Below are 57,671 nucleotides of genomic sequence, written 5' to 3' on the forward strand. Positions count from 1 at the left end.
TTTCTAAGTTTGGAAAAATTGGTTTAAAAGCAAAAAATGCCTACGAAACACAATCTTTATTGGAGCTTAAAAACAACTATTGCACAAAGAAACGATGTTTACATTGTGCAATAGGAGTTAAAGTTTTAGGAAAATCATAAATAATGTATACTTTCTTAAGCATTATAAATGCTTTGTTTATTTAGGATCTAGAATGTTTTTTATTCTTACATAACAATCTCTATAATGGTATTTAGAAATAGTATTTATAGCTCTTTTACTAGCATTATTTACTTTGTTTTTTAATGCTTCTAATTCTCCACGAACTATAGAGTGTACATCAGAATTTTTAATTTTTTTATCATTTAGCAAAGAACCCATTCTGTCTATGTATGTTTTTTGCAAATTTCTTCTATATACATCTACGTTTCTTGCAGCATTTGTTTCAGAAAAAATACCTTTTTGCAAATCTCTCATCATTTCATAAGCAGTATATGTTTTAGAATCAATGGTTTCTGAATCTAACATTCTTTTTAATTTATCTACATTTAATAAACTGTATAAAAATCTATTTTGATAACGCAATAATGCATCTGTGTAGCCAGCTTCGTCAATATTTGTTAAAATGGCTTTGTCTAGTAACCAATTTTGGGTTTTAAAAGCGTTTTCTTGCATCCAATTTAACGCTTCTTTTTGTTTGCTTCTTGTCATTGGTTGATAAATAACCCCAGTTTGGTTTGGTTTTTTATTATCTTCAAAAACACCTCCAACATTGCTAGCAACATGACCAACATATCTGCCCCAAACACTTAATAACTCTCCATACAATTCACTTAAATCATCATAATTATTGGTTTGGTTTGATGTCCAATTGGGTAAATTTTTAGCTACAATTTTTAAGTTTTTCAAACCATAAGAACTCGCTTTAACATGATCATTACCAATATCTTCTGTTTGAGAAGCAGGGTCAAAACCACCTCTTCTTTGAAAGCCAAACTTATAAATAGGGTTTCCAGCCTTTTCTTCAATCCATTTGTCTAAAGTTTTTACTTCATCTTCTGGTGTTTTGGCTGATGGTATTACACGATATCCCCAATTAATAGAGTAGTGGTCATAAGGTCCTAGTTGTCTAATAAATCGGATGTTTTTATCTCCAGGTTGTGCAATATAATTGTATCGAGCATAATCCATAATTGTAGCAGCAATTCCGTTTTTTTGAGTAAAAGAACCAGAACGTAAAGAATCTACAGGATACGCATAGCTTGCAGCCATATTATGAGGCAACCCTAATGCATGACCAATTTCGTGAGAAATTACCATTCGCATCATTTCTCCAATTTCTTCTGCAGGAGTATCTAAAGTTCTTGCAGACGGATTTGCAGCACCTGTTTCTAATAAATATCTATTTCTATACGAACGTAAATGGTTATGATACCAGATAATATCGCTTTCTATAATTTCTCCAGAACGTGGGTCAGAAACACTAGGTCCAGTTGCATTTCTGGTTGTACTAGCTACATATCTTATAGAAGAATAACGAACATCTTCCATACTAAAATCTGGGTCTTCTTCTTTTGTTGGTGGCATTTTTGCCATAATTGCATTTTTAAAACCAGCAGTTTCAAAAACTTTTGCCCAATCATCTACACCTTGTTTGATGTATTTTCTTAACTTTTCTGGTGTTCCAGGGTCTAAATAATATACAATTGGTTTTATAGGTTCTACCAATTCTCCACGATTGTAAGCAGCTATATCTTTTGGTTCTAATCTCCAACGTCTTATATATCTTTTATCATCTGCTTTTAAAGCTTCTGAACTATAATCTACATTACCTACAGTAAAATATCCAACTCTTTTGTCGTAAATTCTTGGCATCATAGGTTTTTCTGGAAGTAAAATCATAGATTGATTCACACGAACTGTAATAGTATTTGTAGACCTGTTACTTGGAGGTGCATCAGCATCAAACGTAAAATCTTGAACTACTTCTATGTTTTTTGGAAAACTTTTTATGTAGTTGATAAAACTTCTAGAAGCATCTAACCTTCTTATTTTGTAGGTTCTCCTAAAAAAGGAAGGCAATCCAGAAATAGCTTTCACATCTGAAGAAAAGAATTTGGTTACATCTACTAAAACTGCAGTAGAATCTGGATTTTGCGTTTTAATATCAAATGAGTAAATGATAGGCTCTAAATTATTTGCTTTTACAGATTTAAAAATTGGCAAAGAGTCGTTTGCAACTGCATTGTAAGATTTTACTTTGAGTAATATTTTATTTTTAAAACGCTCCCAAACAATAACTTGTGTGTTTATTTTAGATCCTGCATTTACATAACCACCTCCTAAACCAGAAGGGATGTCTTTTAGTCTTGTAACTAATAACATTTCTTTGCCTAAATAGGTTTTTGGTATTTCGTAAATATATTTATTTTTGGAAAAATGCACTTTAAACAAACCATTGTCTGTTATTGTGTTTTTATTTACTATATCTGCATATTTGGTTTTTTTGCTCTTTTTAGGTTTTTGGGCAGTAGTTGTTGTCTTTTTTTCTTTGGATTTTGTTTTTTGTGTATCTATAGAAGCACACGAAGTTATAGCCAAAGCAAAAGAGAATAATAAGATTTTTTTCATATTCGTTTGATGTAGGTTAATGAATCCTCTAAGTTATTAAAAAGCGAATTTATTAGGTCTTATTGTTTTGTTAAAACTTGTTCACTAAAAAAGCCTAAGAAATTAAACTTAGGCTTTTTATATATAGTTTTTAGAAATTTACATTTCCATAGAATGATAGACATTTTGTACATCATCATCTTCTTCTAATTTTTCTAAAAGCTTTTCTACATCTGCTTGTTGTGCTTCGTTAAGTTTTGTTGTTGTTGTTGGGATTCTCTCAAAACCAGATGATAAAATTTCTACATTATTTTCTTCAAAAAAAGATTGAATAGCACCAAATTGTTCAAAAGGCGCGTAAATAATTACACCTTCTTCATCATCAAAAACTTCTTCTACTTCAAAATCGATTAATTCTAACTCAAGTTCCTCCATATCCATAGTAATATCTTCTTTTTTAACGGTAAAATTACAAGTATGGTCAAACATAAAAACTACTGAACCTGAGGTTCCTAAATTACCATCACATTTATTAAAAGCAGCTCTAACATTGGCAACAGTTCTATTGTTATTGTCTGTGGCAGTTTCTAACAAAATGGCAATTCCATGAGGAGCATAACCTTCAAAAAGTACTTCTTTGTAGTCTGCAGTGTCTTTGTCTGTTGCTTTTTTAATGGCACGTTCTACATTGTCTTTAGGCATATTTGCAGCTTTTGCATTTTGCATAACTGCACGTAAACGAGAATTAGACTCAGGGTTTGGACCACCTTCTTTTACAGCCATTACAATATCTTTACCAATTCTGGTAAATGTTTTTGCCATTGCTGACCAGCGTTTCATTTTTCTTGCTTTCCTGAACTCAAATGCTCTACCCATTTCTTTAAATCGTTTTAATTAAAATGCTTACAAATGTAAAAATTAGATTGTGGTTTTACAATTTTTTTGAACTTAGTTTTTTTCATGAATATACCTATTACTAGGTATTTATTTAGAGTCTATGAGTATTTATTTTTGATTAAATTCTAAATAACAAATAATGATGAAAAAAATTACCTTCTTACTTTTTACTATCCTTACTGCTTCAATTTTTGGGCAAAACAAATTAACTTCTAGTATAAATGAGTATTTAGATGGAACTATTTGGAAAAATAGCAACAGATACTCTTATACTTATGATGCAAACAATAACTTACTTAAAGAAGATGATGATTTTTGGGATCTAACTACCAATCAATGGAAAAAACAATCTGAAACGATTTACGTATACAATGCTCAAAATAAAGTAACCTTAGAGAGTTATAAAGAATATGATAGAATTACTGGAGCTGAAAAAAATCAATACCAAACTTCATATACTTATAATGCTAATGGTAATTTGATTCAGATTTTAGATAAAGAGCTTAAAAACGGAGTTTGGGTAAACGATACTAAATTTGATTTGACCTATACAAATGATAAAGCTACAGGTGGTTTGGGTTATGATTGGAATGGAAATACATGGGTTCTTGGAGACGATTCTAGTAAATCTTCAATAAATTATAACACCAATGGTACAATTGCTAGTTCTGTAAATGATAAATGGGATGGTTCTAAATGGGTTTCAGATACTAAAATACTGTATAGCTACAATGGGCTTAACGTAATTTTAAAAGAAAGTCAAACTTGGAATGGAACAAGTTGGGTAATCGATTATAAAGAAGAAAATACTTACGATGCAAATGGAAATTCGATTACAGAAAAAGAATCTTATTTAGATAATGGTGCATTTGTAGTTGCACAAGATGAAATGATTACTTTTGATACTTCTGAGCTCATGTCTTCTTATGCACATCCGTTTAAAGATAAAACTGGAATAGACTTCTTACTGTCTAATAACGGAATTATAAATAAAATATTAAAAAGAACTTCTACAAATAATAGAACCATTTATTATTATAATGGAGCAACTGCTAATGTAAATACCTTTAGTTCTTTTACCTTAAAAGCATATCCAAATCCAACAACTTCTTTTTTAATTATTGATGATACTAATTTTTCTCTTAAAAATATTGAAGTTTATAATTTATTAGGAAAGAAAATAATGACCACTAATTCTAAAAAAATAAATTTAGAAAACGTAGTAAATGGTATTTATATATTAAAAGTAAATACTATGGATGGAAAAATTGCAACTCAAAGAATTGTAAAAAAATAATAGAATTTTTCTTTCAAAAATAAACCCTTTAACTTTTTTTGGTTGAAGGGTTTACTTATGTGTAAATTTGACAAACTCTTATTTTAAAAGTTGATAAGATTGTTTAGCAATCTCAATTTCTTCGTTTGTTGGGATTATTAAGATTTTTACTTTTGAACTCGATTTTTGAATTTCTCGAATCTTTTTAGAACGAATTTCATTTTTTATTTCATCTAAATCAATTCCCAAGAAGTCTAAATTTTCGAAAGCCAATTTTCTCATAATTGCAGAATTTTCTCCAATTCCAGCTGTAAAAACAATGGCATCTATGCCATTTAAGGCTGCTGTATAAGCACCAATATATTTGCGAATTCTATAACTTGCTAATTTTAAAGCGTTTTTGCAATTTTCATCACCAAAATTTGCTTTTTCAGAAATTTCTCTTAAATCAGAATAACCTGTTAAACCTAACATTCCAGATTCTTTTTGAAGCAGAGTATTTACTTCTTCAACAGATTTATTTAGTTTTTTCATTAAAAAGAATAGAACAGATTGGTCTATATCTCCAGAACGTGTTCCCATAATTAAGCCATTCATTGGGCCAAATCCTAAAGAGTTTTCGATACTTTTCCCGTTTTTAATTGCAGACATACTACAACCATTTCCTAAATGAATAGTGATAATGTTTTTTGATTTTTCTTCGCCTAAATACTCAATCGCTTTTTCAGAAACATATTTATGACTTGTGCCATGAAAACCATAAGCTCTAATTTCATACTTTGATAAATATTCATTCGGAATTGCATATTGATAGGCTTCTTTTGGCATGGTTTGATGAAAAGAAGTATCGAAAATTGCAATTTGTTTTGCAGAAGTAAAAATAGTTTCTGCAATTTCTATTCCTGTTAAATTTGCAGGATTGTGTAATGGAGCTAAATCAAATAAATCTTTAATATTATCTTTCACCTCTTGCGTTACAACTACAGTTTTACTGAATTTGCTTCCTCCATGAACCACTCTATGTCCAACTGCTTTAATTTCATCAACAGAATTAATTACCCCAATTTTATTGTCCATTAAAGTTTCTGCAATCTTTTTTAAACCAAACTCATGATTTAAAATTGGTAATACTTCAGAGAATTTCTCTTCTCCTTTTTCGTGTGTAAAAATGGCATCATTCATACCAATTCTTTCTACTAAACCTACACATTTTACATTTTGTGAAGGCATCTCTATCAATTGATATTTTAATGAAGAAGAACCAGCATTTAAAACTAAAATATTCATAATTAATCTTGATTTGCTTGAATGGCAGTTAATAAAACCGTGTTAAAAATATCATCTACAGTACATCCTCTACTTAAATCGTTTACAGGTTTGTTTAACCCCTGTAACATTGGTCCAATAGCCAAAGCTCCAGTTTCTCTTTGTATAGCTTTGTAGGTGTTGTTACCCGTATTTAAATCAGGAAAAATTAATACAGAAGCTTGACCTGCAACTTCAGAATTTGGCATTTTTGTTTTTGCGACAGACATATCTACAGCTGCATCATATTGTATGGGTCCTTCAATTTTTAAATTAGGGTTTTTAGCTTTTGCCAATTCAGTTGCTTTTCTTACTTTTTCTACTTCTTCTCCTTTTCCAGAACTTCCAGAAGAGTAAGACAACATTGCTACTTTTGCAGGAATACCAAAGGCTTCTGCAGAAGCTGCTGAAGAAATAGCGATTTCAGAAAGTTGTTCTGCATTTGGGTTTGGGTTTACAGCACAATCTCCCATTACAGAAACTCTGTCTGATAAGCACATAAAAAATACAGAAGAAACTACAGAAACACCTGGTTTGGTTTTTATTAATTGTAATGCAGGTTTTATAGTGTGCATTGTTGTGTGAACAGCTCCAGAAACCATACCATCTGCCAAGCCATTTAAAATCATTAATGTACCATAATAAGATACATCTCTGGTTAAATCTACTGCAGTTGTTTCTGTTAAACCTTTGTGTTTTCTTGCTTCGAAAAGTGTGTTTGCAAAGTCTTTATTATGGATAGAATTTTCTGGATTCAAAATATTTAGCTTGTCTAAATCTATCTGAATTCCTAATTGGTCGCATTTTAACTGAATTGTATTTCTATCACCTAATAATGTTAAATCTACAATGTCTAATAGCTGTAAACGTGCAGCTGCAGTAATAATTCTTTTATCATCTCCTTCTGGCAATACAATATGTTTTTTTTGTATTCTTGCTTTTTGCAATAAACTATATTGAAACATACTTGGGGTCATTCTAACAGATTTATGAGATGTTAAAATGTTGGTTAAACCTTCTGCATTTACATATTTATCAAACGTGTCTAATGATAATAATATTTTTTTATTGTGAGATGCGTAAATTTTAGATTTTACTGCACCAATCTTGTTAGAAATATTAAAAGTTCCTCCATCAACAGAAATAATAGGTACAGTAGATTGTACACCTTCAATCAATTTTATAATCGATTCTTCAGGAATTAAAGTTCCTGTTAAAATAATTCCAGCTATTTTTGGATAATTTTTAGAAGCGTTTGCTTGTAAGGCACCTAAGATAATATCTGCTCTGTCTCCTGGAGTTATAATTAGAGCATTTTCTCTAATTCTTGTTAAGTAGTTACGTAGCTGCATAGCTCCAGTACTATAACTTCCAATAGCATTTTCTAAAAACTGTTCTCCAAATAAAACACGGCCATTTAAAGCATTGACTACTTCTTTTACTGTAGGAAATGCTAAAAAGTCTACTTTTGGAATAACATCTATTTGTAATTCTTTTGGAAAACTATTAATAAGCTCTTCTTTGATGAAATCTACTTCATCTACTTCAATTTTATTCGCAATTATTCCAATAACATCTACTTCTTTCTGAATAAAAGAGTTGTAAGAAAGTTGCATTGTGTTTATAAAATCTTTTTTCTTTTTTCCATTTCCAGAACCGACAATTAAAGCAGGAATGTTTAAGTTTTTAGCAATCATTAGATTTACATCCAACTCTGTAAAACCTCCATTTCCAGAAAAATCGGTTCCTTCTACTAAAACATAATCGTAGTTTGCTTCTAATTTTTTGTATTTTTTTATTACGTTGTGAATCACTTCATCTTCTTGTCCTTCACTTAATAGTTCTACAACCTCACTTTGTGTGTATGCATAACAATCTTTATAATTAATTTCTAAGTTGAAAAAATTGATGGCAGTATTGGTGTGTTCATCATAACCATTTGCATTTATCTCGTTAATAATGGGTCTGAAATAACCTACTTTTGCAGATTTGGTTAACATCATTCTTAATAGACCTAATGATATTAAAGATTTACCACTATCTTGTTCTACTGTGGCAATATATATAGCTTTGCTCATTTTGATAAAAAATTATTTGACAAAAATAAGGCATAAAAAAATGACTAAATGTGATATTAGTCATTAATTATTTACATCTACTAAATTTGGTTTTCTTCTGCATTGTTGATTTCAATCCAATATCCATCTATATCTTGAAAGTAAATTTGTTCAATTCCATCTTTTCTAATATAATCTTTGTTGGGTGTATTTAACCAATCTGAATATTTAACATTTAGTTTTTCTAGATGTTTAGCAAAAGATTTTATATCAAGTACAGATAATGCAAAGTGATTTGCTTTGTTTACCTTAACATCTAATTTAGGACGTGAAATTAAGTGAAGCTGCTTATTGCTGTTAATAGCTAGCCATCTTGTTTTGGAGTTTGAGGCTGTATTTGGAATTTCTTTTAATTGTAAAACCTTTTGATAAAAGGCTACAGATTTATCTACGTCTTTAACAGAAAGCGCAATATGATTTATTTTAAATGTAAACATTATGTAATTATACTTGTAAAACTCCCATATTAAATTTCTTTTCAATAGGAGCGTGGTTTGCAGCTTCAATTCCCATAGAAATCCAAGTTCTTGTTTCTAAAGGATTTATTACTGCATCTGTCCAAATTCTTGCAGCAGCATAATAAGGCGAAACTTGATTGTCATAACGCGATTTTATTTTGTTAAATAACTCAGCTTCTTTTTCTGGAGTTATTTCTTCTCCTTTCTTTTTAAGAGATGCTGTTTCTATTTGTAGTAAAACTTTTGCAGCAGAATTTCCACTCATAACTGCTAATTCTGCACTTGGCCAAGCTACAATTAATCTTGGATCATAAGCTTTACCACACATGGCATAATTTCCAGCTCCATAAGAATTTCCAATAACAATGGTAAATTTTGGCACCACAGAATTACTAACTGCATTTACCATTTTTGCGCCATCTTTAATAATTCCTCCATGCTCAGATTTGCTACCAACCATAAAACCTGTAACATCTTGTAAGAATACCAAAGGTATTTTTTTCTGATTACAATTGGCAATAAAACGTGTGGCTTTGTCAGCAGAATCGTTATAAATTACTCCACCAAACTGCATTTCTCCTTTCTTTGTTTTTACCAACTTTCGTTGATTGGCAACAATACCTACTGCCCAACCATCTATTCTTGCATAACCAGTTAAAATGGTTTGCCCATAACCTTCTTTATATTGCTCAAATTCAGAATTGTCTACCAAACGTTTTATGATTTCTAACATATCATATTGCGCATTTCTTTCTCTAGGTAAAATTCCAAAAATATCATCTTGGTTTTCTTTTGGAGGGAAAGTTTTCGTTTTACTAAAACCAGCTTTGTCATAATCGCCAATTTTATCAACAATAAATTTTATTTTATCAAGTGCATCTTTATCGTCTTTTGCTTTGTAATCAGTTACACCAGAAATTTCGCAATGTGTAGTTGCACCTCCTAAAGTTTCATTATCAATAGATTCTCCTATTGCAGCTTTTACTAAATAACTTCCTGCTAAGAAAATACTTGCAGTTTTATCTACAATTAGTGCTTCATCGCTCATAATTGGTAGGTAGGCTCCACCTGCAACACAACTTCCCATTACTGCAGAAATTTGTGTAATACCCATGCTACTCATTACTGCATTGTTTCTAAAAATGCGTCCAAAATGTTCTTTATCTGGAAAAATTTCGTCTTGCATTGGCAAATAAACGCCAGCAGAATCTACTAAGTAAATAATGGGCAATCTGTTTTCTATAGATATTTCTTGTGCTCTTAAATTCTTTTTTCCTGTAATTGGAAACCATGCACCAGCTTTTACAGTGGCATCATTAGCAACAACAATGCATTGTTTTCCTTTAATGTAGCCAATTTTTACAACAACACCTCCAGAAGGACAACCACCATGTGCTGCATACATATCTTCTCCAGCAAAAGCACCAATTTCTATAGAGTTAGCTTTGTCATCTAAAAGATAGTCAATTCTTTCACGAGCAGTCATTTTTCCTTTTTCGTGAAGCTTGTCAATTCTTTTTTGACCACCACCTAATTTTACTTTTACCAATCTTTTACGTAAATCCGATACTAAGAGTTTATTATAATCTTCGTTTTTGTTGAAGTTTAAATCCATAGAATTGTTTCTTATTTTGTGCTAAATTAAGAAATATTACTGTGAACTAAATCATAAATATTTTAGAGAAGTTTATTTGTCTAAAAGCGAAAAATGCCCTTTTTTATTTATGGTAGCTTTAGTTACATCTGTAGGTACTAATAAAATACTATACCAATAATCGTCTGTGGGTAACTGTTTCCCTTTGTAAGTTCCATTCCAGCCTTGACTATCAATTTCAATATCACCAAGGAGTTTTCCAAATCTATTAAAAATAGAAATTTTGCTTGTTTGATAGAATTTTTTAGTGGCTCCTTTAACTTTCCAAGTATCATTTTTTCCATCTCCATTAGGCGTAAAGAATTTTGGAAATTGAATTACAGAAACTACCAACTCTGATGCTCCACAACCATTTTTATTTTCTACAAGAATTTTATAAACGCCACCTTCTATATCATTAAAAACATTACTGTCTTGAAAAGATCTTATAGAGGTTCCGTTTTCATCCTCTAAAGCGTATTGAAACTCTTCATTAATTAAAGGATTTGTAGGAATATTTATTTGTATGCTTAAATTTGTACTAATGCCAGAAGTATCGTCTTTTATGGTTACAAAACTATCATCTAAAGTATCGAAATTAGATTTTTGAACCACAATAGTTCTAGATCTACTACAAACTTTAGTGCCTCTGCTAAAGGCAGTTACTGTATATTGACCTGCATCTGATATTGGTAGTGTTTGTTGGTTACCACCTAAAGGATTTCCATTTTGGTCTTGCCAGGTATAATCGTAATTTCCTAAAGGATTTTCTACTCTTAGAATATAAGGAATATTTTTAGCACAAATAACTATTGGGTCATTGGGTGCTTCACCATCAACAGAAAATTGAGGAATTGTACTTGTTTTAAGAAATAACCTCCCAATTCCTTCACAATCATTATTATTTTTATTTTTTATTTTAATATAAATTGTTTGGCTAAAAGCGTAACTACTTTCTTTATTGTTTCTATGTTTAGAAATATCTGGAATTGCATTTGTTGCAGCATCTCTGTCATTTTCTGTTTCATAGAAAAATACTTCTACATCAGAAGAATTTGTTGGGAAAAAAGTGGTTTTTATTTCTTGCACTGCTGTGCTAAAGTTAAAAAATGCAATACCATCTGTATTTGAGTTGTTTGTTGTATCATTTCCAGCAGTATCTAAAAAATCGTCACATTCTTCAAATGTTTTATCATAAGTTATATTTCCTGCAAAAGAGGCTGTGATTTCAATTTTAGAGATGGTGTAACAGTCTTTGTCAGAGATTGTTCTTACCCAAACTTCTGCAGTTCTGTTTACTGGGTACTTTTCTTTGTCTGAAACTTGATTTGCTGCTCCACCAGAGATTGCTTTTGCTTCAGTTTCATAATATTCAAACTTTACTGTTGGGTCTTTAGAAATATTAATTGCTGCTTCTGTAAGATTTACAGTAGTTATTTCTGATGGATTATCTGCACATTGGTTTAATTGTACAACAGTGTTTAAAATAAGTGGCTTAGGATTTACAGTGAGTGTAATTTCATTGGAAATTGTACCACAACTATTTCCTGTTTTACCTAATTGAACTCTGTATTTTTGAGAGTTTAATGAAGTTGGTGTGTTTGTGATTGTTAAATCTTTTGTGGTTGCTCCACTATACAAACTATTGTTGGTAATGTTTGTCCAATTTGTACTATCAAAAAATTGCCATTGATAAGTGTCTGCATTAGTGTTTATAGAAATAGAATTAGAGTCTTCTTCGCAAAAAATAACATCAGTAAAATTGGTTATAGTTATTACAGTAGTAGTTATATAGTTTGGATTTGGATTTGTATACCCATCTGCATTGTTTTTTACTTTTCCATTGACTTCTACTGCAAATGGTATTGCCTGTAATATTCCAGAACCATTACCAGTAAAACCAGCTTCTATAACATCAAAACAAGCATCGTTATCTGCATCTAATTCCAAAAAGTTAAAATTACCATCTGCATCTGTATCTGCAATTGTATAATTTAAAGACAGGGTTTTAACAGAAGTGTCCGTTTCTACATTATCAGAAATTCCATTTTTGTTGGTGTCTGAAAAGGCGTCTATAAGTCCGTCAAAGTTGATGTCTAAGTTATGATTGGATTCTGTAGAGTCATAAATTCCATCATTATCTGCATCTACATCTAAATAATTAGGAATTAAATCTGCATCTGTATCTGTAGCAGTTTCATTAAGGTCTGGAATACCATCATTATCGCTATCTAAATCAAACATATCTTCTATGCCATCATTGTCTGTATCTCTTGTAAAACATATGATGTTAATAGAGCCTCTAAATGTTGATGCATCTGTATTTTTTGCACTATGAAAAAAATGGATTCCATTAACTTGATTTGCAAAAAACTCAAAAGTACTTGCTGCTCCTGATACATTAGAGTTGTATTTGAATTTAATTTCTGAGGCAGAAATTTGCGTGATTCCAGATTCAAATTCACCATTGTTGTTTGTATCAATTAATAATTGATTGTCAGGGTTTAGAAGCGTTATGTTTTTGTTGTTTGGTGTTATTTTTATGATAAAATATTCATCGTTTTTGGCTTCATGAGTTCCAGAAATGGACTGTTTTAGAGTAAAATTTATGTTTTGAGAAAAACCTAAAGTATACTCATTAACTGCATTTACATCATTAATAAGTGTGCTTGTAAAATTTCCGTCATTTGTGCCAGAAAAAGTATTTCTTGTATCACTTTGCATGAATGTTGCAGTAGGTATAATATTTTTAATTGTACCATTATTTAAAATAACAGAAGGTGTATTTAGGTTTGATATATTTAGGTTTGCATCTCCAAGAGATTCATCACAGTTAAGTATACCATCATTATCTATATCATCATCTAAATTGTCAATGATTAAATCTTTGTCATAATCATCAGGACAGATGCTTACAGGAACTTCTACTGATTTAAATTCTGTTACAGGATTTGTACAGGTAATTGTAGCTCTTAATTGATATTTTCCAGGTTGTAAAGGTGTGTATTTAGCAGTAGTAACTCCAGTTGTTACATAGCCTGTACCATCATCAAAAAACCATTCTAAAGTGTCAAAAAGATCTGTATTTGCACTTTCTAAAGTAACATTTGGGATACAGTTTCCTAACGTAGTTACTGTGGCATCAAAATTTATTTCTGGAGCAGTAGGAAAACCAGAATAAAAACTACCAGAAGTAGCTGCTCCATTTTGATTAAAATATGCACAGTACAATTCTTCTGTACTTTCTATAGAAACATTACTACTTAAACCAAGTACTTTGTAGGTAACGTAATTTGCGTTGCCAGTAACGTTAAAAGGACCAGAGGTGTTAAAATTAGCAATAGGCTGATTATTTACAGTAACTGTTGCTCCAGAATTAGTTACAATTGTTATTCCTCCTGTAAAAACGGAGTTTCCTATTTTGTCTATTAATGGTATGTTATCTACTTTTCCACGATTTTCACAACTTAAAGGAGGTACAAAAAACATGCCTTGGTTTGCTTCATTTGGTAATGAGTTGCTGCCTAAACCACCAATTCCTTGATATGCAAAAACATTTTTAGAGGTTTTAACATACATATTTCCATTAACAGAGTATTTATTTCCTTCGATAACAAAATACTCTCCAGCATTTATAGTTGCAATTGCAGCAACCTCATCATTTACAAAAATTTCAGTGTTGTTTTCGTGTGCAACAATAAGAGCATTTTCCCAAGAATCATTTCCACTTCCTCTAACAAATATATACTCTTTACCCACTTTAGAGAGGTCTACAATTTGATCTAAACCATAATCTCTTCCTCCACCAGTTCCAAAACTTCCGTTAGCAGAACCAACATTTACAACAACATTTTTATCTGAAGCAATTAAAGTTCCTATTAAACCATCTTGGTTTACAACGTTTTCTGAAGCATTTGTAGCTAAAATATAACTTTCTCCTTCATTTAATGTGATTTCTGGAATTGGGAATGCTCCTGAATAGTTTTTTAAAGCGATACCTGCAGGCAAACCTGAGAAGTTTAACTTTGTATTATTTTCAGTAGCCATTACAGAGATAAAATTCAAGTAGTTGCTTTGTGGATTTTCGTTTGTAAACATTCCTGCTCTAAAAGTGGTACCTAAAGCTGCATTTCCTTTACTAACTAAAGCACCAGCTTGTGCTCTGTTTCCTGCAATGATTCTTATGGAAACATATATTTGACTATCTGCTTCTATAATATAGCCTTTATTATTAAAAATGGTACTTGTTGTGGTTGAGCTCACCAAAAGCTGTTCATTACTATTATGAATAATTAATTCTCTTGGAGTGTTTTTAGAAACTGTACCAACAATATCTCCAGCTGGAGAGCCTACTTGCTTTATGGTAAAATTTACTGTTTTATTACTAGGCGTAGAAATATAAAAATATTGTTCTTCAGGAGATGCGTTCCCAAATTGGGCGTAAGTTAAAGGTGGTATATAATGTTTTTTGCTTAACTGAGAAAAAGTATTTATTGAATATACTAAGTTTATAAAAATAATAAAGAAAAAAGAAAGTCTAAATTTTACCATACAAGAGCTCCTTAAATGAGGTTTTTTAATAAAAAAGTATTTTTTGAATATAAATAATTTTTCAAATTATTAGACCTTATAAATCAAAAAAAGTTTAATTACTCAAATTATTCATATTCAACTTTATTATTTACAGGCGTTTTTTATTTTGCTAAAAGCGAAAAATGCCCTTTTTTATTAATAGCAGACTTAGTTATATCTGAAGGAATTAATTGTACACTAAACCAATAATCATTTTCTGGCATTTTTTTTCCTTTATATGCACCATTCCAACCTTGACTGTCAATATCAATTGTTGCAATGAGTTTACCAAATCTATTAAAAATATAAATATTGCTTTTAGGATAAAAAGCTTTTGAGGCTCCTTTAATTTTCCAAGTATCATTTTTTCCATCTCCATTTGGAGTAAAAAAATCTGGAAACTCTAAAACTGAAACTTTTAATTCAGAGTCAACAACACATAAACGTTTATGTCTTGTAATTATGGTGTATATTCCACCTGTTAAGTTGTTGAAAATAGTTTCGTTTTGAAAGTCTTTAATAATTTTACCAGCTTCATTTTTTAAAGCAAATTCATATTCTCCTAAATTATTATTTTCATCAACTATGTTTATAGAAAAGCTATTTTCTGCACTATTAGATTCATCTGTAATTTTAATCTGACTTTCTTTTAAAAATACAGCTACGTAATCTTTTACTTCTACTGTTTTAGTTTTAGAACATGTAATTGTTTCTGTTTTTGAGGCAGTTATAGAGTAAACACCAGTAGTAAAAATATCAAATTGAGTTGTATTTGATGTTTTTAATAAATTGCCATTTTCGTCTCTTAGCTCGTAAGTATAATTATCTTTAGGGTTTTCTATATTAAGCTTTAAAGGGGTTTCTCCAAGACATAAAAACTGAGGGCTTGTAATTTTAAAATCTGGTATTTTATTTACTTTTAAATAAATTTGCCCAATGCCAACACAATCATTATTAATTTTGCTAGTTAGTTTGTAATAAATAGGAAAACGACTGTTTGAGGTGTTGGGTATATTTTTGTTTCTGTACTTTGATATGTTCTGATTTTCCTGTATTTCATTTATAGATTTTGTTCTGTCACTTTCAGTTTCATAAAATTCTATTTTTATATCAGAATCGGTTGATATATTTGCTGGAGCACTGCTAAAATCAAAAAAAGTAATTCCATCTGTCTCTGAATTTTGATTTGTGTCATTGCCATCTTTATCTAGAAAATCATCACAAGAAAAAAAAGTTTCTTCATAAGGTTCGTTTGGAGCATAACTAACATTTAAATTTATTTTAGAAATGCGAGAGCAATTAAATTTAGAAATTGTTTTTACCCAAGCTTCACCTTGAGTATCAACAAAAAAAGCAGTAGCATCTTTAATTAAATTAGTTCCTAATTTAGCATCATTTTCTGTTGGATAATACTCAAATTTCTCATTTAAATAGTTGCTTGAAATATTTTTTTCTGATAAGGTAAGATTAAATGTAGTTTGTTTATTTGGGTTGCTGTGGCATTGTTTAAGAGTAACTGGGTTATTTACAGTAGGTAATTCAGCAACTCTTAATTCTAATGTTTTGCTAGTGTCAAAACAAGTGTTATTATTTTTTTCTACTCTTATAAATACAGTTTGAGATCTATTTACTGTATAATTGGTGTTTTTATCGATAACATCAGTTGTATTATCTGTTTTAGCTCCATTTAGAGTAGAATGATAAGAAATTGAATAATCTGCACTATTAAGAGCTCCTAAAACTTCTTTGTCTTTAACGTTTAAAATAAAATTAGAAATACCATCTGTGTCACTTCCCCCAGTTAAATCATCGCAAACAATTAATGGAGTGGGTTGCTGTGTAACTGGCATTTTATTAACAATTAAGTTAAAGCTAGTTGTAGAAAAGCACTCTGAAAGTTTGTTTGTAAGTCTAACAAATATTTGTTGTGGATTAGAGGTGTTTTTGAAATTTGATGGAGTTGTTATTTTGTTTGTATTTGTTAAAGCATCATTATTAGATGTATGGTATGTAACTTCTACATCTGTTTGTCCGTTTAAAATATTGTTTTCATAGGTTTTTAAATCAAAAGAAAAAGAATTATCATCAACCCCATCTGTATCACAATCTTCTAAATTATAGCTTGTACCAATAGATGGTGCTGTTACTTTTGGTTGATCAAAAAAAGTTGCAGTCCCAGTCCAGTCTAATTTAAAATTACTACTACCAATTGGTCTGTCTATTACAATAAAATACGAATCATTGTCATTAGTAGTCAGCCATTTTACAAAACTATCTCCATCAGGACCAGGGCCTTCACTAGTGTCAGAACTAGATTCGTTCATACCTGTTAAATTATTAGATTGTCCTGACCCAATAGGATTGGTTGTTGAACAACGAATTGCATTTCCAATATTGCCACAATTAACATTAGGACCAAAAACAAAAAAATCAAAATCGATACCAATATCTGTATTAACTGTTCCATCAGATAAAGTTGGTGTTAAAATAAAGCCTAAGGTTCCTCCTTTTTTTATATTTACTTTAAACCATAAGCTATTGTTTTCTTCACTACTACAAGTATTAGAACCAGATAGTTCTTGTGTACCAACACCAGTTGCGTTTAAATCACTAAAATTGCTACTTCCACAAACAATTAGAGCATCTGTACAGTCGTTTTGAGAAAATGATAGAAGCGTTTGAAAAACAAAAAACAGTAAGAGGATTTTTTTCATTATGAATGAATTTTTTATTCGTTTTTATATTTAAGTGAGTTAATTTGCAAAAAAAAAAATCAATATTTTAAAATATCATGCTACTTTCTGTAACAAATAACGAATAATTGCTACATATATTTAAAGTAAATATTCTTTTTTTTCAAAAAAAATAACGAAATTGCTTCACTTAAAAATTGTTCAACTTAAAAACTAAATATATGTCTGATGATTTTGACTTATTAGAAACGAATTCAAACCAAAAAACTGAAAAAGTAGATGTAAACTGGGGTAAAGCTATAGATACAATGAAATCTAAATTGTCTCAAGAAGAAGATCCAGAAAAACGTCAAAAAATACTAAATGCAACTTTAGATGATGTTGTAGATATGGCAGAAAAAGACAGATCTTCTTTGTTAGATGCTATTAAAGATTTAACAGACTATCAAGATGAGGTTGGTATTAAATTCGAAGGATTTTCTGCACTAAATGAAGCTGAGCAAAAAGTAATAGACGATGCTCAAAAAGCATTAGAAAGAGCAAGAATTGAGTTAGAAGATGCAAAAAACAAACCAGATACTTGGTGGAATAATTTATGGGGGAGAAAATCTAGAATTAAAAGAGAGGAAATAGAGTTTGCAGCAGCAGAAAAAACAAGAGCAGGAGCAGATAATAAAGCAAAAGCAATGTTTCAAGAACGAATTGAAAGTGCAGATATTCAAACATTGTTAGGAGAACTTTCTTTTAAATCTCAAGCAGCAGTTACTCGTTTAAAAAACAGAGAAGTAGAGATTAAAGAAGTAGAAGAAAAACTAAAAACGGCTATTGTAGAGGCTTCTAAAAATCATACAAAAGCTTTAGAAAAGAAGAAAGAAGTAGAAGATAAGTTAGAAGAGCAATATGCATTGTTAAAACAAGCACGTCAAGAATTAGACGAAATTGCAGATAAGCAATCTACAGCCTATTCTGAAGCTATTGGTAAAGTTACTGCTATTGAGCAAAAAGTAGAAGAATTAGAAGGATTGAAAAATGCCTATACAACTTTGGCAGCCAGTAAAGATAGTTTTGTACACAAACACAATTTAACAATTAAAGTATTAACTTCTTTACGTTCTAATTTACAGACTCATAGAGCAAAGTTAAAGTCAGATACAGAAGAGAGATTAAAGTATTATGATGGATATATTGTTGCTTTAAAAGCAAGAACAGATCAAGAATTTGCGGCTATTTTAGAGCATTTAGGTGTTAAAACTGACGAACATATAGGAGAAACTTTAGCCTCTATGCATTCTGCAAGTGCAAGAGCACGTCAAGATATGATGGATAATATTCCTGTACATGAAAAAGTAATGACAGGTGTGTATAGTACGTATGCAGAAGCTTTACAAGAAATTCGCGAAAAAGATATCGATATTCAAAAGAATTTTGCAGACAGATATGGTATAGATATGAAAGAAATTTTTGAAGACTATTACAAAGCAGATCCAAATGCGCCTGTAAATAACGATGATGAACCTTCAGAAGCACCAAAAAAAGAGTCTTCTAACGACGATTTGTTATCTTAAAAAAGTTAGCAGTATGCAGTCTTCAGTTAACAGTCAGTTTTTGACATAATGATGATGACTGCCAACTGCCTACTGAAAAACTGCCTACTGAAAATATGATTACAACACCTTTAGATTCTGCAACCTTAAATTCTAAAGAACAATACGTTTTTTATCATAAAATGGTAGATTTTGTATTGAAAGAACTCATTGTAAGTGTACAACAAGAAGGCTTGTGTACACATCAAGAACTATTGATTTTTAAACAATATTCAGATTTACTTTTGTATTCTATAGAAGCCATGCGTATTAAATATATGTATGATGAGGAAGATAATATGAAAGTAGATTTAACGGACTCTGGTTTTCCTAATTATTTAGAATTTAGGTATTTGTACAATGATTTAGAATTGAGAAATCAATATTTAGACAAACTAACAGATACAGAAACGTTAAAAGAAGAATTTTTAGATACACTTTTAAGAAAAAAGCAAGCTGTAAAAAGAAGTAGATTATTTCAAGCTGCCTCAATTGTATATTATAAATCTGTAGAACAGCAATATATTTTTAACAGATTTGTGCAAGGTAAAATTTTAGAAGCTCCAAAAGATGCTTCTTATAAATACCTAACTAGTTGGAGTTTTTACGATGTAAGCCACAACAGACCTTTTATATGTTACATGTATTTTGATTATAAAGGAAAAAATGCGTTAAAAGACAGAGATAAAATCTATCAAGCTTTAAAAGAAAGTGCAGATAGAGAAATGGCTTTAGATACAATGGCTTATAATATAGACCGAAAATTATCAGATATTCAGCCAAAACATATCAAAAGAATCGATTTAGGCCCTTTTCATAATGTATTTGCAAAAGATGAAAATGAAATTACACACGCAATTTTAGGCGGAATTGCAAGAAAGGAAATTCCATTAGAATCGTATGCTTTATCACTTAGAATTGATGAGGTTTTCTCTGGAGAAACATTTACAGAAGGAGGTTTTTTCTCAAAACAAACCATGCAAAAATGGAGTGATGTAATCAAACAAAGATATGTTTTTGCACCACATAGAATCATTCAATTATTGCATAATAGAACTCCTGAGGTTCTACACAAATTGGCTAAAAGTCCAATTGAATTAGCGAGTTTGAAGATTGAAGTGTAATTAGTCAGCAGTCTTCAGTCAGCAGTCTTCAGTTGGCAGTTTTCAGTTGGCAGTTTTCAGTTAGCAAGTTTGTTAGAAATAGAATTTAATTAAAAGGAATAATAATAAAAATAGAGAGAGTAAAATATCAGAGAAACTACCAACTGAAAACTTCTGAATGAAGACTAAAAAGATATGAGTTTTAAAACACTTTTAGCATATAAAAAAGGTTTTGCCTTAGCAATGGAGATTTTTAGATTAGCTAAAACGTTTCCTAAAGAAGAACTTTTTAGTTTAACTTCTCAAATTGTTCGTTCAAGTCGTTCTGTCTGTTCAAATATTTCAGAAGGATATAGAAAAAGACAATATGAAAAGCATTTTAAAAGTAAAATTTCTGATGCTGATAGTGAGAATTCTGAGACACAATTATGGTTAGATTTTGCACTGGCTTGTGAATATATTTCAGAAAAAAAGAAGTTAGAATTACAAACAAAAAGTGAAGAGGTTGGAAAACTTCTTAATTATATGATAAATAATCCTGATAAATTTAGATGAAATAGTTTTCAGTCTGCAGTCCACAGTTTGCAGTCAGTAAATTAGGTTATTAGAAAATAAAAAATTGAAAATAAATAAAAACAATATATAATATGTTGAGTAGAAAGAGTCTAATGATGACTGCCAACTGCCAACTGAAAACTGCTAACTGAAATGAATCACAACTCAACCTTCCCAATAAAACAAAACGAATTAGATGTTCTAAGAGATGAAGCATCAGGATATTTAAAATCCGTTCAATGGGAACAAAGCAATAGAGCTAAAAACAAAGATAAAGACGCCAAAGACGATTCAATTTTACTGTATTTGTCTAGAGCTAATAACGGAAGTAATGTAGAAGTTACCTCAGTTTCTAAAACTATTTTAGCTTTAAAAAAGCGTTTATTGCCAGATTCTATTGCGATTCCTGTGTATTTAAATCAGACTCTGTATGCTGTTCAAGAAGGAATTACTTTAGGCATTTGGATAAAAGATAGTTATTATGATGCCTCAGGTTTATCCAGTTTAAATGAACGCAAATCAGCATTAGACAATTCAGGAAAAAGAGAATATGAAAGCAAATTACAAACAGCAACTGCGTTTCAGTTATTTGCAACTGCATATAAAATTTTACACGATTTAAAACCACATGCATCAGACGATCTATCTGTAATGAAGCAGAAATTTGCAGGGATTCCAGAAGTGTCTTTTACATCACCTTTAAAAGGAATTGCGTGTGCTTTATTTTATTTTGATAAATATTTAGGACATCCAGATATTGTAAAAACAGATAAAGATGTAATCGATTTTACAGTGGTTTATTTTGAAGCTTTTATTGATGAAATTCAGCTTCGAAAAAGCACATTAGAGTACACAGAAACCATTTTAGACAGAACCTATAAATTAGAAAATAGCGATTTTGCAGTTTCTGGCTGGGAAAATGTTTTTTCTGGAACTGCCAAAAGTATTGAGTTTAATAAAATTCAGTTTGAGCAAATTGTAGGTAATAAAGACGCAAAACACTTTGCACGCAGGTTAACAGAACGTATGTTGAGTTACGATTTTGATGCAAAGAAAAATCCGTTTCAAGAATTAGGAGGATTCATGCCCGTTTTTATGGGTTATGGAATTCCAGGAACAGGAAAAAGTATGTTAATTGCAGCAATTGCAACACGTTTAAAAGAACATTCAGACAATTTAGACATTCCATTTTTGTTTCATCCAATGCCAGATACGTTGATTTCTACTTTTCAAGGAGGTTCAGCAGAAAAAATGGTAGAATGGATGAAACCAATGCAAGATCCAACAAAATTGATTTTTGCACCTATTGACGACGCAGAAAATAATTTACAAGAAAGAACTGCACAAGGAGTTTCAGCAGGTGTAAAAGAAGTAATTGGAGTGTTTTTACGATACACAGAAGGTGCTTATGCTGTAAATTATGGAAATTCATCCATAGGTTTATTTACAAATCTACCAGAAATGTTAGACAAAGCAGTGATTTCTCGTGTACAAGGAAGATTTAAAATTGATGGAGCAAGAACAGAACACGACTTTTTAGACCAAGATTATATTTGGTGGAAAAAGTTCGAAAAAACAATGCCAGATTTTGTGAATATGCAAAATCCTTCTAATTATGAGTTTTTAAAAGACCAAGGATTGGCAAAAAGCATGGGAGATATTTTAAGTGCTGTAGAAAAACCATCAGAAGAAAGAGTTTTAGAAGCTTATGACAGAGCAGAAAAAAATCATAAATCTAACGAACATTTATTCTTTGCGAGTTTATACAAAGAAATTCAGCAAATTTTTCCATTCTTTTCCTCAAGAGATGTGCGTAATATTCAATCTGCAATTTCTTTACGATTAACTGATTTTGATTTGGAACCAGATTGGTTTGAAAACCCTGAAACATATTTCAAGAAAAATTATGAAACCAAGTTTAATATGTTGCAAGAATTAATGAAAAGTAACATGAAAGGTTTGGATTTTTCTGAAATTAGAAGACAAGAAGTAGTTCGTTATTTAGACAATGTTGCCACAATTGCAGATACCGATTTTAAGCGTAAAGTAGATGCAAGAGTAAATCAATTAAATATAGATTTAGAAGCGAGAAAAACATTTGGAGGTGACAGATAAGAAAATTAAAAACGTAACCTCAAAAGTACTTTCCAATATTTGGGCAAAGTTAGAGCAAGTCAGTTTCGATTTTACGTTTAAAAACGGAAAAACAGAACGCTTAACCCACGAAGTCTATGGAAAAGCAGATGGAGTTGCAGTTTTGCTCTATAATCCATCAACCCAAAAAGTAGTTTTATCTAAACAGTTTAGAATACCTATGTTTGTTGCTGGTGTAAAAAACGGTTTTTCAATAGAAGTTTGCGGAGGTTCAATAGATAAAAATGAATCGCCAGAAACAAGTGTCATTAGAGAAACTAGAGAAGAAATTGGTTATCATATTTCTGAATTGGAAAAAGTAAGTACAGTTTTTTTATCACCAGGATTAATGAGAGAACAAGTACATTTATATGTCGCAAAATATTCATCAGCAGATAAAATAGAAAATGGAGGAGGCTTAGCAGAAGAAAGCGAAGAAATTACGGTTTTAGAAATGTCGTTTTCAGAAGCATTAAACATGATAGAAAATCAAGAAATTATAGATGCAAGAACCATAATGTTGTTGTATCATTTAAAAGTGAAAAAATTGCTGAATTAGAATGTTAGAAGAGTTTGATAATTATTATGCAAAATTTGAGAAAGCAAGTATTGGTAGAAGAATTATGTCTTTTTTTATTGATTATTTTATTTTTTATTTATCATTAGTATTTATAAATTTTTTATTTAATAATCAAGAAGTAAGTTTTACATCAATAAGTTTGGAAGGTATACCAGCATTAATCTCCTTTTGTATTGGTTTTTTGCTTTGGCCAATTAGTGAGGGATTATTTGGACAAACTATTGGTAAACGATTTATGGATATTAAGGTTGTTTCAAAAAATGTTTCAGAAATAAACATGGGACAAGCATTTATAAGGTTTTTTGTAGGCTTTGTTGATTGTATGTTTGTTATTGGGATAATTATTGCTGCAATAAATAAGAATAATCAAAGAATTGGAGATGCAGCAGCTGGCACTTTTGTTATAAAAAGTAAATACAATGGATAAACTAAAACAAGCCAATTTATACAGAAACGAAATCATTCCCATTAGTGGGAAATTGGTAGATCGTTATAATAAATGTTTATTAAAGTTGGGTTTTACAGAAACGAAACTCGAAAAATTTACGATTGACGGAGCTGGCTGGAGTCCAGAAATTGCAGCAGAAAAAAAAGAACAATTTTATTTAAACAATGGTGAAGCAAACACACATGCAATTATAATTACCCCAAAGCAAAAAGGAGTTCCTGTTTACAATCCTTTTCATTCTTTTGATAAAGACTTAATCAAAACAGTGTTTAAAAAGCACGAAAAGACAATTAAAGACATTACAAGAGATTCTGCAATTTGTATAGATTTTGATCAAAAAATTGATGTTTTTTACGAACCTTTAGATATTTTAAGATACAAAGATGTAGTTGTTAAATTTCATTTGATAGATGATTTTAGAAAAGCAAAAAAAGAACAATTAAAATTGATTGAAAATTTTAAATCGAATAACAATTTTATAGATGAAGAAATACATCAAAAATTATTAGCATCTGCAAAAAAATATGGAGATTTAAGAGAAAGAAATCTATTGTTAGAAGACATTGTTTATACTACAGATTCTTTTTATACAAAAGCTTTTGGAGGTATTTATTTATTAAGAGACTTAGCTACACCAATATTAATTTTCGAAAAAGAAGAAACGTATAAAGAGGCTATAAATGATACTACTTATGATGTGTTAATGTATCATATTTCACATTCAGAAATGATAGAAAAATTAAGGAGCTATAATGTTATTGAGTTAGAGTTAGAAGAAGAAAACACCAAAAAAAGATATCATAGAATTCAGAAATTTATATTTTCATCCTATTTAAAAGAAACCAGACATCCAATAAAAGAAATTTTACAAGATGCTATTCTATTTAAAAGCTATTTAAACAAAATTGATATTTCATCAAGAAAAAAAGTGATGAATTTAGAACGTTTTTTAGAGAAACAGAAAATCTCTAAATCAGTAAAGCCCAAAGAAGTTTTAGAAGGAGAAATCTATGTTGCCTTGCACAAACCACATTCCTCTTTAAAACCCAATCATCAAGATTTAATTTGGAGTTTGTTAGTAAATATTGTGCCAAAAGATGTTTTATTTTTATATTGGTATGATAAAGAACAGTTTTATGAAATATTTAAAACTTTAGAAGAATCTACTCAAGATTGGGTAATAGAAACAATTTGTAATAATTTTTAGAAAAAACAGACTCATTTATAAAGAAATTCAATCAAAAACCATGACACTTGAACTCATTATATTTATCGCATCAATTTTATTAGGAGTAATTATTTATTGGAGAGAATCTTGCACAAATAAAGTGTATCGATTTTTTAATAAATTAATGAATTCCAAAGAATTACAAATGAAACCAACAGATAAAAAAGGTTTTATTTACGAGCAAAGTTTTCTTTTAAGATTGGTTTTTATTACTGCTTTCTTTTTAATTGGAATTTTAATCACACGTTTTCTAATTCCTATAGATTTAGCAACAATATCGTTATTTGCCTCTATGATTTTTGGGACATTAGTAGGTACTTATTTAGCTGGATTAATTTTTAAGTCATCAGAAATTATTGAAGAGCAATCTGGTTCTTTAGAAGAAAAGTTTAATGATGTATTAGAAAAAGGAAAAGATTTTATAGAAGATATAAAAACAAAAGAACCTGTAGCTATTGAGAAGGCTCAAGAAGAAATTGAAAAACCCAAAGAGCAAGAAAAAAGTGCAAGAGAACGTTTAAAAGATAAAGGGCTTTTGAAATAGAATGGGTTTAGATATATCTCACATAAAAGCTACTTTAGATAAACCTCAAACAAGTAACCCTATGGAAATTAGTGGTAAATCTGAAGAAATTTTTGATGGATATGATGTCCCATTTACATTTTTTGAAAAATATTTTCAAGAAATAGATTGCGCAAATATTTTAAAGTCAACAATTCTAGTTAGTAAAGAAGAATATCTGAATTATGCTATAGATTGGTTCAAGGATTTAGATTATGAAGTTATCTTTAATCCTAATAAGTTTAAATATTTAGATAAATTAAATCAAGAGAAACTAAAATTATATTCATACTCAACAGATAAATGGGAAGTAATTGAACAATATGAAATTTTAAAAAAAGTTGGTTTTTATGAAATTGAAGTTGGTTATCAACGAAAGGGAATGAATGAGGATTTTTATAAATATTTTTATCAAGATAATAAATGGGAATTTGTAAACAATGAAGAGTTTGAATTAGCATATAATTGTTTAGAATTTGATAAAGAAGTAGATTTTTTGCAAAAAAAACAGAACTTCAAAGAAAACTTTTTAGATAACTATGAGTTTGGTTGTAGTTCTCTCTCATTAAGTTATTAATAAAATAAAAACACAGTAACCCACGCTGCAAGTTTCCTCCCTTTGGGAGGATTAAGGTGGGCTTTAATATGTTAAAAAATTATTGGAATAAAGGAGCAAAACAGAAAAAAATAACCATCATTTTAAGTATAATAATCATTGCATTGTTATTCTTTTTAAGAGATGATTATCAACCAGCATTGTTATTTATTAGAAAATTTATTTTCATCATTTTATTATGTTTTGCCATTCTTTACTTCGGATTAAGAAGTTTCAGAAAATCAGCAAGTACAGGAAAAAGAATTGGTATTTTAATTTTCTTAGCTGCTTTTTTCGGAATCTTATACTATGTAGGATGGAATCTAAAATTCTACGATTACATGAAAACCTACAACGTTTTTAACGATTTAAATAAAATCGAAATTGTAGAATTGCCATTAACCCAAAACGAAAGAATTCAACCATTAAGAAACATCTTTTCAATGGCAAACGAATCTGTAGGAGAAACCAAAGACGTTTCTTTGCCACATTTGGTAAGAGTAGATGGCAACAATCAATGGACAATGGCAATTCAGCCTACAGAAAAATATGTTTGGCAAGGAATTAAAGACAATACAGAAGAGGTTTTTTCTGTATCCAGTACAACACCATTTCCACGTTTTTCGAGCGAAAATCGAATTCCAGTTACCTTTTCTATTGGCGAGTCTTTGAAATTTAGTAGAAACACCTACAATGCTGTTGTTCAGCGTTTAAATCCTTGGATGTTGTTCAATTACGAACCCAGTGATACTTATTATATGAAAAATGATAAAGGAGCTTGGGTACAAGTGGTGAGTTTGATAAAGTGGAAAGGTTTCTTTTTTCCATATCCAACTTTTGGAGGAGTTATGATTGTAGAAAATGGAGAGCATAATTGGAAAGATTATTTAGAGAGAATCACCATTGGAAAAGGAACCTATATTTCTCCAGAAGAAATGAAAAATTACGAATATTTAACCAAACAAAATACGTTGGCAGAAAAAGTATCTCGTTTGCAAGCAGAAAGTTTAAAGTTTTTAGCAGGTTTTTCAGATCCATTGCCTTGGAACATGAAAACCGCTGTAAAAATTCCAGATTTACCAGACGATCAAAACCAACAACCTTTTGTAACCGATTTCGATTTTTCTGACACTAAAATTGGAGCCTATTCTGGTTTATATCATTGGTTTGGTTTAGAGCCAGTTGGCGATGAAAGAACCAGTTTAACCTTTAGCGTTTTTATTCCTGCAGATGGTACAGATAAATTGTATTATTACGATCATGCTGCAAAAAAAGAAGGCTATGCAGGAGTTTCTGCAATGCCTTTAAAAGTCATTGAATCTAAAAAAGAATACGATTGGTCTGTAAATAAACCTGTAGAATTTAGACCTTATATTAAAGATATTGCAGGCAGAAAACGTATGTTTTTCTTAAGTACCATTTCTGCAATCAAAAAAGAAAATGCACAATTTGATGGTTCTGCAACACCAGATTTAGCATTAATTGATAGCGAATATAGAGATGTAGTTTGGATAGATGCTAAAAGACCAAGTACTTGGAACGAAGAAGTGTATAAACAACTCAATGAAGCTTGGAGAGCTAGCGAAAATCAGAACATTTATTTCGAAAAAGAGAAAAGTATTTTAGAAACCAATCGTCAGATTTTAGATTCTATCAAATTGATTTCTAAACAAGTAAAAGATAGCAAAGAAATTCAACGATTGCAAAAGCAAATAGATTCTATTAAAATGAATCAGTAGATTTTTAACAGATTTGTCACCTTGAGCGCAGTCGAAAGGTCTTTTTATTCGTAGCTATTTCCTGCTTTCACTACTCGCTTTTTTTATGCTCAATTTAGTTCAGCATCTGTAAATATCAGATAAAAAACTTCTTTATCGATAAAAGGAATTTCGTTTTCATTAGGCATAAAAAAGAGCTCAAACAAATCGTTTCAAATGCGAAGCATTCAACGACTCAAAAAAATATTAAAGTGGAGTTAATCAGGGCTAGACTTGTTTGCTTGCTTTTAGAGTTGAAGGAAATTAAAAAGTAATCACTTGTATTAGTAATTAACTAAATATGGTTGTTGTCTAGATTATTTTATTACATTATGTTTAATTCAGCATCCAATGCTTCTTGTCTTTTTCTTCTTGCTCCTAAATCGGAAGATGCTCTTAAATTAAGGGTGTACTGCACTACACTTTCACTTGTCTCTGCTATTTCGCCTTCTTCTTTTTCAACTCTTACTAATTTGTTTATTTTATCTGCAAACTCCATAAGTTCTTTTCCAACAGTTTCTCTTTTAGCGTCTGACATAGGCATTAACTCAGTATACTTACTGAATAAAACAAAAAGCGTGTAAAAGTCAGTTTTTTTTGACCATCTTGTATTTCCAATTTGAGGTAATACTTTAATAATTTCTCTTAAAACCTTGTCAAATTTATCTTGCAATTCAAATTTTTCAGGAAATTCTTCTTCGTATAATTCATAATATTTGTCAAGGGTTTGTTTTTTATTTTGAACTCCGTGTAAAACAGCAATTGACAATTCACTAATGAATTCAACATCTTTCATCCTTTTAATATCAGTTGCTGTGAATACATCAATTTTTTGCCATAACTCGTGGGTAGCTAACTTATTCATTAGTTTGATAAATTGCCCCCAATATGTAGCTTGTCTTAGTTCTTGAGGATTTAAAACTACATTGTTTCTATTTAGTCTTTGAAAAATTTCTCGAAGTTCTAAATCGGATATTTCTGGAAGCATTCGGACTACGAATTGATATCCGTATAACTTTTTCTTTTGATTAGCATTCAAATCATCAAATGATAATCCACCTAATGAAGGGCTGTCTCTTCCATCAATTTCAAAATCACCGTGAATATATTCAAGACAAGATGTGATTCGTTGTTGTCCATCAACTACAATGTATTGTTTACTACCATTTTCTTGAATTAAATCTTGCATATATAGTTCAGGAATAGGAAATCCATTGAGTATACTATCAATTAAAAAACTTTTTTGCTTATTTGTCCAAACCAAATTTCTTTGAAAAGGAGGTCTCATTTCTAATTGGTCTAATTCATCAGCTTGTTTAAACCAAGAAATATCTCTGTGCGTTGTTTGTAAAAAATCTGCCATTATTTTGTTATGATTATGTCCTTAAGTTTTCCTATTCCTTCAGATTGATATTCTCTTAAGGATTCAAAGTCTTTATATATTCTAAAATTTATATCTCTATCTTTAGTAGGTTCTATTTTTCTCATCTCATCTATTGCTAACATCCAAGTTTTACCAAATGGTAAAATTTGTATTATTTTATCAGTAGCAATAGTTCCCCAATAAATTAATCTTTCTCTGTGGTCTCGAATTGCTTCTTTTTCTTTCCATTTAAGTTTATGTCTTTTCGGCCCTAAATTTCTCAAATGATGCCAAGATACGTCAAAGTAGTGACTTGAAATAATTGCTACGTCAATATCGGAATTACCATCGAATTTTCTAAAATTCTTTTCTGGATTTAGACTAATTCCTACTGCAGAACTACCGGTAAAAGTAATTGCTTTTCCATCAACACCAATTAGATTACCTAATCTTTCTTTCCAATCTATGTAGAGTTCAAAATCATTATTAAAAATATAAGGAACTCTTTCTAATATCCATTTAGAACTTATATAATTTGGGTGATAATCAATTATTTCTTTAGTCAGTTCTTCTTTCAAAAGATTAGTTTTTCAGTGTTGTACATAACGTTATCAAGTTTAAGCAACGTTTTAAAAACGTATTTAGCTAATTTAGCCTTTTTTAACAAGAAAACAGCACGTAAAACTACCCTTTTTAATAAAAATCAATTTAAATATATTTCCAAGGATTTATTTTCCTTGGTAAATAAAATTATTTGTTGTAAATTTGTCTAGAATTTAAAATCAACTAAGATGAAAACAACTAAAATTATTTATTACATCTCAACAGGATTGTTAACATTATTAATGCTTTTTTCAGCAGGAATGTATTTTTTCAATCATGAAGAAGTCGCAACAATGTTTACCAATTTTGGGTATCCAACTTATATTATTTATCCTTATGCCATTGCAAAGCTATTAGGCTTAGCTGCAATTTGGTTCATTGGTAATAAAATATTAAAAGAGTGGGCGTATGCTGGCTTTTTCTTCGCATTTATTTTAGCCTTTTTTGCACACGTTATGATAGGAGATGGAGAACAATGGGGAGCTTTATTCGCAATGATTTTATTAATTGTATCTTATGTAACAGGCAAAAAAATAAGCAATGGCTAAAACCAACAAAGCAGCAATAGTTTTATCAAACAGAAACTATTTGGCAGAAGCAAAAGCAAGAAATCATTTTTTAACCATAGATGAGCCAGTTGCTTCTGGAGGTGATGATAATGGACCAACTCCAGTAGAGTATTTACTCACAGCAGTTGGAGGTTGTGTCTCAATCACTTTAAGAATGTATGCAGAGAGAAAAGGTTGGGAAGTTGGTAAAATAACTGTAAATGTTTCTCAAAAAGAAGAAGAGACATCAGAAGGAATTAAAAAGAGTTTGGTAGAAGAAATTTCTTTTGAAAACGAAATTACAGAAGATCAAAAAACAAAATTATTAGAAATAGCAGGAAAATGTCCTGTTGCAAAAATGATAAAAGGAGAAACTGTTATAGAAAGTAGTATTCAGTAAGTCAGTATGCAGTTGGCAGAAATCAGTCAGCAGTTTCCAGTCGCAGTTTGCTGTTTGTTAGTTCGAGTGATTTTGAGATTATCGAAATCAAAATACATTTTGATTAAAGATACCTAACGTAGCTAAAAAAAAATTGTATCGAGAACAAATAAAAAAAACAAAATAATATGAAAAAAATACTAGCATTTGCAGGGAGCACAAGCTCTACATCCATCAATAAAAAATTGGCAACTTATGCAGCAAAAAAGTTAGAAAAAACGGCTTTTGATGTGATAGATTTAAGAGATTTTAAAGTGCCAATATATAGTGAGGATAAAGAAAAAGAAAATGGTTTGCCAAAAGATGCCCAAAAATTTTCAGCTTTATTTGATAATTATGATGGCTTTATTTTATCATTAGCAGAGCACAATGGTTCTTATGCAGCAGCTTTTAAAAACTTATTCGATTGGAGTTCTAGAGTAGAAGGTAACGTTTTCAGAGATAAACCATTGTTATTAATGGCAACTTCGCCTGGAGGAAGAGGAGGAGCCTCTGTTTTAGAAGCAGGTACATCAAAATTTTCTAGAATGGGTGGCAAACCATTGGTAAGTTTTTCTTTACCAAGTTTTGGAGACAATTTTAAAGACGATAAAATAATTGACAAAGAATTATCTAAAGAATTAAAAGAAAAAGTAATTGAATTTGAAAATGCTGTAAATCAATAAAAAATGAAGATAGTTTTATACGGAAAACAAGGTCACGCATACACTGTTGCTTTTAAGAATTTTTTAAACTCAACAGATGTTCCTTACATCTATAAAGATATTTCTAAAGATGCTGATGCCAGAGAACATAGCAAAGAATTGTATGGAGGTATTGCAAAGTTTCCAACTCTATTTGTTGATGACAATGTGTATTTAACGCCAACAACAGAAGAGTTTAACAAAATAATGCAAGATTTAAAATTGAGAGCGTAAGAAGATAGAAGTTGGAAGATGAAAGTTTGAAGTTGGGAGAAGATACTTCTAGAAAAACTTCGAAATAAGAAGGGAATAAAATTGAAATAGTAAATTAGTTAATAAATGATAAAGAATGTCAAGCTGAGCCTGTCAAAGCTTTTTATTTTTGAACACTGAACACTGAACACTGAACACTGAACACCGAACACTGAATACTGAATACTGAATACTAAATAATGGGAGACATTTCAAAAGACATAAAATCAAAATTTGTGAGTAATAAAGTCAAAGCTTTAATCAATATCAAATACACCTCTAATTGGTTAAATAGCAAAGAAAATGAGTTTTTTAAACCTTATGGAATATCACCACAACAATACAATATCCTAAGAATTTTAAGAGGAGCAAAAGAAAGAACTAAGGTGCAAATTGTAAAAGACAGAATGATAGAAAGAGCACCAAATGCAACACGTTTAATGGATAAATTGTGTGATAAAAGCTTAATTGCGAGAGAACGTTGTGAACATGATAGAAGAGTAGTTTATGTAAAAATTACAAATCAAGGTTTAGAGCTTTTGTCAACTATAGATGATAATAAAAATTTAGCATTTTTAGAAAATTTAACAGATGAAGAAGCAGAAACATTAAGCAACTTGTTAGATAAAATAAGATAAAAATTGTCATTCTGGAATTGTTTCAGAGTCTCATTGGAAATAGAACCGTATTTTTTTATTAAAATATTTTCCAAGGAAAATAAATCAAAAACAAATAATGATGAATTTCAGATATATACGATTAAAAATTCCAAGCATTATTTTGATTTATAAATAATCGTCATTCTGAACTTGTTTCAGAATCACACATAACTAAAATAAGCTTAATAATTGCTATTCCTATAATATCAGGAATATAAAAATCAAAAAAATGAAAACATATAAAACCATACAACATAAAGTTACAAGTTCGTTAGTAAATATGGGTCCAATTAGATTGCGTCAACCTTTACCAACACAAGGCATAGAAAATGTAGATCCTTTTTTATTATTACATCATTATGGACCTTATGCAATTTCAGAATTTAACAATCCTTTTGATTTGGGTCCACATCCACACAGAGGTTTTGAGCCCATAACATTACTTTTTAAAGGAGAACAATTGCATAGAGATTCTCTAGGAAATGAAATGGTGGTAAAAGCAGGTGGAGTTCAGTGGACAACTGCTGGACGTGGAATTATTCACGCAGAAGCACCAACTAAAGCCTTTGTAAAAAAAGGTGGCGATTTAGAGGGAATTCAGCTATGGTTAAATTTACCAGCAAAAGATAAAATGATTTCTCCTAATTATCAACATTTAGAAGATGCCCAAATCCCAAAGATTTTTTCTGAGGATAAAAAAGTGCAACTAAATGTCATTGCAGGGAATCAGAAAGAAGTAAAAGGAAATATTAGTACACAAACTTCAGTAAATGTATTTACAGCAAAAGCTGATGAAAATGGGAGCATAGAAATTGAGATTCCAGAAAACCATCAATCTTTACTCTATTTGTTAGAAGGCGAAATCATTGTAAATGATGCTGAGAATTTAAAAAAAGGCGAAAATCAAATGGTCACTTTCAATCAAGATGGAAATACTATAAAATTTGAAGCAGTACAAAAAAGTACTTTGTTGATTTTATCAGGAGAACCCATCAATGAAAAAGTAACCCAATATGGTCCTTATGTAATGAACACGCAGACAGAAATTTTAGAAGCAATGCGTGATTATCAAGCAGGAAAAATGGGGTATTTGTATTAATATGATATAAAATGTCATTTCGAGCGCAGTCGAGAAATCTTAAAACCTTTCGATAACTTCGTAAGCTACTTACAATTAAAATATATTTTAATTTTAGTAATGCTCAAGATGACCATAAAAAACAATAAAATAATGAAAAAAACAATTCACAAAGCAGATACAAGAGGACATGCAAATCACGGATGGTTAAAATCACATCATACCTTCAGTTTTGCAGGATATCAAAATCCAGAAAGAATGAATTTTGGCATGTTACGTGTTTTAAATGACGATGTTGTACAGCCAAAAATGGGCTTTGGTACACATCCTCATAGAAATATGGAAATCATTTCTATACCCATTTCAGGAGCCTTATCTCACAAAGATTCTATGGATAATAAACGCGCTATAGAAGTAGGAGAAGTGCAAGTAATGAGTGCAGGAACAGGTTTAACACATTCAGAGTTTAACGATTCTAAAACAGATGAAGTTAATTTTTTACAACTTTGGATTATTCCAGAGCAACAAGAAGTAGCACCTTATTACAATCAAAAGTTTTTTGAAGAAGAAGGAAGGAAAAACAAGTTTCAAACCTTAGTTTCTCCAAGAACAAATCAGGTTGAAGGTTCTTTACCTATAAATCAACAAGGTTATATTGCTATGATAGATTTAGATGCAGGAATTGATACTGAATACGAATTAAAAAACGGAGCTTATTTTTTTTTAATAGATGGTGAAGTTGAAGTTGCTGATGAAATCTTGTACAAAAGAGATGCTATAGGTATATCTGAGGCTGATAAAGTTAGCGTTAAAGCAAAATCTAAAAGTAAGTTACTAGTAATTGATGTGCCAATTGATTAGCAGTTAATTACCTATTAAAAGTAAATTAACAATAAAAAAGTATTTTTTTTAAAGAAAATACTTTTTTTGTCTTTGTATTAAAAAAAAATATACATTTGCTTAACTTATTTTAAGCAAAATTGTTAAGTTTTTCTTATTTCGGAAATAACTTTCCTTTGGAGAATGAAAGTTATACAGCATTTTGGAAATGCAACGAAAAAATTAAGGTGTCTCCATTTTCCTTTCTAAAAGAAGTGCAGCGTATTTCTAAGTTGCACGTTGTTTATTTACAAATATTACAGTGATAATCATCTCTTTTTAAGAGTTATATTTTCTTTTCTAAAACTTTTTCAGTTTTAGTTTAGCATCATTTATCCTATAATTATTTTAAAATAAAGTGAACACAAAATACATAGATTTAATCGAGCAAACGTTCGATTTTCCTCAAGAGGAATTTAAAACAGAAAACAATAAATTGTTTTGGCATGGTGTAAATTTAATGGAATTAGCAGCAAAATATGGTGCTCCATTAAAATTTACATACCTACCAAAAATATCCGAAAACATCAATAAAGCAAAAGGATGGTTTCAAAATAGTATAGAAAAACACAATTATAAAGGCAAATACTTTTATAGTTATTGTACAAAAAGTTCTCATTTTAAGCACATTTTAAATGAAGCTTTAAAAAATGATATTCATATAGAAACTTCTTCTGCTTTTGATATCGATATTGTAAACAATCTGAAGAAAGAAGGAAAAATAAAAGACACCACTTTCGTGATTTGTAACGGATTTAAACGCGATCAGTACATCAAAAATATTGGATATTTAATCAATTCAGGACATAAAAATTGCATTCCAATCATAGATAATTATGAGGAGTTAAATTTATTGATGGATGAAACTGACAAAAAACTAAATGTAGGCATTAGAATTGCTTCTGAAGAAGAACCAAAATTCGAATTTTACACATCTAGATTAGGAATTGGTTATAAAAATATCGTTACTTTTTATGAGCGTGAAATAGCTAAAAACCCTCAAGTTGATTTAAAAATGTTGCACTTTTTCATCAACACAGGTATCAAAGACAATGCCTATTATTGGAATGAGTTGATGAAATGTTTAACAGTGTACATCAACCTAAAAAAAGTATGTCCAAATTTAGATAGCTTAAATATTGGAGGTGGTTTTCCGATTAAAAATTCATTAGGTTTTGAGTACGATTATCAATATATGATTGATGAAATTATCAATCAAATAAAACAGGCTTGTGATGAAGCAAATGTAGAAGTACCTCATATTTTTACGGAGTTTGGAAGTTTTACAGTAGGCGAATCTGGAGCAGCAATTTACGAGGTTTTGTATCAAAAAAAACAAAATGATAGAGAACGTTGGAATATGATAAACTCATCATTTATTACCACTTTACCAGATTCTTGGGCAATTAATAAACGTTTTATAATGCTCCCAATAAATAAATGGAATAGACAATATGAACGTGTTTTGTTAGGTGGTTTAACCTGTGATAGTGATGATTATTACAACTCAGAACAACATGTAAACGGAATTTACTTACCTGTTTATGAGAAAGATAAACCCTTGTATATTGGTTTTTTTAATATTGGTGCTTATCAAGAATCTATAGGTGGTTTTGGTGGTTTGCAACATTGTTTAATTCCACATCCAAAACATTTAATTATTGATAGAGATAAAGATGGAAATATCATCACTAAAATATTTAAAGAGCAACAAAAAAGTAGCGAATTATTATCCATTTTAGGCTATGGAGAAACTAATAAAACAACAAAAAAAGAAGAAAAAATAATTAAACAAGAAGTGTTTTAACACATCAACTTATAAAATGAATACAAAAAAAACTTATGCAGGAATTCCACAAGAATTTGGAAACCTATCAACATCAAAAATAGTAATTATTCCTGTTCCTTACGATGGAACAAGTACATGGCAAAAAGGAGCAGACAAAGGGCCACAAGCATTCTTAGAGGCTTCAGAAAACATGGAATTGTATGACATAGAAACCGATTCTGAAGTATATAAAGAAGGTGTTTTTTTAGCTGAAGCTGTAACAGAAAATGCATCACCAGAAGCGATGGTAGCAGCTGTGCATCAAGAAACTAAAAAATATATTAATAGAAATAAGTTTGTAACTGTTTTTGGAGGAGAGCATTCAGTTTCAATTGGTACAATTAGGGCATTTAATGAGTGTTTTAACAATTTAACTGTATTGCATATAGATGCGCATGCAGATTTAAGAAAAGAATATCAGGGTTCTTCTTGTAACCATGCTTGTGCTGTATATGAAGCCAATGAACAAACCAATTTGGTACAAGTAGGCATTAGAAGTATGGATATTTCTGAAAAAAGAACAATGAATCCAGACAAAGTATTTTTTGCTCATGATATGGCTGTTAATGAAGATTGGATGGATGATGTTTTGGATCAGCTTACAGGTAATGTTTTTATTACGTTTGATTTGGATGCTTTAGATCCTTCTATAATGCCAAGTACTGGAACTCCAGAACCTGGAGGATTATTTTATTACGAAACCTTAGAGTTCTTGAAAAAAGTTTTTACAGAACGCAATGTAGTTGGATTTGATATGGTTGAATTATGCCCAAATCCTACTGAAAAATCATCAAATTTTTTAGCAGCAAAATTGTTCTACAAAATGTTAAGCTATAAATTTATTTCTGATATGGAAGATGAAGAAGATTATGAGACTAATGATGGAAATTCGTTTAGCAAATTATCTAAGTTTAAAAATGATGACGACGATTTCTAATTCTTAAATTAATGAAAATGGAAACAAAAGTCGTTGCTTATCATTTAGAAAGGCAACTAAATTTAAAAAAGTTTAGAGAAGAATGTACCTATCCATTAGCAAAAAGAGAACACTCTTTTTTATTATATAAGATACATACAGATTCGTTTATTTATTTGAAAGATTATGGAAGCATTGTTTTTTTAAATTGTGATGAAAGCATAAAAAAGGAAGTATTTAAAAAGAATATTTTAGATAATTACGATGAAAAAAGATTACCTAAAGAAGAGTTTACAATCGTTAAAGGAAATCTGTTAGAAGTAGATTTTGGCAAAATACAAATACCAGAATTAACCATAGATATTGCACATATAATAATGCTAAATCTTGCTCAATCTGTTGCTTTAACAAACTATGTAAATAGAACTTCAATTTTGCATGATAGTACTTTACAATATGTAAAACAACTTGAAGAAAAAGGGAGTATTAAGCTTTCAAAAAAAGATATGCGGATTTTTATAGGTAAAACAATGAACCTTAAAAATAGTATTTTAGAAAACTTATTTATTTTTGATTCTTCTGATTTAGCTTGGTCTAAAGAGCATTTATCAAAATTAGATTATCAGTTAAAAGATGAATTAGATATTTTAAAACGCCATCAAGGATTACAATTTAGTATCAATGTAATTAAAGAAAATTTAGATTTATTTCAAGGAATTTTACAACATAAATATAGTAGTATGTTAGAGTGGATTATTATTATTCTAATCCTTTTTGAAGTAATACAAGTATTTATTTAAAAAACATATAATGAACAAAGCAATTACAAATTTTATAGAAAAATATTTTCTGCATTTTAACGCAGCTTCATTGGTTGATGCTGCTAAAGGATATGAAACTCAATTAGAACAAGGTTCTAAAATGTTAGTTTCTTTAGCAGGAGCAATGAGTACAGCAGAAATAGGAAAGATTTTTGCAGAAATGATTCGTCAAGAAAAAGTACATATTATTTCTTGTACAGGTGCAAATTTAGAAGAAGATATAATGAATTTAGTAGCACATTCTCACTACAAACGCGTGCCAAATTATAGAGATTTAACACCTCAAGATGAATGGGATTTGTTACTAAAAGGGGTAAATAGAGTTACAGATACTTGCATACCAGAAGACGAAGCTTTTAGAAGATTGCAAAAGCATATTTTTAAAATTTGGAAAGATGCAGAAGAAAATGAAGAACGTTTTTTTCCACATGAATTTATGTACAAATTATTATTATCAGGTGTTTTAGAAGAATATTATGAGATAGGTTTAAAAGATTCTTGGATGTATGCTGCCGCTCAAAAAAACTTACCAATGGTTGTTCCTGGTTGGGAAGATTCAACAATGGGTAACATTTTTGCGTCCTATGTTTTAAAAGGAGAATTAAAATCAACGACTATAAAATCTGGAATTGAATACATGACTCTCTTAGCAGATTGGTACACAGACAATTCTAAAAATGGAATAGGATTCTTTCAAATTGGAGGAGGTATTGCTGGTGATTTTCCAATTTGTGTGGTGCCAATGTTATATCAAGATATGGAAAGAGAAGAAACTCCTTTTTGGAGCTATTTCTGTCAAATTTCAGATTCAACTACTAGCTATGGTTCGTATTCTGGAGCAGTACCAAATGAAAAAATTACTTGGGGAAAACTAGATATTAACACCCCTAAATTTATCATAGAAAGTGATGCAACCATTGTTGCACCTCTTATTTTCGCTTATTTATTAGAAATGTAACAAATTTGTCATTTCGAGCGCAGTCGAGAAATCTTTGATTTAAATTCGGAATTTTAATTAGATATTTCAACTGTACTTAAAGTGGTATAAAAAATATTTAAAAAATGAAAAGAGTAATCGTAGAATACGCAAAACTGACAAAAGACATATTAGATATGTTAATTGACAAATATCCAGATGGTTATGATTATGAAGACATCATTTCCTTTAAAAATGCCAAAGGCGACACTGTAAAAGCTGTTGAAGTAAAAACAGAAGATACATGTTATTTAGTGAAAATAAGTGATCGTTTAGAAAATGCAATGGAAGAATATGCAGAAGATGAAGAGTTTTTTGAAGATAATGACGATTTTGATGTAAATGATATGGATGATAAAGTATAGTTTCTAAATTTACAATAATTATATCTAAAGTACTTTTTTATTCCATAAAATACAACAGATAATCATATAAGTTCTGACGCATAAAACATGTCAGAACTTTTTTTATGTAATAAACTTGTATTAAAATTTGACTGCTAAAAATAACTTAATGATTTTGGAAAAAATTGTATCTTGCAAAGTATTATGCATGCATAATAAATTTAGAAAACTTTCTTGTGATAAAATTACAAGATTCCAAATTAAATAGTTATTCCCTTAAAAGAGGAAATCAAATTCCATATTTATGAAATACAAACACATTTTTGAGCCCTTAGATTTAGGTTTTACAACGTTAAAAAACAGAATTTTAATGGGGTCTATGCATACAGGTTTAGAAGAAGAAAAAAATGGAATAGATAAAATTGCAGCCTATTATGCAGAACGCGCAAAAGGTGGAGTAGGATTGATTGTTACTGGAGGAATATCACCAAACATACAAGGTTGGACAGCGCCATTTTCTGCAAGAATGTCTACAAAAAAACACGCAAAACATCATCAAAAAATAACAGAAGCTGTACATAAAGAAGGTGGTAAAATTTGCATGCAAATTTTACATGCAGGTAGGTATGGTTACCATCCTTTTAATGTAGCACCTTCAAAAATTAAAGCTCCAATCAATAGGTTTACACCTTTTAAATTAAAAGAATCAGGAATTAAAAGAACCATTAACGATTTTGTAAACTCTGCAAAATTATCAAAATTGGCAGGTTATGATGGTGTAGAAATTATGGGTTCAGAAGGTTATTTAATCAATCAGTTTATAGCAAAAAGAACCAACAAAAGAACTGATAAATGGGGAGGAGATTATGAAAACAGAATGCGTTTACCTATTGAATTGGTAAAACAAACAAGAGAAGCTGTAGGTAAAGAATTTATCATTATTTACAGATTATCGATGTTAGATTTGGTAGAAAATGGAAGTTCTTGGGAAGAAGTGGTTCAATTAGGTAAAGAAATAGAAAAAGCAGGAGCAACCATTATCAATACAGGTATTGGTTGGCATGAAGCAAGAATACCAACTATTGCAACCTCTGTTCCAAGAGCAGCATTTACGTGGGTTACCAAAAAAATGAAAGAAGAAATTAAGATTCCTTTGGTTACTTCTAATAGAATAAATATGCCAGAAACTGCAGAAAAAGTGTTGGCAGAAGGTGATGCAGATATGATTTCTATGGCACGTCCTTTTTTAGCAGATCCAGAATGGGTAAATAAAGCTAAAGCTGATAAAAGTGATGAAATTAATACCTGTATTGGTTGTAATCAAGCATGTTTAGACCATGTTTTTCAGCAGAAAGTAGCCAGTTGTTTGGTAAATCCAAGAGCTTGTCACGAAACAGAATTGAATTACAACCCAACTTCAACTAAGAAAAAAGTAGCAGTTATTGGTGCAGGTCCTGCAGGATTAGCAGCAGCTACAATTTCTGCTGAAAGAGGGCATATTGTTACATTGTTTGATGTAGCTTCAGAAATTGGTGGGCAATTTAATATGGCAAAACAAATTCCTGGTAAAGAGGAATTTTATGAAACCATCAGATATTTTAACAAACAAATTGAATTGCATAATGTAACTGTTAAATTAAATACTAGAGTTACTATTAATGATTTGAAAGAGTCAGATTTTGATGAAATTGTTGTGGCAACAGGCATCAAACCTAGAGAGTTAAAAATTGAAGGTATCAATCATCCAAAAGTATTGAGTTATATTGATGTTTTAAAACACAAAAAACCAGTTGGAAAAAGAGTGGCAGTTATAGGAGCAGGAGGAATTGGGTTTGATGTTTCAGAATATTTATCTCATGAAGGCGAATCTACATCACAAAATATAGATGCTTGGTTAAAAGAATGGGGAATAGATAAATCTATGGAAGCTAGAAGTGGAATTGAAGGTGTAAAACCAGAATTTCATCCATCACCAAGAGAAATTTTTATGTTTAAAAGAAGTAAAGGTAAATTTGGTGGAAATCTCGGAAAAACGACAGGTTGGATTCACAGATCTACTCTTAAAAAGAAAAAAGTACAATTTATAGGCGAAGTTTCTTATAATAAAATTGATGATCAAGGGTTGCATTATACTCAAAATGAAGAGCAAAAAATTTTAGACGTAGATAATGTAATTATTTGTGCTGGTCAAACTCCATTTAAAGAACTATATCAACCTTTATTAGATTTAGGTAAAAGCGTTCACGTTATTGGTGGCGCAGATTTTGCAAGTGAATTAGATGCAAAAAGAGCAATAAATCAAGGCGCAAGATTAGCTGCTAAATTGTAGAAAATCTCCTTATTTTTTCTCATATTTGCCTTTCTAACTAACTAATTACGAATTTATGGGAATGAATAAAAACACAGTGCTTGCATGGGCAACGTTTATAATGATTTTAGTAGGATTAGGTTTAATTGCTTTAGGCGCATTTAGGTACGATGATGTTGCTGGTTGGGGATTTGCAGCTGTTGGTTTTGGTTTCTTTGCCATTGCTTGGGTTTTTAATGCCTTAAAAGGAAGAGTATAAAGTCTACCATTTTCTGTAGCAGTTTACAAATAAAAAGATAAAAATATAAAAATTAAGAAATGTCAGACGATAAGAAGGTCATCTTTTCGATGAATAAGGTTTCTAAAACCTATCAATCAACAGGAAAACAAGTTTTAAAAGATATTTATTTAAGCTTTTTTTACGGAGCAAAAATTGGAATTCTTGGTTTAAATGGATCAGGAAAATCTACTTTATTAAAAATTATTGCAGGTGTAGAAAAGAATTTTCAAGGAGATGTTACTTTTTCTCCTGGTTATAAAGTTGGCTATTTAGAACAAGAACCGCAATTAGATCCAGAAAAAACAGTTTTAGAAGTTGTAAAGGAAGGTGTTGCAGAAACAGTTGCCATTTTAGATGAATACAACAAAATCAATGATATGTTTGGTTTGGAAGAAGTGTATTCTGATGCTGATAAGATGGAAAAACTAATGAACCAACAAGCAGAATTACAAGATAAAATTGATGCTGCTAATGCTTGGGAATTAGACACCAAATTAGAAATTGCTATGGATGCTTTGCGTACACCAGATTCTGATAAAAAAATTGGTGTGCTTTCTGGAGGAGAAAAAAGACGAGTTGCATTATGTAGATTGTTATTACAAGAACCAGAAATTTTATTGTTAGATGAACCAACAAACCATTTAGATGCAGAGTCTGTACATTGGTTAGAGCATCATTTAGCACAATATAAAGGTACTGTAATTGCAGTTACTCATGATAGGTACTTTTTAGATAATGTTGCTGGTTGGATTCTTGAGTTAGATAGAGGAGAAGGGATTCCTTGGAAAGGAAATTACTCTTCTTGGTTAGATCAAAAATCTCAGAGAATGGCGCAAGAAAGTAAAACTGCTTCCAAACGTCAGAAAACATTAGAACGAGAATTAGAATGGGTTCGTCAAGGAGCAAAAGGCCGTCAAACAAAGCAAAAAGCACGTTTGAAAAACTATGACAAATTAATGAGTCAAGACCAAAAACAGGTTGATGAAAAATTAGAAATATATATACCTAATGGGCCACGTTTGGGAACTAATGTTATAGAAGCTTCTGGAGTTTCTAAAGCTTATGGAGACAAATTATTATATGAAAATTTAGAGTTTAATTTGCCACAAGCAGGAATTGTAGGTATAATTGGACCAAATGGAGCAGGAAAAACCACCATTTTTAAAATGATTATGGGCGAAGAAACTCCAGATGCAGGTAATTTTAATGTGGGTGAAACTGCAAAAATCGCTTATGTAGATCAGGCACATTCAGATATCAATCCTGATAAAACCATTTGGGAAAATTTTTCTGATGGTCAAGATTTAGTAATGATGGGAGGAAAACAAGTAAACTCTCGTGCGTATTTAAGTCGTTTTAATTTCTCTGGAAGTGAGCAGAATAAAAAAGTTTCTACTTTATCTGGTGGAGAAAGAAATAGATTGCATTTAGCAATGACTTTAAAAGAAGAAGGAAATGTACTTTTATTAGATGAGCCAACCAACGATTTAGATGTAAACACTTTACGAGCTTTAGAAGAAGGTTTGGAAAATTTTGCGGGTTGTGCAGTAGTAATTAGTCACGATAGATGGTTTTTAGACAGAATATGTACACATATTTTAGCTTTTGAAGGAGACTCTCAAGTATATTTCTTTGAAGGTTCTTTCTCTGATTACGAAGAAAATAAGAAGAAACGTTTAGGTGGAGATTTAATGCCAAAACGTATTAAATATAAAAAGTTGATTAGATAAAGTTTATTGATTTTTTTCAATTTATTAAAAGCAGCTAAAGAAATTTAGTTGCTTTTTTTAATTTTGAATCGTTTTTTCTTCCTCATTAAAAATATATTTGTTTATTATATATTCTGTAATTGGATCTAATTCTTTTAAAGTTTCTGGATGAATTCCTCTGTGATTAAAATATTCTAGTTTTCCTGTTGCAGATTTTCCATACCAAATTAAAGGATCTCCTTTTCTAAAAAATTGTGTGTCACTATCTATTTCCACTTTTTTAAATTCATCGATATCAATTTTATAGATGGTATTATCAATAGCATTATTATTTTTACAAGAAGAAGTTATAAAATAATTTTCTTGCCAAGTAATACAGCTTTTTTTAGTATGATTGTAGATAAAATAAGACAAAGGAAAAAGAGCTAAAATTGAAATAATAATAAGTTTATTTTTATACTTTCTGTTGGAGTTTTCTTTAGACAATTTCTTTGAACTTACTTCTTTTTTCGGAATGATAATTTCTTCTCTAAGTTTATTATTTGTTAAAGGTGCTTGCTGTTTTTTACAAGAATTCTCAAAATCAGAATAATCTTCAAAACCCAAATATTTAGCAATTAAATTTTTTAATTCATTGTTGGGTTCTCCAGCTTTATTTTTTCTGTTTTCTACGTATTTATTATAATAATTTGTAAGAGTTTTTGTGGAAACAATATTTATCTTATGATATTTTTCCTCCAAAATTTTATCAATAAAAAAATTAAAACAACCATATTTTTTTATGCTATCATTTTCTTTTTCTGTTTTTAATTTTTCAAATAAATCAGTAAATAATTTTCTTAACATAGCTATTTTGTTGGTTTTCCAAAGTTAGAAATAATTTAGAAAAAAATTTCCAAACCACTTAGAAAATCATTTCTATTTCTTTTCCAATCATTTTCTAATCAAAACATTCATTCTCATTGGATATTTGTAGAAGAATTAGTTCTCTATAAAAAACGAAAAGAGAATTACTTCTAAAAACAAGAATTAAATAGTGGCTTTATTTTAACTGGGAAAACAATTTAAAAAAGCTATTTCATTCTACAACTTCCCGCAAAAGAGGCGCGCGACTCTTTTAAATTTTAATGTGTTGCTGGCAACAAAAAAGCTGAATTCTAAAATTCGGACAGCAACACTTTTGTCTAATTTTTAAAAGAATAAATCATGAAAAAAGTATTTTTAGTATTCGCAATTTTACTTGCAAACGGAGTTTTTACATCTTGTACAGATTTAGAAGATGAAACTACAAAAATGGAAATTTTAGCTACTGATGGAGAAGATGAATATTTACCAGATGATGATGATGATGTTACAGATAATTCAAATGAAGGAAATTAATTTTTTTTGATTTTTTTAATTTAGTATTTTAGAGGAATGAAATTGAAACTTTTATTCCTCTTTTTTATTTATACTATTATAAGTCTTTCTTTTTTGTCATTTCAAAAAATAAATAATGAAATTACTTTTGATAGTATTTATAAAACGGTTAGCTTTTTTAGTAAACAAAAAGACAATAGGAAAGCTTTATTCTATTCTAGAAAATTATTAAAAAAAGGGTTAGAAAATGATAATTATAAACAACAAGCAAAATCCTATTACAAAATTGCAGAATTTAACAGAAAATTAAATTTTAAAGACAGTGCTTTTTATTATTACAATAAATCGAAACAATTATACTTTTTAAACAAAGATAGTGTTCAGGTTGGAAGATGTTTGTCAAATATTACAATCATAGAATCTTTTTTTGGAGATTATAACAATAGTGATATTTCTGCAATTAAAGGTTTAATGTTTTTAAATGGTAAAAGAGTGAAAACAATAATTTCTCTGTACAATACTTTAGCTATAAATTCAAAAAAACAACACCTTTATGAAGAATCATTATATTATCACAAGAAAATTTTATCATATAATTTATTAAAAAGACAAGAAATTGCAATCAAAAATAATCTAGCAAATGTTTATAAAGAATTAAATAACTACCCTAAATCAATTTCAATTTTAAAAGAGCTATTACAAGATTCAATTAAAAGCAAAAAAACAAAAGCAAGAATTATCGATAATTTGGCACATATAAAATGGTTGCAAAATTCAAAAAATAATGTGTTAAATGATTTATTATTAGCTGAATCAATCCGAAGAAAAGAAAACGATAATTATGGATTAATAGCAAGTTACAGTCATTTATCAGATTACTTTAAAGAAATAAACAAATCTAAATCACTTTTTTATGCAGAAAAAATGTATAAAACAGCTAAAAAAGAAAATGCTTCCAATGGCTTGTTAGAAGCTATAGATAAAATTGTTCAATTAGAATCACCAGAAAAATCTATTATATACTATCAAGAAAGTATTCATTTAAGAGATAGTTTACAAAAAGAAAATACCCAAAGACAATACAAATTTGTTAAAATTAAATACAATTACGAAGAAGAAGAAAAGCAAAAACTAAAGTTTGAGGCTTTAGCAACAAAAAATCAATTAATTGCAGAACAGGAAAAAAACCAAAAGAAAAACATAATCATCTTCGCAATATTGTTAATTGCTGGCTTAGTATTTTTAGGATACAGAAGAAAGCAACAAAACAAAAAAAGAATTTTACAAGAGAAATACAAAACAGAAACAAAAATTGCAAAAAGATTGCATGACGAATTAGGCAATGGCATTTACAATGCAATTACAAAAGTGCTAAACCCTAAATTTGAAACCGAAGAAATTGTACAAGATTTAGACAAATTATATTTACAAACTCGTGCAATTTCACATGAAAATGATTCTGTAGAAACAGGTGCAGATTTCGAAAATTATTTTAGAGAATTGGTGGCAAGTTATAATTCTAATGCTTGTAAAATTAGCCTAAAAGGTCTATCGTCTTTACAATTAAGTTTGTTATCTATAGAAAAACAAGTGGTTATTTACAGAGTTTTTAATGAGTTGTTTGTAAACATGAAAAAACATAGCAAAGCAACATTGGTAGTTATTTCTTGCAAAAAAGTAGGCAATAAATTAGAAATGATTTACAAAGATAATGGTGTTGGGTTTAGAGAAAATATGTTTGTTATTAAAAATGGACTCAAAAATATGGAAACCCGTATTAATTCCATTCAAGGAACTCTTAATTTTGATGCTCAAGCTAACAATGGTTTTAAAGCAATCATTCGTTTTAAAAAATAAGTATGTTTCAAAAAGTGTTAATTGCAGAAGATTTTGATATTATAAATAGCGGACTAAAAGCTACTTTACAAAAAATGCAGATACCTAAAATTACTCATATTTCTTATTGCGATGAAGCTTTTTTAAAACTGAAAAAAGCAAAATTAGAAGGAAATCCGTTCGATTTATTAATAACAGACTTGTCATTTGTAGAAGACCATCACAAACAAAACATTCCTTCTGGTGAGGCTTTAATAGAAAACATAAGAGAAGAATTTCCTAATTTAAAAATTATTGTTTTTTCTGTGGAAGACAAGCCATTTCGCATTCAGCATTTATATAACAATTTAAAAATTGATGCTTATGTTTGGAAAAATAGAAACGGACAAAAAGAATTGGAAAAAGCGATTCAACAAATTTATGCAAATGGAAGTTTCTATATTTCAGAAGATTTAAGAGAAGCCATTCACCCTAAAAAAGCGATTGAAATTACGGAATATGATATTCATATTATAGAACATCTTTCCAAAGGAATTTTACAAGATAATCTACCTGAACTATTTGTAAAGAAGCAAATAAAACCATCAAGTAAAAGTTCTATAGAAAAAAGATTAAAATTTTTAAAAGAACATTTTAATGCGAAAAACCCAACACATTTAGTGTCTATTGCTAAAGATTTTGGGTTGGTTTAAAGGTAATTTTAACACCAATTTTGTTAGACTACGGATTTCCGTAGTTTTTTTTTGTTTAATAGAATTAGTTTTGACTTAAGTTAAAAAATACAAAATGAAGAAATTTATATTCTTAATAATTATCATTTTTTCTTTAAATGTTTTCTCTCAAAATGTTAAAAAAAAATCTGAAAAGGTAAAAACTAAAATGGAAGCCTTTTCATCAAAAACAGGTTTAATAACAAAATCTATAGATTTTAATTTAGATAAATTAGAAACTAGGTATTCAGTTGCAAAAACAAGAATTAGAAAAATAAGTAGTGGTAATATTGAAAGTTATTTTTATCAAATTGAAAAAACAAAAAAATATGGAAATTCAACTGCATCAATAGAATATTCTGATCTTTTAGAAATAATTAAAGCATTAAGTAAATTGGAGTTAGAAGTAGAAAAAGATTTAAAAGATGAACCAGATTATATGGAGAATAGATTTATTTCTGAAGATGGTTTTCAGCTAGGTTATTTTATTAGTAAAAACAAAGTGACTTGGTATTTAAAATTAGAAAAGTATGGTTCTAAAAACACTTTATTTATTAAAGATTTAGGAAAATTGAAAATAGCATTTCAAAAAGCTAAAAACAAAATTGAAGAAATAAAAAATATATAACTATGGAAAATTTATTTGCTTTATTAGTTTTAATAAGTCTTATATTACTAGTAATTGGTTTCTTTTCTCCAAAAATAAGTCTTTTTTGGTATAAGAATAATCAACCTAATAGAAAAAAATCTGCATTGGTTTACGGAGCATTATTAATTGGTTTTTTTGTTTTATTTGGAATTACAGCAGATTCTATAAATCCTAATATTGAAACTTCAAAATTATCAAAAGAAAAAAATAAAGAGGTAAAAAAACATAAAGAAGTAGTATTTTCCAAATCTCAATTAGATTCTATAGAAAAAGCTAAAAAATTAGCAAACTATAAAAAAAGAAAATCTCAAACAGTTTCAGCAAAATATTTAACAGGTTCTTACATTGAAAATGAAGTTAGTGCAGATGAGAATTTTAAAGGTAAAAGTTTTTATGTTTATGGTAAAGTAACAGATATAAAAAAAGATTTTTTTGGAGATGTTTATGTAACATTAAAAGGTAGTGAAATGTTTAGAGAAGTACAATGTTTTTTTGATGATAAAAAATTAGCAGCTAAACTAAAAAAAGGGATGTACATAACTTTTTATGGAAAATGTGATGGGCTTATGATAAATGTTCTAATGAAAGAATGTAAACTAGTTGAAAATTTAAATAGTTTAAAATAATTACTGGAATAAAAGAAAAAGTAGTTTTATAAAACCTTGCGAATTTTCGTAAGGTTTTGTTTTAAAAAATAGTATTTTAGAATCGCCTATGAAAAGTTACATTTTACTCTTTTTTATTCTTTTAAGTTATAAATCGATTTCTCAAAACGTTTACAAAACACCATCAGGAAAAAAATATCATTTATCTTCTTGTAGAATGGTAGAAAATGTTTCCAAAAAAATGTTAGGAAAAGCAGATATTTCTAAAGATAGATTAACTCCGTGTAAAATTTGTAAGCCACCAAAAATAAAAGATTTAGTAAATACGTATAACTTCACTAACAAAGCAGTTGGCAAATCTACATCTGTTAGGTGTAAAGGAATCACTAAAAAAGGAACAAGATGTAAACATCGTACAAAAATTGCGAATGGATATTGTTATCAGCATACAAATCAAGATAAAAAAGAGAATCATAAAAAGCCAGCTTCTTCAAAATCTGAAATATCACTTTGTGGAGCAAAAACAAAGTCTGGTAAAACTTGCAAACGTAAAGTAAAAGGTGGTGGTTTTTGTTATCAGCATAAATAACTTCAAATAGTTTGTAAATAAAAAATGTGTTAATACTTCTTTTTTAGAAATATCAACACATTCTAATAATAGTAAAGTTAATTATTTTACAGATGGTAGTTCTTTAGCAACACTATCTTCACTGAAATTTTGTGACGTTTGAATGTTTTCACCATTTTTTCCAAACATAATTGCTCCAGATGGGTTTTCTCCTTTTGCATCTAAATCTAAAATAACTCTATATATAGTAATTTCAACAAGAGCTACACTATTATCATTATTTGCATTTACACTAAAACTAGTAGGTTTCATATCTGACATAAAGTCTAATGAACCTGCAATACCTAATGGGTGTAACGTAATATTTACTTCACTTCCATTTATGGAGTGTAGTGTTGCAAGTCCCATATTTTTTTCAAAATCCCAGTTTACGCTAAACTTACAAGATGGGTTTTCTAAAACAGTTTTTCCTTTTAATGTTTGGCTTAATACCAAACTAAATTGATTTGATTTCATAATATTAATGTATTTAGTTTTTGGTTAAATTATTTATATAAAACTATACAAGTTTGTTAACCTATTTTAGAGTAGAAATACTCAATTTATTATTTAAGTATTAATAATTAATTCAATACACTGTTTTTTAGAACCTATAGATTTGAAGGTAATTCAATTTTATTTTATGCTTTACGGATTTCCGTAAGCTTTTGTTTTTTAAGTAGTTTACTTTTGGATAAATATTAATTTAAACTAAAACTATGGCAGTAAAACATACACCAACACAAGAAGTACACAAAGGATATAAAGGAGGGACTACTGGTTGTGGTTTTGATACAACAGAACATTCGGATCATTGGGTTAGTACTAATAATAAAATCACTTGCGATAAAAATGGCTGTAAAAATTAAATTAACATGAAAATCTCACTAAATATCTTTTGCTTATTAGCTTTTTTGGTTAGTGTTAGTTCATTTTCTCAAGAAACTAAAAAGAAAGAATTAATAGCTTCTTGCTGTACTGAATTAGGAAGATGTACAGGTTCTAGTTATTGTACAGCTTGTAAAAACTGTTCTGATTGTAAACATTGTTCAAAAAATGGAGGTTCTTGTGGAGTTTGTAGTTCAGGAAACAGAAAAGTTTACAGAAATAATTACTCTAAAAAGAAATCTGTTAGTATAAGTAAAATAGAAAATAAATTTAAAATAGGAAATATTATAAATGTTTCTATTGAAACTTTAAATTTAAGAAAAGAGCCAAATAGTAAGTCTAAAATTTTAGAACGCTTAAAAAAGCATACATCTCTTGTTTATCTTGATAGAAAAAAAAACTGGATAAAAGTTAGGGTTAAAAAATCTGGATTGGTTGGTTATGTTTATGGCAAATACCTCTATTAGTTATGGGTTTCAGATTTCAAAAAAGAATCAAACTAGGCAAAGGTTTAGGGTTGAATATCAGCAAATCAGGTATTTCTTCTAGTTATAGAACTAAAAAAGGAACAATTGGTTCAAAAGGGTTTTCAGTAAGAACAGGAATTCCTGGTTTAACTTATAGAAAGACGTTTTCCAAATCCTCTAAAAGTGGTTGTTTAGGCTTTTTTTTGATGCTTATAGCTACCGTTTTTACAATATTTCTAATAAAAAAATAATATGAGTTACAGAAGAGGTTATTACAAAAAAGACGGAACATATGTACAAGGTCATTTTGTTTCTAAAAAAAATAAAAATTCTAATAAACCTAGAAGACAAAATAATTTAGGTTGCTTTTTAACTGTATGTATATTTTTTGTTACAACAATTTTGTTTACCTCTTGTGAGGAAACAGAAAATAGTTGTGAGAAGAAAAAGTGTTCAGATTTTAAAACTCAATCTCAAGCACAAGCCTATTTTAATAGCAACAGAAACTGTCACAGAAATTTAGATATTGATGATGACAATATTCCTTGTGAAAACTTACCAGATTAAATTATGAATGAAATAACAATTGAATTAAAAAGTCATTTTTTAAGATTATATCAAATGGCATTTTCTGATGATAATTTCGATACTCTTGAATTACAAATGCTTTATAAATTTGCAGAAGAAAGAGGTGTTTCTAAAGAAGAGTTAGAAAAAATATTACTACAACCCTCTCATAACACCTCAATTCCAGAAAAATTTGAAGAAAAAATTGAGTATTTGTACGATTTGGCAATTATGATTTGGGCAGACAATATTGTTACAGAAGACGAGATAAATACTTTAAAAAAGTATTGCTTAAAATTTGGTTTTCTAAAGGAAAACATTGTTGAACTAGCTGATTTTCTTTTAGAAAAAGCAAAAGAGAAAATATCTAAAGTAGATTTAATCAAACAAATTAATCAGTTATGAATTCTTTAAAAAATATTTTTGCATTAAAAAAAGAACTTCCAGTAGAGCATATAGATGAAAAAGAAGAAGATTTTAAGAAAGAAAAATTCACCTTTTTCGAAAGTGGTTATGGCTCTTCTAAGGCTTCAAGTGGAAATCCAGTTGTTTATAAGGCCTGTTTGAACGATGTTTATATGGATTATAAAGGAAAATGTAGAGATAATATTAACCTTCAAAACGAATTAAAGAAACCATATAAAGAAGAAAAAGGAAAAGTTGAAATAGAACTTAAAAAAAGGAATACTGCAACATCTATTATAGAAGAATCTATTCATAATGAAGAGAAAAAAATCATAGAGTATAGAAATGATATTGTAGAGGTTAAAAATATACCAGAGAAATTTGGTTTAGATATTGACAAGAAACCAAAAGCTCAGTTTTATTTAGGGGTAATTGTTTTAATCCCAATTACTTTTTATTTATTAGTTTTTTATATTTCAGCGTCTTATTCAGCATTTTTTAAAAGCTTTGAATCTGATGAACTTACAGCAGCAATTTTTGATGGAAAAGCATTAACGAAAGCAATAGGAGATGGATGGTTGGAAGCAGTTTTTGTGGCTACAATTCCTTTTGCATTTATGGGATTAGGTTATTTAGTGCATATGTTTCAAAAGCATAAAAGTTGGACTTCTATCTTAAAAATTGGTATGCTATTTTTAGTAACTTTTATTTTTGATGCAATTTTAGCTTATCAAATCGAAATGAAAATTTATAATATAGAAAAAACACCAGATTCTCCAGAGTTTGATTTAAGCATAGCCTTTAATAGTGTAGAATTTTGGGGAATTATCTTTGCAGGTTTTGTAGTTTATATTATATGGGGGTTAGTATTCGATTTTATTATGAAAGAATATGATAATTTAGATAAAATAAAGAGTTTTATAAGAACAAGGAAAGAAGATATTAAAAATTCAGAAATAAATATAGAAGGGTTAATATCTAAATTAAACCCAATAAAAGAAGAAATTTCTGGATTGGAAGGAAAAATAAGTGATTTGCAAAGAACGATAGATGGCTTTATTTTTTCTGATAAACATTATTTAACCTATCATGCAGAGTATGTTAAAGGGTGGTATTCTTCTATAACAGACCATTTGCCACTAAAAAGAGCTGATGATGTTTTAGCAAAATGTGTAGAAGTTGAAAAGCAACATTTAGCAGATCATTCTATAGATGATAATAATTCTGAAGGAATTTTATATAAGTTGATAAACTAATTTGTTATGAGAAATCTAATTTTAGTACTTCTTATCATATTAGGAATTTCTTGTAAAAAGGATAAAATTAAAGATGAAGTTCTTGAGGAGTCTGAATATGAAATAGTAAAATTATTAGGAGAAAAATCTAATTTAAATATTAGTATTCTTTTAGATTTATCTGATAGAATAAACCCCAAATTGCATCCAAATAATACTATGGACTTTTACAAAAGAGATATTGGATATATTAAATCCATTGCACAAACTTTTGAAATTCATGTAAGGAATAAGAAAACAAGAAGAATAAATGATAAAATTCAACTTTTTATTGATCCAGAGCCAGAAGAAAAAGAGCTTAATAAGAAAATTAAAGATTTAAAAATCAATTTTACAAGAAGTAATGCAAAAAGAAACTTAATTTTACAAACTTCTAAGAAATATGAAAAAATAACAGAATCTATTTACGAGTCAGCAATTAAAGATAATAGTTATATTGGTTCTGATATTTGGCGTTTTTTTAAAAATAAAGTAGAAGATTATTGTGTTGAAGATGGATATAGAAATATATTAGTTATTCTAACAGATGGTTATATGTATCATAAAAACTCGACGAAAAGAAATGGAAATAGAAGTAGTTATTTAACTCATAATTTTATTAAAAATAATAGAATTTCGAATGTAGATATATCTAAAAAAGACTTTGGCTATATTTCTAATGTTAAAGATTTAAGTAATTTAGAGATTTTAGTTTTGGGTATAAATCCTTATAAAGGAAATTTAAATGACGAAGAGATTATTCATAGTTATTTTAAAAAATGGTTTAAAGAAATGAATGTAAAGAAATTTGATACAAAAAATACGGATTTGCCTTCAAATACAGAAAAAATAATAAGAAGGTTTATATTTGAAAATAAATAAGTTGTTCAATGAAAAACCTACCCATAATTTTATTAATAATTTTATTAATAATTTTTATAACCACAGCCTTCCAAACTAAGAAAACAGATGTTTTTATTTGTATGACTAAATCAAGTAAAACTTATCACTTAAAAAAGGATTGTAGAGGTTTAAAAAAATGTAAATCAAAAATTAAAAAAATTACCAAGAAAAAAGCAGAAAATGTAGGAAGAAAAATGTGTAAAATAGAAGTAAAGAAATAGTTTTTCTAATTTCACGAAAATAAAAAGCCCAATTTCTGTTAAGGAATTGGGCTTTTAACTTCTACTTTTTCTATCACAACTAATTCGTAATTAGTAATAACGTTTTCTTTCAAAAAATGATAATACAAACATATAAAACTACTTTGAAAATAAAATAGGTATAAATACCTGTTTTGTTATTTTATATGTTAAAAATGGTTTTATAATTATGCTTCTTGTGGTGTTGTTAAAATAATTTGTACAGTTCCACCTCTTTGAGAACGTTGAACATTACATATTCTTTCTGTTTGTGCTGGTCCTTGTGGTAAAGTTGGGCAAGGAGGAGCACCTACTAACTGAATACAATCTGTACAATTTACTGGATACACACCAGGATTTCCGCTATTTTGTTTTAAAGCTTTGTTATAAATGGTATCTATAGGTATTTTATTTGAACCATAATTCCAGCCTAAATCATTATCAACTTTCATCATTATATAACAGTTTACACCATTTACACAACTAATGTCGAAAGCTTCAAAGCAAGGTGTGTTTGGGTTTAATGTAAATTCTGCAATGTTTGTCCCATATTTTCCATTGTTAAAATCGGCTCCTTCAACAGGACATCTTGGTTCTATATAAAACCCTATGTTTCCACTAAAACAAGCTCCTTTAGAGTCAAATACTTTAGTTTCTCCAGATGCTAATGTAAATTTACCTCTTAGATTGCTTACTTTTTTAAGAAAAGGAAAATCACTTACTTTAGCAGGACTAGGACAGCACTTATTAGCAGTGTTTTCTGCAGCAAAAGTAGCAAAGACTTCAACTGCATCTTTAGTGTCATTCTTTACTGATAATTTTGTGTAATCTTTAGTAGTCATAATATATTGTTTTAGTTAATGGTTATATATTAACAATTTTACGAATACTTATTAGTTGCTGTTAGAGTATAACTACTTGTTTTTTAATTTGGTTGTTTAGAACAAGAATATATTTGTTTGTACTAAAAATATTTTTAATGCCTTTTTTCAAAGATAAAATTAATATTATAATTACCATCAGAAACTGTTGCCTTTAGTTGGGCTTTTTCTTTGTAGTAGATAATTTTTTTTGGAAATTCATTTTTTGAGTTTTCACAAACGAAAGAAGTATCTGTTTGAGAAGTAAATTGGAACAAAGTTGGTTTTTCATTTACTCCTTCAACTTTTAAAAATAAAGAGTCATTTTTAGTTATAATACTTAGTATTTCTTTAAATACAGTGTCCTTATTTTTAAGTGTATATCCTAAGCCTTTATAATTACTTTTCCAGCTTTCGTAAGTTATTGTTTCTTTTTTATTGTTTACACGAATCCAATCTCCAATTAAAAAAGAGGGTTTATTAATATTACTTATTTTACTTTTGCAAGAATATATAAAAGTAATAGTTAAAATTAAAAGTATTTTTTTCATACTGTATTTATATAATTGTGGAATAATAAATCTTCATGGGTTTTTATTAATTTATTCCAACCGTCTTTTATCAAATAGATTTCGTCAGAAATTTGTAATATATGCTCATACAAATGATCAGTAATTATAAAAATTTTATGTTCTTTTTCTTCGATTATTAAATTTCTTAATTTTTTAATATATAAAGGTGCAATATGAGAAAAAGGTTCATCAAGTAAAATAATTTTTGCATCAGATTTTATGATAAGATAAGATTCTATTACTCTTCTTTCACCACCAGAGATTTCTGTAAATCGGTTATGTTTTAACTTTTCAAAACTTGGAAAATCTTTCAAAAATAAATCTAAAGAAATATTAAAATATGTAAACCCTTTTTTTAAAGAAAAAGAATTTGGAATAAAGTGAAATTGTGGCAAATAATTAATATATCCCTTTGTGTAAAGTGGTTTTATAATTGGTTTTTTATCAATTCTAATCAATTTATTATTAGGTGTTAATTCGCCAAAAATAATTCGTAATAAAGAAGTTTTTCCAGAGCCATTAGCACCTAAAAGGCCTGTAATATTTCCTTTTTCCGCCTTTAAGTAAATCGCTTTTAAAATTTGCTTTTTTCCAAAATTCAACTCAATATTTTCTATTTCTAATACATTCATTAATTAAAAGTATAAAGTAATGTTAGTACAAATAAATTTATGAAAAAAGTATATAGGTAAAGATGTAATTCACTGACTCCAAAATTAAAATAGAAATAAAGAAACTGGTTTTTCCTATCATTTATATAATGTTGAAAAAACCAAACCCCTAAAGAAGCAATTAATAAACTTAAAAAAACTAAAGGATATATATGAAAACTTAAGAGTATATATACCCCAAAAATAAAAGGAATAAAAAAGGTTTTTTTATAAAAAAGTAAGTAAAATTTTAACTTTTTCATTTTATATCATTGTTTTATTTCAAATATAGTTAAATGAAAATTAAAAACTTTTGTGATAAAATTGTAAATTCGCATTCCAAGAAAAGTCAATAAATGTTAGATAAATTAAGAATTGTTAAGCAACGTTATGATGAGGTTTCTGATTTAATTATTCAACCAGAAATTATTATGGATCAGAAGCGTTATGCGCAATTAATGAAAGAATACAAAGATTTAGGTGATGTTGTAAAAAAGGGTGATGAATATCAAACCTTAACAAACAATATAGAAGAGGCTAAAGAAATTATTGCTGATGGTTCTGATGCAGAAATGGTAGAAATGGCCAAAATGCAAATGGATGAAGCCAATACTAGAATACCTGAATTAGAAGATGAAATCAAGTTTTTATTAATACCAAAAGATCCAGAAGACTCTAAAAACGCAGTAGTAGAATTACGTGCAGGAACTGGTGGAGACGAAGCCAGTATTTTTGCAGGAGATTTGTTTAGAATGTATACCAAATATTGCGAAAGCAAAGGTTGGAAAGTTTCTACAGTAGATTATTCTGAAGGTACCAATGGGGGGTTTAAAGAAATTCAGTTCGAAGTAAATGGAGACGATGTTTATGGTATTTTAAAGTTTGAAGCTGGTGTACATCGTGTACAGAGAGTACCACAAACAGAAACCCAAGGTCGTGTACATACTTCTGCAGCAACTTGTATGGTTTTTCCTGAAGCAGAAGAGTTTGATGTAGAGATAAATCCAAAAGATGTAAGAATCGATTTTTTCTGTTCTTCTGGTCCAGGAGGTCAATCTGTAAACACAACCTATTCTGCTGTACGTTTAACACACATTCCAACTGGTTTGGTGGCTCAATGTCAAGATCAGAAATCTCAGCATAAAAATAAAGAAAAAGCTTTTAAAGTACTGCGTTCTCGTTTGTATGATATGGAGTTGGCTAAGAAAAATGCAGAAGACGCATTAAAACGTGGTTCTATGGTTTCTTCTGGAGATAGAAGTGCAAAGATTAGAACTTATAATTATGCTCAAGGTAGAGTTACAGATCAT

General features: G+C 29.2%; 56 protein-coding genes (2 of these 56 running past the window's edge). 41 read left to right on the forward strand and 15 right to left on the reverse strand.

Features of this window, described 5'->3' with window-relative positions; genetic code table 11:
• On the forward strand, positions 1–140 hold the 3' end of the coding sequence (locus ACY2RW_RS04150) for a DUF2851 family protein (RefSeq protein ID WP_490121437.1). It extends 1,183 nt beyond the left edge of the window; 140 of the gene's 1,323 nt are visible here — the last part of the coding sequence; its start codon lies beyond the left edge, outside the window; its stop codon occupies positions 138–140.
• A gap of 37 nt (positions 141–177) precedes the next feature.
• Here ACY2RW_RS04150 and ACY2RW_RS04155 read toward each other — a convergent pair whose 3' ends face one another.
• Positions 178–2,610 (reverse strand): zinc-dependent metalloprotease, encoded by a 2,433-nt coding sequence (locus tag ACY2RW_RS04155; RefSeq protein ID WP_490121438.1) that lies wholly within the window; start codon positions 2,608–2,610, stop codon positions 178–180.
• A gap of 138 nt (positions 2,611–2,748) precedes the next feature.
• The gene (locus ACY2RW_RS04160; RefSeq protein ID WP_490121439.1) at positions 2,749–3,465 is read right to left on the reverse strand and encodes a YebC/PmpR family DNA-binding transcriptional regulator; all 717 of its coding nucleotides are present in this window, start codon (positions 3,463–3,465) and stop codon (positions 2,749–2,751) included.
• A gap of 160 nt (positions 3,466–3,625) precedes the next feature.
• Here ACY2RW_RS04160 and ACY2RW_RS04165 point away from each other — a divergent pair, with 160 nt between their 5' ends.
• Positions 3,626–4,783, forward strand: coding sequence for a T9SS type A sorting domain-containing protein (locus ACY2RW_RS04165; RefSeq protein ID WP_490121440.1), 1,158 nt, complete (start codon positions 3,626–3,628; stop codon positions 4,781–4,783).
• A gap of 78 nt (positions 4,784–4,861) precedes the next feature.
• Here ACY2RW_RS04165 and ACY2RW_RS04170 read toward each other — a convergent pair whose 3' ends face one another.
• The 6 genes from ACY2RW_RS04170 to ACY2RW_RS04195 all read right to left on the reverse strand — a co-directional run bounded on the left by ACY2RW_RS04170 (position 4,862) and on the right by ACY2RW_RS04195 (position 17,561).
• Entirely contained in the window at positions 4,862–6,049 is a 1,188-nt protein-coding gene (locus ACY2RW_RS04170; RefSeq protein WP_490121441.1) for an acetate/propionate family kinase, read from the reverse strand.
• Between the two features lie 2 nt (positions 6,050–6,051).
• Entirely contained in the window at positions 6,052–8,145 is a 2,094-nt protein-coding gene (gene pta, locus ACY2RW_RS04175) for a phosphate acetyltransferase (protein ID WP_490121442.1), read from the reverse strand.
• Positions 8,146–8,225: 80 nt separating this feature from the next.
• Positions 8,226–8,621, reverse strand: coding sequence for a VOC family protein (locus tag ACY2RW_RS04180; RefSeq protein WP_490121443.1), 396 nt, complete (start codon positions 8,619–8,621; stop codon positions 8,226–8,228).
• A gap of 7 nt (positions 8,622–8,628) precedes the next feature.
• Positions 8,629–10,257, reverse strand: coding sequence for an acyl-CoA carboxylase subunit beta (locus ACY2RW_RS04185; RefSeq protein WP_490121444.1), 1,629 nt, complete (start codon positions 10,255–10,257; stop codon positions 8,629–8,631).
• Between the two features lie 72 nt (positions 10,258–10,329).
• Positions 10,330–14,826, reverse strand: a complete 4,497-nt coding sequence (locus ACY2RW_RS04190) for a T9SS type B sorting domain-containing protein (RefSeq protein WP_490121445.1) — start codon at positions 14,824–14,826, stop codon at positions 10,330–10,332.
• A gap of 143 nt (positions 14,827–14,969) precedes the next feature.
• Entirely contained in the window at positions 14,970–17,561 is a 2,592-nt protein-coding gene (locus tag ACY2RW_RS04195) for a T9SS type B sorting domain-containing protein (RefSeq protein ID WP_490121446.1), read from the reverse strand.
• A gap of 200 nt (positions 17,562–17,761) precedes the next feature.
• On the opposite strand from ACY2RW_RS04195, the gene ACY2RW_RS04200 reads away from it, so the two are divergent.
• From ACY2RW_RS04200 to ACY2RW_RS04245, 10 genes are all read left to right on the forward strand, one after another.
• Positions 17,762–19,105, forward strand: coding sequence for a coiled-coil domain-containing protein (locus tag ACY2RW_RS04200; RefSeq protein ID WP_490121447.1), 1,344 nt, complete (start codon positions 17,762–17,764; stop codon positions 19,103–19,105).
• Between the two features lie 95 nt (positions 19,106–19,200).
• The gene (locus ACY2RW_RS04205) at positions 19,201–20,247 is read left to right on the forward strand and encodes a hypothetical protein (RefSeq protein ID WP_490121448.1); all 1,047 of its coding nucleotides are present in this window, start codon (positions 19,201–19,203) and stop codon (positions 20,245–20,247) included.
• Between the two features lie 174 nt (positions 20,248–20,421).
• Positions 20,422–20,781, forward strand: a complete 360-nt coding sequence (locus tag ACY2RW_RS04210) for a four helix bundle protein (RefSeq protein ID WP_490121449.1) — start codon at positions 20,422–20,424, stop codon at positions 20,779–20,781.
• A gap of 153 nt (positions 20,782–20,934) precedes the next feature.
• Positions 20,935–22,896 (forward strand): AAA family ATPase, encoded by a 1,962-nt coding sequence (locus ACY2RW_RS04215; protein ID WP_490121450.1) that lies wholly within the window; start codon positions 20,935–20,937, stop codon positions 22,894–22,896.
• Positions 22,886–23,473: an NUDIX domain-containing protein gene (locus ACY2RW_RS04220; RefSeq protein ID WP_490121451.1), complete on the forward strand. Its 588-nt coding sequence runs from the start codon at positions 22,886–22,888 to the stop codon at positions 23,471–23,473. Before ACY2RW_RS04215 ends, ACY2RW_RS04220 begins: the two co-directional genes overlap by 11 nt.
• Position 23,474: 1 nt before the next feature.
• Entirely contained in the window at positions 23,475–23,921 is a 447-nt protein-coding gene (locus tag ACY2RW_RS04225) for an RDD family protein (protein ID WP_490121452.1), read from the forward strand.
• Positions 23,914–25,149: a DUF6638 family protein gene (locus tag ACY2RW_RS04230; RefSeq protein ID WP_490121453.1), complete on the forward strand. Its 1,236-nt coding sequence runs from the start codon at positions 23,914–23,916 to the stop codon at positions 25,147–25,149. The genes ACY2RW_RS04225 and ACY2RW_RS04230 overlap by 8 nt, the downstream gene beginning before the upstream one ends.
• Positions 25,150–25,189: 40 nt before the next feature.
• Positions 25,190–25,714 (forward strand): hypothetical protein, encoded by a 525-nt coding sequence (locus tag ACY2RW_RS04235; protein WP_490121454.1) that lies wholly within the window; start codon positions 25,190–25,192, stop codon positions 25,712–25,714.
• A gap of 1 nt (position 25,715) precedes the next feature.
• Positions 25,716–26,309 carry a hypothetical protein gene (locus ACY2RW_RS04240; protein WP_490121455.1) on the forward strand — a complete coding sequence of 198 codons (594 nt, stop codon included), beginning with the start codon at positions 25,716–25,718 and terminating at the stop codon, positions 26,307–26,309.
• A 68-nt stretch (positions 26,310–26,377) separates the two neighbouring features.
• Positions 26,378–28,066 carry a hypothetical protein gene (locus tag ACY2RW_RS04245; RefSeq protein ID WP_490121456.1) on the forward strand — a complete coding sequence of 563 codons (1,689 nt, stop codon included), beginning with the start codon at positions 26,378–26,380 and terminating at the stop codon, positions 28,064–28,066.
• A gap of 343 nt (positions 28,067–28,409) precedes the next feature.
• Here the strand turns inward: ACY2RW_RS04245 and ACY2RW_RS04250 are convergent, their stop codons facing one another.
• Positions 28,410–29,447, reverse strand: coding sequence for a DUF262 domain-containing protein (locus ACY2RW_RS04250; protein WP_490121457.1), 1,038 nt, complete (start codon positions 29,445–29,447; stop codon positions 28,410–28,412).
• On the reverse strand, positions 29,447–30,025 hold the full coding sequence (locus ACY2RW_RS04255; RefSeq protein ID WP_490121458.1) for a hypothetical protein: 579 nt from the start codon (positions 30,023–30,025) through the stop codon (positions 29,447–29,449). Before ACY2RW_RS04255 ends, ACY2RW_RS04250 begins: the two co-directional genes overlap by 1 nt.
• Positions 30,026–30,238: 213 nt before the next feature.
• Here ACY2RW_RS04255 and ACY2RW_RS04260 point away from each other — a divergent pair, with 213 nt between their 5' ends.
• The 15 genes from ACY2RW_RS04260 to ettA all read left to right on the forward strand — a co-directional run bounded on the left by ACY2RW_RS04260 (position 30,239) and on the right by ettA (position 43,791).
• Entirely contained in the window at positions 30,239–30,598 is a 360-nt protein-coding gene (locus tag ACY2RW_RS04260) for a DoxX family protein (RefSeq protein ID WP_490121459.1), read from the forward strand.
• Entirely contained in the window at positions 30,591–30,998 is a 408-nt protein-coding gene (locus tag ACY2RW_RS04265) for an OsmC family protein (RefSeq protein ID WP_490121460.1), read from the forward strand. The genes ACY2RW_RS04260 and ACY2RW_RS04265 overlap by 8 nt, the downstream gene beginning before the upstream one ends.
• 167 nt (positions 30,999–31,165) lie before the next feature.
• Entirely contained in the window at positions 31,166–31,702 is a 537-nt protein-coding gene (locus ACY2RW_RS04270) for an NADPH-dependent FMN reductase (protein ID WP_490121461.1), read from the forward strand.
• Positions 31,703–31,705: 3 nt separating this feature from the next.
• Entirely contained in the window at positions 31,706–31,954 is a 249-nt protein-coding gene (locus ACY2RW_RS04275) for a glutaredoxin family protein (protein WP_490121462.1), read from the forward strand.
• A gap of 218 nt (positions 31,955–32,172) precedes the next feature.
• A complete protein-coding gene (locus ACY2RW_RS04280) occupies positions 32,173–32,610 on the forward strand; it encodes a MarR family winged helix-turn-helix transcriptional regulator (RefSeq protein ID WP_490121463.1) in 438 nt (145 codons plus the stop codon).
• A gap of 250 nt (positions 32,611–32,860) precedes the next feature.
• Positions 32,861–33,730, forward strand: a complete 870-nt coding sequence (locus tag ACY2RW_RS04285) for a pirin family protein (protein ID WP_490121464.1) — start codon at positions 32,861–32,863, stop codon at positions 33,728–33,730.
• 132 nt (positions 33,731–33,862) lie between these two features.
• On the forward strand, positions 33,863–34,570 hold the full coding sequence (locus ACY2RW_RS04290) for a pirin family protein (protein WP_490121465.1): 708 nt from the start codon (positions 33,863–33,865) through the stop codon (positions 34,568–34,570).
• A gap of 376 nt (positions 34,571–34,946) precedes the next feature.
• Entirely contained in the window at positions 34,947–36,395 is a 1,449-nt protein-coding gene (locus ACY2RW_RS04295; RefSeq protein WP_490121466.1) for an arginine decarboxylase, read from the forward strand.
• A gap of 16 nt (positions 36,396–36,411) precedes the next feature.
• Complete coding sequence (gene speB, locus ACY2RW_RS04300) at positions 36,412–37,353, forward strand: agmatinase (protein WP_490121467.1); 942 nt, start codon at positions 36,412–36,414, stop codon at positions 37,351–37,353.
• Positions 37,354–37,370: 17 nt separating this feature from the next.
• Positions 37,371–38,132 (forward strand): RMD1 family protein, encoded by a 762-nt coding sequence (locus ACY2RW_RS04305; RefSeq protein ID WP_490121468.1) that lies wholly within the window; start codon positions 37,371–37,373, stop codon positions 38,130–38,132.
• A 10-nt stretch (positions 38,133–38,142) separates the two neighbouring features.
• Entirely contained in the window at positions 38,143–39,111 is a 969-nt protein-coding gene (locus ACY2RW_RS04310) for a deoxyhypusine synthase family protein (protein ID WP_490121469.1), read from the forward strand.
• A 104-nt stretch (positions 39,112–39,215) separates the two neighbouring features.
• The gene (locus ACY2RW_RS04315; protein ID WP_490121470.1) at positions 39,216–39,494 is read left to right on the forward strand and encodes a hypothetical protein; all 279 of its coding nucleotides are present in this window, start codon (positions 39,216–39,218) and stop codon (positions 39,492–39,494) included.
• Between the two features lie 283 nt (positions 39,495–39,777).
• Positions 39,778–41,802, forward strand: a complete 2,025-nt coding sequence (locus ACY2RW_RS04320) for an oxidoreductase (protein WP_490121471.1) — start codon at positions 39,778–39,780, stop codon at positions 41,800–41,802.
• A gap of 55 nt (positions 41,803–41,857) precedes the next feature.
• Positions 41,858–42,040 (forward strand): CAL67264 family membrane protein, encoded by a 183-nt coding sequence (locus ACY2RW_RS04325; protein WP_138537544.1) that lies wholly within the window; start codon positions 41,858–41,860, stop codon positions 42,038–42,040.
• 59 nt (positions 42,041–42,099) lie between these two features.
• The gene (ettA, locus tag ACY2RW_RS04330) at positions 42,100–43,791 is read left to right on the forward strand and encodes an energy-dependent translational throttle protein EttA (protein ID WP_490121472.1); all 1,692 of its coding nucleotides are present in this window, start codon (positions 42,100–42,102) and stop codon (positions 43,789–43,791) included.
• A gap of 57 nt (positions 43,792–43,848) precedes the next feature.
• Here the strand turns inward: ettA and ACY2RW_RS04335 are convergent, their stop codons facing one another.
• Positions 43,849–44,616 (reverse strand): hypothetical protein, encoded by a 768-nt coding sequence (locus ACY2RW_RS04335; RefSeq protein ID WP_490121473.1) that lies wholly within the window; start codon positions 44,614–44,616, stop codon positions 43,849–43,851.
• Positions 44,617–44,976: 360 nt separating this feature from the next.
• Here ACY2RW_RS04335 and ACY2RW_RS04340 point away from each other — a divergent pair, with 360 nt between their 5' ends.
• The 6 genes from ACY2RW_RS04340 to ACY2RW_RS04365 all read left to right on the forward strand — a co-directional run bounded on the left by ACY2RW_RS04340 (position 44,977) and on the right by ACY2RW_RS04365 (position 49,518).
• On the forward strand, positions 44,977–45,150 hold the full coding sequence (locus ACY2RW_RS04340) for a hypothetical protein (protein ID WP_490121474.1): 174 nt from the start codon (positions 44,977–44,979) through the stop codon (positions 45,148–45,150).
• A 36-nt stretch (positions 45,151–45,186) separates the two neighbouring features.
• Entirely contained in the window at positions 45,187–46,986 is a 1,800-nt protein-coding gene (locus ACY2RW_RS04345) for a sensor histidine kinase (protein ID WP_490121475.1), read from the forward strand.
• Between the two features lie 2 nt (positions 46,987–46,988).
• Positions 46,989–47,657: a response regulator gene (locus ACY2RW_RS04350; protein ID WP_490121476.1), complete on the forward strand. Its 669-nt coding sequence runs from the start codon at positions 46,989–46,991 to the stop codon at positions 47,655–47,657.
• Positions 47,658–47,751: 94 nt separating this feature from the next.
• Positions 47,752–48,303, forward strand: coding sequence for a hypothetical protein (locus tag ACY2RW_RS04355; RefSeq protein ID WP_490121477.1), 552 nt, complete (start codon positions 47,752–47,754; stop codon positions 48,301–48,303).
• Between the two features lie 2 nt (positions 48,304–48,305).
• A complete protein-coding gene (locus tag ACY2RW_RS04360; RefSeq protein WP_490121478.1) occupies positions 48,306–48,950 on the forward strand; it encodes an OB-fold protein in 645 nt (214 codons plus the stop codon).
• Between the two features lie 88 nt (positions 48,951–49,038).
• Positions 49,039–49,518: a DUF5763 domain-containing protein gene (locus ACY2RW_RS04365; RefSeq protein ID WP_490121479.1), complete on the forward strand. Its 480-nt coding sequence runs from the start codon at positions 49,039–49,041 to the stop codon at positions 49,516–49,518.
• An 81-nt stretch (positions 49,519–49,599) separates the two neighbouring features.
• On the opposite strand, the gene ACY2RW_RS04370 is transcribed toward ACY2RW_RS04365, so the two are convergent.
• The gene (locus ACY2RW_RS04370; RefSeq protein ID WP_490121480.1) at positions 49,600–50,013 is read right to left on the reverse strand and encodes a hypothetical protein; all 414 of its coding nucleotides are present in this window, start codon (positions 50,011–50,013) and stop codon (positions 49,600–49,602) included.
• A 242-nt stretch (positions 50,014–50,255) separates the two neighbouring features.
• Here ACY2RW_RS04370 and ACY2RW_RS04375 point away from each other — a divergent pair, with 242 nt between their 5' ends.
• The 7 genes from ACY2RW_RS04375 to ACY2RW_RS04405 are packed head-to-tail and all read left to right on the forward strand — an operon-like array spanning position 50,256 to position 54,019.
• Positions 50,256–50,405 carry a hypothetical protein gene (locus ACY2RW_RS04375; RefSeq protein ID WP_490121481.1) on the forward strand — a complete coding sequence of 50 codons (150 nt, stop codon included), beginning with the start codon at positions 50,256–50,258 and terminating at the stop codon, positions 50,403–50,405.
• A 6-nt stretch (positions 50,406–50,411) separates the two neighbouring features.
• A complete protein-coding gene (locus tag ACY2RW_RS04380; RefSeq protein WP_490121482.1) occupies positions 50,412–50,891 on the forward strand; it encodes an SH3 domain-containing protein in 480 nt (159 codons plus the stop codon).
• Positions 50,892–50,893: 2 nt separating this feature from the next.
• Entirely contained in the window at positions 50,894–51,142 is a 249-nt protein-coding gene (locus ACY2RW_RS04385) for a DUF4236 domain-containing protein (protein WP_490121483.1), read from the forward strand.
• A 1-nt stretch (position 51,143) separates the two neighbouring features.
• Positions 51,144–51,458 carry an excalibur calcium-binding domain-containing protein gene (locus tag ACY2RW_RS04390; RefSeq protein WP_490121484.1) on the forward strand — a complete coding sequence of 105 codons (315 nt, stop codon included), beginning with the start codon at positions 51,144–51,146 and terminating at the stop codon, positions 51,456–51,458.
• Positions 51,459–51,461: 3 nt separating this feature from the next.
• On the forward strand, positions 51,462–51,863 hold the full coding sequence (locus tag ACY2RW_RS04395; RefSeq protein WP_490121485.1) for a hypothetical protein: 402 nt from the start codon (positions 51,462–51,464) through the stop codon (positions 51,861–51,863).
• Positions 51,860–53,119 (forward strand): ABC transporter permease, encoded by a 1,260-nt coding sequence (locus ACY2RW_RS04400; RefSeq protein ID WP_490121486.1) that lies wholly within the window; start codon positions 51,860–51,862, stop codon positions 53,117–53,119. Before ACY2RW_RS04395 ends, ACY2RW_RS04400 begins: the two co-directional genes overlap by 4 nt.
• Before the next feature lie 6 nt (positions 53,120–53,125).
• The gene (locus ACY2RW_RS04405; RefSeq protein ID WP_490121487.1) at positions 53,126–54,019 is read left to right on the forward strand and encodes a hypothetical protein; all 894 of its coding nucleotides are present in this window, start codon (positions 53,126–53,128) and stop codon (positions 54,017–54,019) included.
• A 448-nt stretch (positions 54,020–54,467) separates the two neighbouring features.
• Here ACY2RW_RS04405 and ACY2RW_RS04410 read toward each other — a convergent pair whose 3' ends face one another.
• From ACY2RW_RS04410 to ACY2RW_RS04420, 3 genes are all read right to left on the reverse strand, one after another.
• On the reverse strand, positions 54,468–55,121 hold the full coding sequence (locus ACY2RW_RS04410) for a hypothetical protein (protein ID WP_490121488.1): 654 nt from the start codon (positions 55,119–55,121) through the stop codon (positions 54,468–54,470).
• A 134-nt stretch (positions 55,122–55,255) separates the two neighbouring features.
• Entirely contained in the window at positions 55,256–55,690 is a 435-nt protein-coding gene (locus tag ACY2RW_RS04415) for a DUF6265 family protein (protein WP_490121489.1), read from the reverse strand.
• The gene (locus tag ACY2RW_RS04420; RefSeq protein ID WP_490121490.1) at positions 55,687–56,343 is read right to left on the reverse strand and encodes an ATP-binding cassette domain-containing protein; all 657 of its coding nucleotides are present in this window, start codon (positions 56,341–56,343) and stop codon (positions 55,687–55,689) included. Before ACY2RW_RS04420 ends, ACY2RW_RS04415 begins: the two co-directional genes overlap by 4 nt.
• A gap of 374 nt (positions 56,344–56,717) precedes the next feature.
• Between ACY2RW_RS04420 and prfA the strand changes: the two genes are divergently transcribed.
• On the forward strand, positions 56,718–57,671 hold the 5' portion of the coding sequence (prfA, locus tag ACY2RW_RS04425) for a peptide chain release factor 1 (protein WP_490121491.1). It continues 123 nt past the right edge of the window; only the first 954 of its 1,077 coding nucleotides appear in the window; the start codon lies at positions 56,718–56,720; its stop codon lies off the right edge, out of view.

Source organism: Polaribacter sp. 2305UL8-11, assembly GCF_058147165.1.

Coding starts and splice junctions, on each gene's coding strand:
- ACY2RW_RS04345 (WP_490121475.1), top strand. CDS start 45,187: ATGAAATTGAAACTTTTATTCCTCTTTTTTATTTATACTATTATAAGT.
- ACY2RW_RS04325 (WP_138537544.1), top strand. CDS start 41,858: ATGGGAATGAATAAAAACACAGTGCTTGCATGGGCAACGTTTATAATG.
- ACY2RW_RS04225 (WP_490121452.1), top strand. CDS start 23,475: ATGTTAGAAGAGTTTGATAATTATTATGCAAAATTTGAGAAAGCAAGT.
- ACY2RW_RS04305 (WP_490121468.1), top strand. CDS start 37,371: ATGGAAACAAAAGTCGTTGCTTATCATTTAGAAAGGCAACTAAATTTA.
- ACY2RW_RS04315 (WP_490121470.1), top strand. CDS start 39,216: ATGAAAAGAGTAATCGTAGAATACGCAAAACTGACAAAAGACATATTA.
- ACY2RW_RS04165 (WP_490121440.1), top strand. CDS start 3,626: ATGATGAAAAAAATTACCTTCTTACTTTTTACTATCCTTACTGCTTCA.
- ACY2RW_RS04180 (WP_490121443.1), bottom strand. CDS start 8,621: ATGTTTACATTTAAAATAAATCATATTGCGCTTTCTGTTAAAGACGTA.
- ACY2RW_RS04265 (WP_490121460.1), top strand. CDS start 30,591: ATGGCTAAAACCAACAAAGCAGCAATAGTTTTATCAAACAGAAACTAT.
- ACY2RW_RS04380 (WP_490121482.1), top strand. CDS start 50,412: ATGAAAATCTCACTAAATATCTTTTGCTTATTAGCTTTTTTGGTTAGT.
- ACY2RW_RS04285 (WP_490121464.1), top strand. CDS start 32,861: ATGAAAACATATAAAACCATACAACATAAAGTTACAAGTTCGTTAGTA.
- ACY2RW_RS04170 (WP_490121441.1), bottom strand. CDS start 6,049: ATGAATATTTTAGTTTTAAATGCTGGTTCTTCTTCATTAAAATATCAA.
- ACY2RW_RS04185 (WP_490121444.1), bottom strand. CDS start 10,257: ATGGATTTAAACTTCAACAAAAACGAAGATTATAATAAACTCTTAGTA.
- ACY2RW_RS04245 (WP_490121456.1), top strand. CDS start 26,378: ATGTTAAAAAATTATTGGAATAAAGGAGCAAAACAGAAAAAAATAACC.
- speB (WP_490121467.1), top strand. CDS start 36,412: ATGAATACAAAAAAAACTTATGCAGGAATTCCACAAGAATTTGGAAAC.
- ACY2RW_RS04360 (WP_490121478.1), top strand. CDS start 48,306: ATGGAAAATTTATTTGCTTTATTAGTTTTAATAAGTCTTATATTACTA.
- ACY2RW_RS04190 (WP_490121445.1), bottom strand. CDS start 14,826: ATGGTAAAATTTAGACTTTCTTTTTTCTTTATTATTTTTATAAACTTA.
- ACY2RW_RS04320 (WP_490121471.1), top strand. CDS start 39,778: ATGAAATACAAACACATTTTTGAGCCCTTAGATTTAGGTTTTACAACG.
- ACY2RW_RS04375 (WP_490121481.1), top strand. CDS start 50,256: ATGGCAGTAAAACATACACCAACACAAGAAGTACACAAAGGATATAAA.
- ACY2RW_RS04260 (WP_490121459.1), top strand. CDS start 30,239: ATGAAAACAACTAAAATTATTTATTACATCTCAACAGGATTGTTAACA.
- ACY2RW_RS04205 (WP_490121448.1), top strand. CDS start 19,201: ATGATTACAACACCTTTAGATTCTGCAACCTTAAATTCTAAAGAACAA.
- ACY2RW_RS04420 (WP_490121490.1), bottom strand. CDS start 56,343: ATGAATGTATTAGAAATAGAAAATATTGAGTTGAATTTTGGAAAAAAG.
- ACY2RW_RS04390 (WP_490121484.1), top strand. CDS start 51,144: ATGAGTTACAGAAGAGGTTATTACAAAAAAGACGGAACATATGTACAA.
- ACY2RW_RS04370 (WP_490121480.1), bottom strand. CDS start 50,013: ATGAAATCAAATCAATTTAGTTTGGTATTAAGCCAAACATTAAAAGGA.
- ACY2RW_RS04240 (WP_490121455.1), top strand. CDS start 25,716: ATGGGTTTAGATATATCTCACATAAAAGCTACTTTAGATAAACCTCAA.
- ettA (WP_490121472.1), top strand. CDS start 42,100: ATGTCAGACGATAAGAAGGTCATCTTTTCGATGAATAAGGTTTCTAAA.
- ACY2RW_RS04200 (WP_490121447.1), top strand. CDS start 17,762: ATGTCTGATGATTTTGACTTATTAGAAACGAATTCAAACCAAAAAACT.
- ACY2RW_RS04275 (WP_490121462.1), top strand. CDS start 31,706: ATGAAGATAGTTTTATACGGAAAACAAGGTCACGCATACACTGTTGCT.
- ACY2RW_RS04340 (WP_490121474.1), top strand. CDS start 44,977: ATGAAAAAAGTATTTTTAGTATTCGCAATTTTACTTGCAAACGGAGTT.
- ACY2RW_RS04310 (WP_490121469.1), top strand. CDS start 38,143: ATGAACAAAGCAATTACAAATTTTATAGAAAAATATTTTCTGCATTTT.
- ACY2RW_RS04280 (WP_490121463.1), top strand. CDS start 32,173: ATGGGAGACATTTCAAAAGACATAAAATCAAAATTTGTGAGTAATAAA.
- ACY2RW_RS04350 (WP_490121476.1), top strand. CDS start 46,989: ATGTTTCAAAAAGTGTTAATTGCAGAAGATTTTGATATTATAAATAGC.
- ACY2RW_RS04210 (WP_490121449.1), top strand. CDS start 20,422: ATGAGTTTTAAAACACTTTTAGCATATAAAAAAGGTTTTGCCTTAGCA.
- ACY2RW_RS04410 (WP_490121488.1), bottom strand. CDS start 55,121: ATGACTACTAAAGATTACACAAAATTATCAGTAAAGAATGACACTAAA.
- ACY2RW_RS04385 (WP_490121483.1), top strand. CDS start 50,894: ATGGGTTTCAGATTTCAAAAAAGAATCAAACTAGGCAAAGGTTTAGGG.
- ACY2RW_RS04160 (WP_490121439.1), bottom strand. CDS start 3,465: ATGGGTAGAGCATTTGAGTTCAGGAAAGCAAGAAAAATGAAACGCTGG.
- ACY2RW_RS04335 (WP_490121473.1), bottom strand. CDS start 44,616: ATGTTAAGAAAATTATTTACTGATTTATTTGAAAAATTAAAAACAGAA.
- ACY2RW_RS04155 (WP_490121438.1), bottom strand. CDS start 2,610: ATGAAAAAAATCTTATTATTCTCTTTTGCTTTGGCTATAACTTCGTGT.
- ACY2RW_RS04290 (WP_490121465.1), top strand. CDS start 33,863: ATGAAAAAAACAATTCACAAAGCAGATACAAGAGGACATGCAAATCAC.
- ACY2RW_RS04400 (WP_490121486.1), top strand. CDS start 51,860: ATGAATTCTTTAAAAAATATTTTTGCATTAAAAAAAGAACTTCCAGTA.
- ACY2RW_RS04405 (WP_490121487.1), top strand. CDS start 53,126: ATGAGAAATCTAATTTTAGTACTTCTTATCATATTAGGAATTTCTTGT.
- ACY2RW_RS04365 (WP_490121479.1), top strand. CDS start 49,039: ATGAAAAGTTACATTTTACTCTTTTTTATTCTTTTAAGTTATAAATCG.
- ACY2RW_RS04415 (WP_490121489.1), bottom strand. CDS start 55,690: ATGAAAAAAATACTTTTAATTTTAACTATTACTTTTATATATTCTTGC.
- ACY2RW_RS04195 (WP_490121446.1), bottom strand. CDS start 17,561: ATGAAAAAAATCCTCTTACTGTTTTTTGTTTTTCAAACGCTTCTATCA.
- ACY2RW_RS04355 (WP_490121477.1), top strand. CDS start 47,752: ATGAAGAAATTTATATTCTTAATAATTATCATTTTTTCTTTAAATGTT.
- ACY2RW_RS04395 (WP_490121485.1), top strand. CDS start 51,462: ATGAATGAAATAACAATTGAATTAAAAAGTCATTTTTTAAGATTATAT.
- ACY2RW_RS04250 (WP_490121457.1), bottom strand. CDS start 29,447: ATGGCAGATTTTTTACAAACAACGCACAGAGATATTTCTTGGTTTAAA.
- ACY2RW_RS04270 (WP_490121461.1), top strand. CDS start 31,166: ATGAAAAAAATACTAGCATTTGCAGGGAGCACAAGCTCTACATCCATC.
- pta (WP_490121442.1), bottom strand. CDS start 8,145: ATGAGCAAAGCTATATATATTGCCACAGTAGAACAAGATAGTGGTAAA.
- ACY2RW_RS04230 (WP_490121453.1), top strand. CDS start 23,914: ATGGATAAACTAAAACAAGCCAATTTATACAGAAACGAAATCATTCCC.
- ACY2RW_RS04215 (WP_490121450.1), top strand. CDS start 20,935: ATGAATCACAACTCAACCTTCCCAATAAAACAAAACGAATTAGATGTT.
- ACY2RW_RS04235 (WP_490121454.1), top strand. CDS start 25,190: ATGACACTTGAACTCATTATATTTATCGCATCAATTTTATTAGGAGTA.